The sequence below is a fragment of the Streptomyces sp. NPDC002640 genome, assembly GCF_053592575.1.
Map to the genome: position 1 here is coordinate 56,713 of NZ_JBSFVZ010000026.1, position 54,112 is coordinate 110,824.

Below are 54,112 nucleotides of genomic sequence, written 5' to 3' on the forward strand. Positions count from 1 at the left end.
CGACTTCCGCACTCGGTGAGGTGCGGGCACGCCAGTCCGTGATGGCCGCCTCGACAGCGTCCTGGATGTCCAGGGCAAGTTCGGCGGCACGTACTTTGAGTTGTTGCTGGAGCGCCGAGGGCAGCTTGGACGCTACCTTTTCCCGGTCTCCGTCTGGGTAAGGAGAGGCCATGGCGTCACCTTACTGACTTTCATGACCGTCGTGGTACCCGACTCGGGTGTTTTGACTGGCTTTCACCAGCGCGAGGAACGACGGCTCCCGATTATCACGGCGTGATATTCCGGGGCGGGTCGTGTGCGGGACAGCTCGCACAACACAAAAGCGGCTCTTGCCTTCACAGCAGAGCTCGTGAAGGGCGCCGCGGGCAGCCTGCGGCGAGCATCGCGGTGAACTCAGCGACGGCCTTCTGCTCGCCGGGGTGGAGGGGGCCGCTGCCGTGTCCGCATCTGCGAAAACGGGCGGTCGCGAGCGCACCGTCCGGCGGTACAGCCGGGCGCGGATCCGGTAGCGGAGGGAGGCGCGCTCCTCGCGCTCCTTGATGGCGTCGGCGAGCAGTTCCTCGAGCTGGGTCATCTGCTCTTCGGCGAGCCACTGGGGCTGGTAGTCGTCGCCGCGACGGACCGGGCACAGGTGGTCGTGTCCGGCGTACTCAAGCCACGGCACGCAGGCGGGCTGGGTGGGATCCTCGCCGATGCCGGAGCTACGGGCAGCGGGTGAAGTGGTAGTCGATGGGGGCGCCCGCGTGGAGGTCGGAGTGGAGCTGGGCGAGGCCGCGGACCCCGAGCTCGCGCAGCAGGGCGTCGACGGTGAGGACCTGGCGGTCGATGCCGGTGTGGTGGTAGTCGCCGAGCATCGTCACGCGGTGCACCAGGCGAGGCTGAAGCGGTCGACCGGGACGGTGTAGCTGCTGGCCCACGGGTCGCCGGGTTGGGGGTGGCGGGCGGCGGGGCCGGCGCGGTGAGCGGGATGCCCAGGGCGATGAGCTGGGTGGTGACTTCGGCGGTGCGGCGGGTGAACTGGTCGAAGATGGTGGTGGGCATCGGCCCTCACCTGGACGGGGCCGCCGGGACCGTGGTGGTCCCGGCGGCCGGGCGGACGGGGTGTCAGCGGGAGGCCGGGGTGCGGGCGGCCTTGTGGCTATCGCGGTGCGCGCTCTGCGCCTGCTCGGCGAGCGTGCGCAGGCCGCGGGACTCGCCGACGGCTCCGTGTTCGCTGCACATCACCTGGTAGCGGGTGCGGCCGGTGCAGCCGGCGTTGGGGTCTCGGGGCTTTCCGGAGGGGGCGATGGCGTGGTCGCAGACGCTGCCGTCGCGGTGCTGGGGGTCGATCCAGATACGGATGCGGGCCACGAAGGGTCCTTCCGGTGCTCGGCGGGTCGGGTGAGTCGGGTCAGTCCCGGGTGGTCATGAGGGCGAGGGCCGCGGCGACGGCGTCGGTGAGGGTGGTGCACACCGGGACGCCGTGGCGGCGGGCGACGTAAATCAGGTACCGGTTGCGCTCGGGGTTGGGGCAGTCGGGCGGGCATCCGAGAACAGTCCGGCCGCTGCCGACGTCCAGGCCGAATTCCACGTTGGTGGTGAAGCCGGGGAGCACGGCGAGGTCGCGGGGGATCCAGAAGAGGATCGCTGTGGCGGTCGCTCGGGCGTGGGTCTCCCAGTCGACCTGGGTCTCGTAGCGGTCGGCGCGCTCGCCGTCGCGGGACTCGGGGCTGAGCACAGTCAGCGGCTGTCGGCCGGTCCACTGCATGGTGAGGGCGCGGACGGCGTCGGGCCGCCAGGACGGGACGGGCGCGCTCTTGTCGGGGGTGGGCCCGGCGAGGAACACGGACGGTCCGGCCGGGATGGCCTCGCGGGCCATGACCAGGTTGACGCTGCTCATGCGACGGCTCCGTTCTGCGCGGCGGCGCGGGCGGTGTGCTGCGGGGTCCAGGGCAGGGGCAGGCCGTCGTGCTCCTGGCGGGGGACGACGTGGACGTGCAGGTGCAAGACGGTCTGCGTGGCGGCCGCGCCCTTGGAGATGATCAGGTTCGCGGCGGGCAGGTCGGCCATGAGCTCGGCGGCGCGGCGCATGACCGTGGCGGTGACGTCCGGGTCGGTGCCGGCGTCCTGGACGTGGACGCGGGGCAGGACCATGACGTGGCCGTCGGTCACGCCGCCGGACCGGGGGCGGATCGCGAGGGCGTCGGGCCATTCCCGGACGATCGCAGCCGGGGCGGTCCCGGCCGCGATCGCGCAGAACGCGCACGGGGGCTGTTCGGTCGAGGGCACGGGGCTTCTCCTGTCGGTCTGGTGGACGCGGGTGCCGCGCCCGTCCGGCGCGACGGGCGCGGCACTACGGGAGGGTGGCTAGGGGGTGGTGGTGTCGGCGATGACGAGGAACTCGTCGGAGGACATGTCCATCACGACGTGGGCGATCTGGCCCTGGGCCTCCTGGCGGGCGGTGTACTCGTCGGCAGGCATGGAGCCGCGGGGGTGGCCGGCGGGGAAGGTCTTCAGGACGGTGCGGGGCTGGTCGGACATCTGGGCGTCTCCCGGTCAGCGAGAAGAAGCTGGACTTCGTCGGATCGGCGCGGCGGTTCCGTTACTCGCCGCCGGTGGCCTGTCGGCGCTCGAAGGCGTCGATCAGGTCGCCCAGGTCGTTCGGTTCGGGGGCGGTGCCGACCCAGTCGCCGTGCTCGGTGAACACCTCCACCGGGGTGTCGTCGTCGAACCAGCACAGGTACGGCCCGTACCGGTCGATGACGGCCGTGGCGACGGCTGCGGCGGGGTCGGCCAGCAGGGGTGCGGTCTCCAGGACGGTGAGGGCGGTGACGGCCAGCCACATCGGCTCGTCCGGCCTGCGGGGGAGCCGGAGGTGACCGGTGACGCGGAGCTTGTCGCCGGGGACCAGGTCGTGGATGACCGCGCGCGCCATCACCGGGTCGGCGACGCTGCAGGGCAGGATCATCTCGTCCGTTCGCTCGTCCGTCGGGGAGACGGTGAGCCGGAACCGAGCCGTCGATCCGTGCAGGTCGCCGGGCACGGTCTCCTCGTCCAGGTAGCCGTCCAGCGCTATCGCGTCGTCGCCGGCCATCACGCGGCCGCCTTCGTGGTGAGGGCGGCCTTGAGGACGGCCCAGTTCTGCGCCTGCCGGGCCGGAGTCATCGGCTCCTTCCACGGCTCGTAGGGGGCCGGGCGGGTGGGGATGAGCTCGAGCTCCAGGCGGGCCATCACCGCCTCGCGGACGGTCGGCGGCGCGTGGCGGGCGGCCCGCTGCTTCTCCTGTCGGCGGCGGTCCTGTTCGGCGACGACGCCGACCCAGTCGTCACCGAGCCGCTCGCGGAGGCCCCGGCGGAGGCGGTTGCGGTCGCGGTGGGTGGTGGCCGCCCACACCCCGGTCGGCGTCAGGTGTGGGTTGGCCAGGGCCCACTTCAGGCAGCCGGCCGCGATCGGGCAGGCGCCGCAGGCCCGCTTGGCCAGGTTCAGGGCGGCCGGGCGGGCGGTGCCGGTGACGTCCTCGATCGCGAACAGCCTCGGGCTGGTCTGGCAGGCCAGTGGGTTGGAGGCGGTGGGGAAGGGGATCCGGGGGTCGGCGACCCGGTCCGTGACGGTCGGGCTGCCGGTGCGCGTGCCGCTCATGACGTGACCTCCGTGAGCTGCGGGGCGAGGTGGGGAAGCTGGAGCAGGACCTGCTCGAACAGCGGCAGCGGGACGCGCCAGGGTCCGAGCTGTCCGCCGCACGGGATGGGCAGGGCCAGGGCGTGGACGTCGGCGAGGTCCAGGTGGACGCGGTCGGGCTGCGCCCAGGGGCTGCACGGCTCGCCGGGGTCGGTGTGGGAGCCGTTGATCCGGACGATGCCGAGGACCGCCCGGGTGGGGAGCTCGCGGTCGCGGATGGTGCGGGCGACGAGCGGGAGGCGCAGGGCGGGGCGGTCGACGGTGGCTCCCGCGTGCAGCAGGTACCAGCCCGGGGCCCAGGCCCGGGGCCGGTTCTCCACCCGCTTGTCGCCGTGCAGGATGCAGGCCGCCCAGGGCTGCTTGACGGTGATGCCTCGGATCCGGTCCGGGGCGTAGAGCGTCGGCGTCATGCGGCCTGCCTCCACACCGCCGTGCCGGGCCGTCCCGAGCGGCGGCCGTTGACGGACGGCACCGTGGTTTGGGCGGTCGTCGCGATGACGGCGCGGCCGGTGTGCTTGCCGTCGTAGAGGGCGGCGTCGGCGGCCCGCTGCAGCACGGCGAGGTCGCGGGATCCGGCGACGTCCGGGGTGGCGGCGCCGACGGAGGCGGCGACGTCGATGCTGCGGCCGTCCTCGAGGACGACGGGGGTGTGCAGCATCCGGACCAGCTGGGCGAGGCGGACCTCACGCCTGGCCGGGTCCAGGCGCACGACGGCGGCGAACTCGTCGCCGCCGAGCCGGCCGACTGCGGCGTGCGGGCCGGACCAGGCGGCGAGCCGGTCCGCGGTCACCCGCAGCACCATGTCCCCCGCCGCGTGCCCGAGGCTGTCGTTGACGGCCTTGAAGCGGTCCTGGTCGACCAGGACCACCGCGACCTCGTCGCCGTGGCGGCGCAGGAGGCGCTGGGCGTGGGCGGTGTAGGCGTCGCGGCGCAGCAGTCCGGTGAGCGGGTCGCGGCGGGCGGCGGCGATACGCCGGTGGAGGGCGACCGCGTGGACGGTCCAGCCGGTCAGCGGGAGCGCCGCGGCGGTGATGAGGAGAGTGCGGGAAGGCTGCCGTAAGGCGGCGAGGGAGTGCATGATGGTCTCCGTCCTGCCCGTGAGGGCGGATAAGAGAAGGCACACCCTCCTTGGCTGCCAGGCGATAGGGGGTGTGCCTTCTGCGTGTGCGGGGTGGTGGGCCGGGCTGTCCGGTCCTCCGCACCGCCCCACCCGGCCGGCGGGGCGCCGGGGGTGGGGCGGCACGGGGAGCCGTCAGGTGCGGTCGGGCTGCTGGCGGTCGTGGAGGGTGAGGAACTCGGTGCCGAGGGCGGCGTCGGCGAGGATCACGCGGAGGATCGAGGCGATGCCGTCGCGCTCGATCGGACCCAGGCGGTCCCACAGTTCGTGGGCGTCGCCGTGAGCGCTGACGGCTCGGACGTATTCGGCTTCCGTGGTGGCCGTGTGCGTGGTGCCGCACCGGCCGCAGCGGAAGACGGCTTCGTCCCAGGGCATTGGCTGCTGAGGTGTCGCCGTGTCTTCCGTGGTGCGTCGGGGGGCCGGCTGCGCCCAGGTCTGCCGGAGTTGCTGGGTGAGCCACCGGATGTCGGCGGGGGCGGCCGCAAGGAATTCACCGAGCGGGAGGGACTGGCCTCCGCTGTCGCCGAGGACCGCGACGGGGTGGCCGGTGCTGTTCTCGATGAGGCCGGCGTCGCCGTCCCTCTGCCGCCAGCCGTCGGGGACGGCCTGCAGGCGGGTTTCGATGGCGGCCAGGCGGTCGGGCACGGACTCCCGGTGTTCTCGCGGGGTGTCTGTCGTCATGCGGTTCTCCGTATCGGGTGCGGGGCCGGGCTGTCCGGTCCTCCGCACCGCCCCACCCGGGCGCGCGGGGCGTCGGGTGGGACGGCACGAGGAGCCGTCAGGGTCGGCGTGGGTCAGACAGCCAGGGCGGCGGGCTTGTCCAGACCGACGCCACGGAGCGCATCCAGGAGGTAGGGCTCGAAGCGGGTCTGGTGCTGGGCGGCGACGGCAAGGCCGACCGCGCGACCGTAGGCGTACAGCTCGGCCGCCCGGCTGAAGCCGGCGCCCTCGAGGCCCTGGTCGACGGTGTTGCGGGCCAGGTGCTCGATCCAGCTCTGGGCGGCCGACTCGCGACGCGAGTGCGAGACCGAAGCGGCCACCGCCTCCGCCCACCGTCCGCTGGCGCAGGTGCGGCCGCCCACCTGCTCCCAGTTCCAGCGCCGCTCGCCCATGCGTCAGCCTCCGCGACGACACGGATCTGGTGGGACAGCAGGCGGTAGGGGTAGTGCCGCTGCGACCAGTTGCCGGTCTCGCCGACCGGCTCCACGATCCACAGCCGGACCGGCCAGGTGACGGGCCAGATGCCGGTGTCCTCCAGGGCCTCACCGACGCGCTTGACCATCCGGAAGTACGAGAAACGGGTCTCGTCGTACCACTTGTTGCGGCAGGGGTTGGGGTGGTCGACGACCTGGCCGACGCCGGTGGCGAGGTTCACCGGCGTCCCGGCCTGTCGGGACATCTCGATGACGCCGTCGGCGGGGGTGGTCATGTACCAGGTGACGGGCTTGCGGGCCATGCTGTCCTCCACTGGGTGGTGGCGGCTGGAGCCGCTCACGGCTGGATGTTGATCCGGATGCGCGGGTCGCCCGCGCCGGTGTGAACGGTGCGGCGGTGCGCGGCGAGGCCGGCGCTCCCGCCCTGCACGGGCAGATGGCAGTCGGGGCAGCCGTGCCACCAGTCCTCCCCGGCCGGGAGTTCGGCCGGGGTGAGCGGGTGCGGGTGCGGGCCGTCGGCAGCGCGGCTCACGCGCTGACCGCCTGCGCACCCCGCACGTCTCGGCCGACGCGACCGCCGTCGTCCAGGTCGTCGTCCTGGTCGTGGTCGTCAGAGCTGCCGTGGACGGTGCAGACGGTGTCCGGGTGCGGCCGGCTGCTGGTGTGCGCGACGAGCAGGTCGGTGACACTGTGGACGGCCTGCCACGCGGGGCCGGTGCAGTCGTCGTCGTACGGGCAGCACACCAGCAGGTCGAAGCCGAGGTCGCCCTCGCCGTCGACGTCGGTGCGCAGGGCGAGGACCAGGCGGTCGGGCCCGATCCGGATCTCGCCGACGCGGTCACCGCTGGCGAGGGGCGAGTTGTCCCGCCACTGCCACAGCGGCAGCACTTCCGCGCCGAAGAATCGGCGGACCAGCAGCAGACCATCGCCCAGGCCGTCGCTGCCGTCCCAGCCGAGCTCGCGGCGGCGGGTGTCGCTGGCGCGCTGGAGCAACGGCTCCAGGCGGTGGATGTTGTCGGCGAAGACGACGTGGTCGAAGCCCTCGTCGCGCAGGTGGGGGAAGGCGGCGACCATGGCGGCGTGCTGGGCGAGGACGGCCTGTTCGGGCACGCGCCGACTGGCGGGCCGGCCCGTCTGGCGCTCGATGCACACGGAGGTCGGGGTGGGGACGAGCAGCGCGACGGCGGGCACGCCGTGGCGGCGGGCGGCCGTGATCAGTTCGGTGCGCACGGTGGCGTCGGTGTTCGTGGCGTCGACCACGGTGGTCTTCCCGCGGGCGAGGCGGGCCTCCAGGACGGCCTGGAGCGCGAACGCGGCGTCGGCGGTCGCCTCCTGGCATCCGGCGTCGTCGCTGACCAGCGCCCGGAACCGGTCGAGTTCGAGGACCTGGGTGTCGGGCCAGGTGCTCGCCCACGTCGACTTGCCCGCCCCGGCCGCGCCGATGAGGACTACGAGGGCCGGGTCGGGGATGGTGGTGTCGAGCGGCTGCATGATGCCGTCGAAGGTGGTCTTCACAGTTCTCCTTGTCGGTGGATGAGCGGACGGTCGTGCCGGGCCGGGCGCGACCGCCCGTTGGGTGGTGGAGCTCCGGGACGGCCGGGCCTCACGCCGGCGGCCGTCCCGGGCGTCTCAGCTGCCGCCCGCGTGGGCGGCGGTGGCGCGGATGGCGTCGGCGAGCAGCACGGTCAGCTCGTGGCCGTGGTCGATGGCTTCCTCCAGGCGCTCGATGACCTAGCCGGGCAGGCCGCGGTTGCGGGCGCCGGTGAGGACGCCCTCGAGGTAGAGGACGTCGGCGAGGATCCGGCCGCGGACGTCCAGGACGCCGGGCTGCACGGCGAGGACGTCGTCGTTCTTGGCGGTGGCGAGGGCGGCGTGGTCGGCGGCCTCGCGGTAGGCGGTCTCGGACTGCTCGGTGAGCAGCGCGCCGACCTCGGTGGTGGTGCCGAAGGCGCGGCGCCAGCCGAAGCGAGCGGCTGCGGCGTCCATCAGGGAGCGGCGGGTGAGCGGCACGGTGACCTCCAGGGGAGGGCCGGTCGCCAGGTCCGGGTGACCGGGCGGACACCGCATGTCCCCGCCCACCGGGGTGGTCGGCGGCGGGGGACGCACGGAGAGCGCCGGTCAGGTCCTCCGGGACCGGGGCTTGGGCTGCCGCGCGAGTCGGCTGTCCTGGGCGGCTGCCGGGTGCACGGCGGACAGGAGGGTGTGGAGGGCGGCGCCGGGGTGGCTGTACTCGTTGGCGGGTCGGCCGCAGGACCAGCAGTCGGCCTCGTCGCCGCGCCAGGTGACCTGGCAGAGCGAGCACAGGAAGGTGGGCTTCGGCTGGGCGAGGGGGCGGCGCTGGCCGATGCGGCGCATCACCGCGGCCGTCGTCGGGCTGGGGGCGGGCAAGTGGGCGTGAGGCATTGGTTCCTCAATCCGGGATGGGTTGGGCCGGGGTGGCCGGCGGTTTCCAGGCCGGGCCGGCCACTCCGGGGTCAGCTGGGGGTCTCGCGCGGGTACCAGGTGCGGACGGTCTCCCGGCTGACGCCGGTGCGCGCGGCGACGACGTAGCCCGGCAGGTGACCGAGCATCAGGCCGGCGGCGAAGCGGGCCTCGTCGCGGGTGAGCGGGCACCGCTCGCCGCGGACGGCGCGTTCGACGGCGTTCATGTCGGTGCAGGCCAGGCCGTCGGCGGTGGCGAGCCACACGGTCGGCGCCGCGATCGGCGGCAGCGGCACCGGGTCGTAGACCTGTGTGGTGGGCATCAGCGGAGGTCTCCTTGTCAGCCGAGGACGGCCGCGACGGCTGCGGCCGCGAGGAGGGCGAGCGCGGTGAGGATGCAGTCGACCGCCCGCCGCAGCCGCACGTACTTCGCGACGGCGAGGCCGGACAGGGCGCGGATGCGGGTGGCGCGGGTGTCCTCCCGCAGGGAGGCGAGGACCGCGCCCTCGGTCAGGCGCGCCCAGAGGGGGAAGCCCTCCTGGACGACGCGGCCGCGGCCGCCGAGGTTGGGGCGCACGACCAGGAGGAGGAGCACGGCCGCCGCGGCGAGGGCGAGGACCGCGCCGCCGCCGATCGCCTGCGCGGTGCCGGGGAGTGGCTTTCCGGCGAGGGTGGCGAGGCCGGCCAGGGTCGCGCCGGTGAAGGCGAGCAGCAGCGAGGCCTTGGTGTCGCAGCGGGCGATCTGGGCGTCGACGCTCGCGCACGCGGCGTCGAGGTTCTTGTCCAGGTCGACGAGCGGGACGGCGGAGGGGGCGATGGTGGGGTCGGTGCTGGTGGTCATGAGGAGTCGTCCTTCCCGGGCCGGGCTGTCCGGTCCTCGGCGCCGTCCCCGCCCCGGGTGTGCGGGCGGGGACGGCACGGGGGGCCGTCAGACGGTGCCTGGTCAGGTCGCCTGCCGGGTGGCGTCCGCGAGGATGTCGGCGTGGTCGAACGCGAGGACGGGCAGTGCGTCGAGGGGCCACCATCGGGCGGCGGTGGCGTCGTCCCCCGCTTTCGGCGGTACGGGCGCGGGCAGGGTGGCCGTGTAGGCGACGGTGACGTACCGGCCGCGCGGGTCACGGCCAGGGCCGTCGTACACGCCCGTCTGCCGCAGATCGGCGGTCGGGACGGTGATGCCGGTCTCCTCCTCGAGCTCGCGGGCGGCGGCGGCGAGGCTGGTCTCGCCGGCGTCGACGTGGCCGCCGGGCAGGGCCCAGCAGCCCTCGAACGGGTCCCAGCCCCGCTCGATCAGCAGGACGTGTCCGGCGGCGAGCAGGACGACGTCGGCGGTGTAGCGGATGGTCTCTTCGGTGGGCATGGGTGGGGTCCTCTCGGATCAGGCGGCGAGCAGCTGCTCGGCCGGGGGAGTGATGTAGGAGGCGGGGTCGGCGGGGGTGCCGTCGAAGCACTCCAGGCATGACCCCAAGGTCTTCAAGGGGATGCAGTGGAAGTAGCGGCGGCGGCAGGTGCCGCATGTCTGGCGCTTGGCCATCGCGCGGTCGAGCGCGGCCTCTTGGGCGAGGCTCGGCGTGCGCTTGGGCAGGGCGAGGTCGATCCGGTACAGCCACGCGAAGCGCTTTCCGCCGCGGCATTCGATCCGGGCGACCGGCTCCTGGCCGCCGGGGCGCAGGCCCATGTCGCGCAGCTGGCGGCGGGTCGCGAGTCCTGCCGGTGCCTGCCGCCACCGGAACGACGGAAAGCGGCCGTCGTCGTACAGGTCGATGTCGACCTGGTCGTGCTCGTCGTCGCAGGTCTGGTGCGCGGGTCGGGTGGTGCCGGGCGGGTGGGGCACGGCCTGTTCCTCCTCGGTGGCAGCAGAGCTGCGCCCCGTCGCACGAGGCGGCGGGGCGGGCGTGTGGGTGGGCCGGTCGGCCTGTCCGGTCCTCGCCCGCGCCCGCCGGTGGCGGGCGAGGACCAGGTGGAGCGACCGGAGGTCAATCCCGGAGCGGGCAGTTGGTGTGCGGGTGCTGGTCAGCGGAGGGTGCCAAGGGCTGGACGGGAACGTGGATCTCCGGCTTGACGGTGACCTTCGCCGGGCGCCAGGCGACGACGCGGTGGCGCAGGGTCAGGCCACGCAGGGCGAACGCGGACAGGAGCGTCCAGGCGAGGGCGGCGAGGCTGGCCGCGACGGGGCGGCTGGTGTCCGGGGTCGCCGTCCAGACCATGAACACGGTGGCTGCGCCCCATGCCGTCCACATCGCTCGCGCTCCGTTGTTGCGGGTGAGGAAGCCCAGGAGCAGGCCGGTGATGCCGGTGAGCAGCCACAGCGTGTAGACGGTGGAGGCTGCGACCGGGAGGCCGGCGGAGTGCTGGGAGATGTAGGTGCGCACCGGCTGGTCAACGACGGCGGCGACGCCGTTGGAGGTGTCGACGCCGACCTGCACCTTGGGCACGGCGGTGAGGATCTGATGCAGGGCCTGGAGGAGGACTTCGCCGGCGCCCTTGGCCATCAGCACGACGAAGGAGACCCCGGTGACCATGAGGACGGCGCGCAGCCAGGGCGCCATGTGGCGCAGGCCGTCGTCGGGGGCGCTGAGGATGTCGTCCCACATGTCGTACAGGACGCCGTCGATGTCCCAGGCGCGGTCCCACCAGTCGCGCAGTGCGGCGAGGCGCGGCGGCTTGGCCGGCTCCTTCGGGAACGGGATGGGGAGGTAGGCGAGCTCCTGGTGGCCGGTGTTGTCGTTGGACTGCACGGGGCAACTCCTTGTTGGCGATGTGGTGTTCACGGAGCGTGCGAGTGGGCCAAGCTGTGAGCGGCGGGCCCTGGAGAGGGGAGGCGGCTGCGATGGGGTGGTTCACCCGCGATGAGCCGGAAGACGTCGTCTTCGACGAGGTCGTGGACACGGACGGGACGATTTGGCCCGCGTTCACCGACGATGACGGCGTGCTGTGGATCGACGTGGACTACGACGTCGAGGTGACGATCAACGGCGCGATCGTCGGCGGGCAGATCCGGGGTGCCGAGGTCGATGACCACGGCCGTATCTGGATCGACTACGACTGACCGCGAGGCCGCACGGCCTGTCCCGCACCCGAAGCCCCGGCCTGCGGGCGGGGTGTTCGGATGCGAGGCAGGGCGCCCGGGTCAGCGGACGTTGTTGCGGGTGCGGGAGAACGTCCCGCGCTGGTTGCTGGTGTTGTTGATCTGCATGTTCTGCACGACCGGGCCCTCGTAGACGGTCTTCGACACGGACTTGCGGGCCTTGCTGATCGCGCCGCCGATCGCGGTGGCGACCATGGCGACGCCGGCGAACGGCAGGGTGACCATGAGGACTCCGTAGAGCGTGACGGAGGCCAGGCCCTGGAGGACCAGCCAGGCGCCGCAGCCGATGCCGGTGATGCCGGCGCCGACGCCGATGGAGGCGACTGCGATCCCGGCTGCCCACGCGGGGACGATCCGCTTGTCGTCCTGCTGGACGGGCGGGGTGTCGCCGTAGGCGGGCAGCGGGGTGTCGTCGCGGAACGACGTCGGGATGTGCCGCACGGGCGGCATCTCGGGCTGGAAGGACCGGGCGATGATCCGTTCGGCTTCGGCCTTGGCTTCGTCGTCTGTGAGCGGGCGGGTGATGGGCTCGGAGTCCACGGTGATCTCCGTTTCGGGGGCAGACGCGGGCACCCTCCCTGCCGTGGTGGCAGGGAGGGCGCGCGAGGGCGAGGGGAGCGGTCGGGGCTACTGCTGGTCGGCGGCGTCCTTGAGCGCGGCCAGCGTCGGGTACTGCAACGGCCGGCGGGTCTCGGAGCGGGCCACCAGGCCGTCCTGGCGGCCGGTGCGTACGAGGGCGGCGACCAGGGCGCGGGCCTCGGGGCTGGCCGCGAGGATGTCGGTGGCGTCGTCGACGACCAGGACCAGGGGACGGGGTGTCCTCCTTCTCGTTCGGCAGGGACGGGATCGGGTGGTCAGAAGCTACTGATCCATCCGGTGAGGGAGGACAGGGCGCTGGTGATGGTGGGGGCGATGCCGGTGCTGGCGAGGAAGAAGCCGAACAGGCAGACGGCGATGCCCGGCATGATCCGCTGGTAGCCGGTGCGGACCAGGATGACGACGATGATGCCGAGCAGGAGGACCAGGGAGATCGACAGAGCCACGGGTACCGGTTCCTTCGGTGAGTGAGTGGGTGGGTGAAGGTCAGTTGTCGGTGAGCTGCCACAGGCCCCGCTTGCGGGAGATCGCCAGGCCCTTCGCCTTGAGCTGGGAGCAGGCGTTGCTGACGCTGGAGGGCTGGAAGCCGGGCAGCGCGGCGCGCAGCTCCTTGAGCTGCTTGGGGCCGTCGGCGAGTAGTTCGAGGATCTGGTCCTGGAGGCCGGGCTCCTCCCCGATGTCGGGGCCGCTGTCGCCGAACGGGATGCCGAACGGCGCCTCGAGTGGGGCGGGTGCCTCGCCGCTGTCGCCGTCGGTGTCCGCAGCGGCGGCCGGGGCCGGGGTGCTGGCCGTCGGCTTGCTGCCGGGTGCGTCGGAGAACGCCTGGGCGAGGGTGTCGCAGTCGGCGTACGGGTTGGTGTGCCGCACGCCGTAGATCGCGGCCCCGGCCTGCGCGGCCTTGGCCTCGCCCTCGGTCAGCCCGGTGGGCGGGTCCTCGCCGTACAGGGCGATCAGGTCGGGGTAGACCCCGTCCTTCTTCTCCGCGAAGAAGGTGCGCATGAACTTCGCGCGGCCGTCGAGGAACATGTACGCCATGCCCGCGGTGGACTCGCCGTCCTCGTCGTCCTTGCCGGAGAACAGCGCCTCGATCTGCCCGTTCTCGTAGATACGGGCGGGGATGTTCTCCATCTGGAAGCCGGCCGGGGCGATGCCGTCCAGGCCCATCTCCTTGGTGGAAGAGGAGGCCGTGCGCATGAGGAACAGCGCGCCGACCTTGCCCTGCTGACGGATCGCGTCGTCGTCGCCGAGGTCCTTGAGATGCAGGGACTGCACGGCGAGCCGGATGCCGATGCCGACCTTGCGGCCGGTCTTCTGGACGTCGGCGATGAGGTAGGCGGTGGCCTTGCGCATCGCTTCGTCCGGGTGGGACAGCAGCCGGTTGATCTCGTCCAGCGTGATGTTGATGAGCGGCCACGGCCGGTTCAGGGCGAAGTCGCCGCGGCCCATCTCGTTGGAGAGGCGCTCGCGGTACTTCATGACCGCGTGCGCGGCCGTGAGCATCAGGAGCGTCTCCACCGGGCCCTTGGCGAACCAGTCGACGCGGCCTTCCGCCTCCGGGAGGGACATGCCTCCCTGGACGTCGCCGACCCAGGAGACGACGCCGGAGCGCTTCTCCGCGGCGAGGATCAGGTTCTGCAGCACACTCTTGCCCGCACCGGTGACGCCGGCAGTGATGCCGCGCAGCGCGCCCTGTCCGGGATCCCACAGCCGCATCCGGGCGGGCTTGCCGTCGTGGCAGACGCCGATGGTGACGCGGCCCTTGGAGTCCATCGTCAGGTCTTCGACGGTGGCCTTGCGGACCTTCATCAGCGGGTTCGTCTTGTACACGGAGATGACGCCCTGCCGGATGCCGTCGGTCTCGATGACGAGCCGGGAGGGGTCGTCGATGCCGAAGGCGGAGCAGATCGCCGTGTGCGGCAGGTGGATCTCCTTGCCCGGCAGGGAGGCGACCAGCAGCACGATGCGGTGCGGCTCGGACCGCCAGTCGATCAGGTCAACGCCGGGGGCGGCCTTGCCCGGGGCGGCGACCGCGGTCTCCCACAGGCCGCGGATGCCTTCGGCGGCGGCCTCGGTGTCCTCGCTGGTGGGGCGGGCGACCAGCCGCATCCGGCCGGGACCGGACCCGTGGATCGGGCGGATCTTCACCGTGCCGACCGGGAAGTCGAACGCGGCGGCCAGCTGCACTTCGGTGAAGGTGGGCACCGCCTTCCCGGCCTGGGCGACGACGACGGCCTCGAAGTCGGGCCGGTCCGCGCGGAAGGGGGTGATGGACACCAGCCGGGTGCCGTCGCCGGTGGCCTGCTGCCACTGCGCGGCGAGGAACTCGGTGTAGGTAAGCGGCTCACCGGGGTCGGCGCCGTGCTGCGCCTGGTGCTCGGCGAGCTCCAGGACCAGGCCGGCGCTGCGGGTGAGCGGCGCCATCCATCCCATCAGGGACGCCCACGCGGCCGGGGCCACGACCTCCCACCAGTTGCAGCCGGGGGTAATCAGGTTCGCCACGTAGGTGCCGGCGGCAGTCAGGAACGGGATCGCCCGCTGCGCCCGGGTCAGCATGCCCAGGCCCTGGTCGGGGTCCTTGGTCTTCGCGTACAGCCAGGCGAGGGTGCCCATGCCGACTCCGCCGGAGGCGAGGTAGGACCAGGCGCTGTCGTCCAGCTGCGGGCCGACGGCCATCCCCGCGGCCGCGAGGGCGTAGGAGGTGCGTTCGGCCAGGACGCGCCGGTAGATGACGTGGCCCGGGACGCGCTTGGTGGTGTCGGCGGCCGGCGCCGCCTGGTCGATGGTGCTCAACACAGCCTCCGTATCTGGGCAGGAGGCAGCAGGGGCCAGGCCCGGCGTGCGGGCCCGGCCCCTGCTGCTGCGGGGTGGGTGGGTCAGCGGCGGCCGGTACGCCGGTAGAAGCCGGGCTTGGCCTGCCGCACGCCGGAGCCGTTGGAGGCTTCGTAGCCGGGGCGGTACTCCCGGTCGTGCGCGTTGTTGAAGCCGCGGGCGTCGGTGTCGACGGAGTCGGCGGCGTTGACCATCTCCCCGGACGCCTCCGCGACCGCGGTGAGGGCGGCGGAGGTGTCCTCGATCATCGAGGTGAACCGGGGCTCGACTTCGGCCTGGCCGCACATCTCCGACAGGCGCATGGCCGCGTTGGCGTTGGCCCGCATGTGGGAGCGGAGCAGGTGCATGCCCTCCTTGAGGAAGAGGGCGGAGGCGGCGAGTTTGGCGGTCCGGCCGGCCAGGGCGAGGAAGCCGTTGCCGCTGCCGGCGCCGCCGGCGCTGCTGGCGACGCCGTTGTTCATGCCCGGGATAGCGGGGAGGTTGTCGCTCACGTGCTGTTCTCCTCTCAGTTCTCGTTGTGGACGCGGGCGGCGGGCACGGCCAGGCCCGCGTCCTCGGTGGCTTGCTGGAGGGGCCGGTAGGCGTCGAACATCGCGTTCTCCGCGCTCTCGGACAGCTCCGCCGCCATCAAGGACTTGGTGGCCATCTCGTCGGCCTTGCGGGCCAGCAGTTCCATGGACTCCGCCAGCTTGGCCATCGCGGCGCCGGTCAGGCGGCCGATGACGTTGTGCGTGGAGCGCAGGTCGGCGGCGAGATCGTCCAGCTCGTGCCGGATCTGCCGCGCCTTCTCGGAGAGCTTGCGGCAGGTCTCGTGTGCCTTGAACGACTGCTTGGTGAGCTCCTCCAGGACGTCGAGCGTGTCGTCGAGGGTGACCTCGGTCTCGTGCTGGGCGTCCATGTCCGCGACGCTGCCGCTGCCCCACTTCGTCAGCCAGGCGTCACTCACGCTGTTCTCCTTCGTGCTCGTGCTCGAGGTGCCGGCGGGAAGGCCCCCGCCGGACGTGGCCGTACCGGACCCGGGGGAGTCGGCCCGCTCGACCGTGATCGGAGCAGCCGGAGCGGACACCGCCGTCGCCATGCCCATCGCCTCAAACGGCGACAGGCGCGGCGTGCCGGGGCCGGTGCCGGGCACCGTGCCGCCGCCCGGCGAGGCCGGGGCAGTGGCACCACCGGCGGCCGCCGCAGCCGGGGCCGGGACGGGCGTCGGGCCGGTCGGAGCGGCGGGGCCCGGCGGTGTGACCGGGCCGGGCATCGATGCCGGACGCGGCTCCGGGAGTGTGGTGGTGCGCATCCGGGCGCGCTTACGGGCCCTCGCCTTGGCCGTGGACCAGGTCGTGCGGCGCGTCGGTGCCGCAGCGGCCGGGCCGACCGGCGCCTTAGCAGCCGGACCGGCGGGCTTGGTGGTGCTGGTCTTCGGACCGGTCTTCTTCGGCTTCTTGACCTTGACCTTCGTGACGATGGGCGGCCGCATCTTCTTGCGGCGGCGCTTGAGCCGCTGCTCTGCGGTCTCGTGCACCGCCTCGCCGAAGGTGGTCCGGCCCCGGGCGGCGGACTTCATCGCCCCCAGGACCTTGCGGCTGTACTCCTTCTGGAAGCGCCGGCACTTGCGGCAGCGGCAGCCGTACTTGTCGGTCGCCGCGAACGTGCCGTGCGCGATGCCGGGCGTGAGCGTGACCTTCTTGCCCTTGCGGGACTTGCCGCCCGGCCCCTTGGGCACCGAGGCCGGACCGGTGCCGCCCTTACCGGAGCGGGTCTTGCCTTTCCCGCCGCCGCGCTTGCTGCCGGGCGCCGTGGTGCCCGCGCCGCTGCTGCCCTTCCCCTTCGGCTTCGTCTTCGGGCCGGTGCCGGAGGTGGTCGTGCCGGGCTTCTTGCGCAGAGTCCCGGAGGGGCCGGTCGTGCCGCGCGGCGACTTCTTCGTCCCGCTTCTGGGGCCGGGGCCCGTGCCCTTGCCAGTTCCGGGGCCCTTCGAGCTGGTGGTGCCGGGCGTGGTCTTCCCGCCCGACCCCGTGCCCTTGCCGGGGCTCTTGGCACCGGGACCGGTCGTCTTGCCGGTGCCCGTGCCGCCCCCAGGAGAGCCGGATCCGCCGCTGCCGAAGTTGCGGTTCTTCCGGCCGCCACGGCCGCCGCTGCTGCTCGGGCTCTTGCCGCCGCCGGAGCCTCCAGAACCACCCGAGCCGCCGGACGATCCGGGACCGCGGTTCTTCTTGAGGTTCACGCCGCCGCCCTGCGAGTTGCGCTTGAGCGGGGTGACGCCCGAGCCGCCCTTGCCGCCGCCGGAGCCGGAGTTGGAGCGGCCAGGCCCAAAGCCACCGCCGCCGCGCCCTCCCCGGGCACCGCCCCCGGAGCCGCCGGCACCGCTGGGCGAGCGGGTCGTCGACCCGCCGCGCCCCCGGCCTCCCGAGCCGCTGTGCGAGCCGCTGCCGCCCCGCCCGGACCTGCCCGGACCTGCGCCACCGGAGCGGCCTCCCAGTCCGCCAGGACCGCGCTGGAGGGTCTTGCGGCCGTACTCGTGACTGGACTGCACCTGCTTCTTCGAACCGCCCCCGGAGGAGCCGTCCTTGGGGGTGCTCGCGGTCTTCGCGACCGCTTCGCGCTGCTCCCGGTTGGCCCGGCCTGCCGCGACGGCGGAGTGAATGCCGCGCATGGCCGCCAGGGACACCGCGAGGATCGCCGCCAGGGACAGCGACCCCATACGCGGCGCGGCAGGCTGCGTGCTCTCCGAGCGGAAGGTCGCCGGGATCGGTGACCCCGCCGCCGCGGTCGCTGCGGCCGGCTCCGCTTCGGCGGCGAACGGCGTCCCGAGACCGGGCTGGGGCAACGCCGCGATGACGTCCATCGGGTCGGTTCGCGTCGCGGGTGCAAACGCGTCGGAGACGACCGGGGAAGCGTCCGCGGGGGCGGCGAACGGCACATCGACGGCGGTCTGGACGGGGGTCTCCGCCGGAGGGTCGGCAGGGGCGGTGTAGCCCACGCGGGGGAAGTGGATCAGGTTGTTCGGGCCGTCGTCGTCGGCCATGACGTCTCCCTCACAGGGTTGACAGACGGTCACCGCCTGGGGCATCCTCGCGCGCGCACGACACGCGCGCGCCTTGGGGCTCCCCAGGCGGCAAAGAGAAGTCGGTGATGAAGAAGAACTTCGTCACCCTCCGTTGTTCTTGTAGAAGTCGTGCAGCGCCTTGGTGAGCGCGGACCACAGGTCGGGCTTGCCGTCGCGTTCGGCCTGGCGGGCCAGGGTCCGGCACGCGTCGTACCAGACCCCGGCCCGCTCCTGGTCGGTCCTGGCTTCGGCGACCCGCGCGTTCCAGAACTTCGCGCGGTTTTGCGTCTGCCGAGGCGTCGTCACTGCCCGTCTCCCTTCGCGAAGTAGTCGTTGATCGTGCCGGTCGGCCGTTCACCACCGGCCGCCATCGGCCACTGGTTCCAGGGGGTGTCCGGGGTCACGAACTCCGCCGGCCTCGCCTGCGGGACCGCGCCCGGGACCTGGTTCTGGGGAGCACCCAGCGAGGTCACCGTCTTGTCCAGGGACTTGGCGACCGCCGCGCCGACAGCGGACTGGCGGCTGTTCTTGCGCTCCAGCTTCCGGGCCTCCGCGGCCGCCCGGCGCTGGGGAAGCTCCAGAACCTCGTTGACGTAGGTCGCGTACAGGGCCTCCGCCTTGCTCGCGGCCTCGCCGGACGCCTTCTGCATGGCCTTGAGCTGCCGCGCCACCTTCCAGGCGCGGAGCTTCTTGGACATCCAGCGGTCGCCCTCGATCGGCGTCTGCTCCAGGCGCCGGCGCACGATGTCCGCGATCTGCCCGTACTGCTGGGCGTCACGAACGTGCTGGTCGCGGACGGTGGCGGTGAAGGCCCGCAGGCCCTCATCCGTGAACAGTGCGTTGATGTCCATGAGTGGGGTTCTCCTTCTCTGGGCGGGGGCGATCTGGGAGGCTTTGTCACGGCGTTTCGGCGCCTTCACCGCGCTCCCGAGGCGCTGCCTTCGTCTCGGGAGCCGGCGGAACCGTCGAAACTGCGGCTCGTGCAGGTCACCGCTCCAGGCGGTAGCCGTCGGCGATCCGCTGGGTGCGCTGCGCGTCAGGGCGGAGGGCCCGTCGGCGGCTGGTCTCACGAGACCTGCTTGAACCGCGCCCGCGCGATCTCAAGCCGGCGGCCCGCGGTGGCCCGTGAGACACCGAGGACGTCCTTGGCCTCGTCGACTGAGACGGTCTCCGCGCCCTGGCGCCGGTACATGAGACTGAGGAGCGAGGTGATCTGCCCCTCGATCTCAGCGTCCCGGGCGAGAGCGGGGCGGCCGGTCTCACCGGAGCGCAGCGGAAGGGGGGTCGCGCCGTTGTCCGGGGAAGCCGTCTCACCGTCTGACCTGCGCGTCTCACCCGTGTGAGACGCCGTCTCAGTCATGCTCACCGCGCCGCTCGTCTCAGCGGGACCGGTCTCAAGCTCCCGGCGGGTCTCACCCTCACCCGTCTCAGCAACGAGTGCCGGGACGGTGCGGGGGTGGGGAGCCGTCTCACCGGAGCCGGTGAGACCGCCCGGCGGGAGGTGCCCGGTCTCACCGGCGCGCACGGTGCGGGTCGTCTCATCCGGCCCGGCACCGCCCGCGCCGCCGGTCTCACCGGGGCCCGTCTCACCGGGCTCCTTGGTGATCTGGTGGATCCGCCACATCACCCACGGGGCGATGGCGGCGACGGCGACGATGAGCCACCACAGCGGGTGCCCCTTCTTGTCGACGCCGACCAGTCCGGCGTCCGCGAGGTGGTAGATCGCGTTCGCGGCGACCATGAGGATCAGCGCGCCCGCGACGTCGCGATGCCGGCGGAACGCCTGCACCACGTAGACGTCGATCGCCAGCGGCAGCGCCCAGGCGACCTCCGCCGGCCAGCCGCTCAGCGTGGCGAGGGCGAACTCACCGGACGCGGTGAGGACGATCGTCGCGCCCAGGGCCACGCGCGGCCCCCAGGTGTTGACGAAGTTCTTCCGCTTCTCCTGCTTGGCGATGAGCGCCTGCGCCTTGGCGACCTCCTCGCGGGTGGCCTCCAGCTCCCTCCACGCCGACTGCTGCTCGGCGCGGGCCCGGGCGCGGACCTCCTGGGCCTCCCGCTGGGCGGCGCCGACCAGGCGGCCCGCCTCCTTCTCGGCCGCCGTGATCCGCTCGGAGGCGGCGGCCTCCGCGCTCGCGATGGCGCCGGCCGCCTTGGCCTCCGCGAGCGAGCGGACCTTCAGGACCTCCTCCTCGGCACGCGCCTGGGCGGCCTCGAGGACCTGCTGCGCCTCGCCGCGCCTGTCGTGCGCGTCCTGCTCGGCGTCGCGCAGGACCTCGGTGGCCTGGCTGCGGGCGTGGTCCACGATCCGCGCCGCGTCCTCCTCGGCCGTGGCGAGGTCCTCGCGGGCCTGGGTGCGCAGCTGCTCGGATTCCTGCTCGGCCTGCTGGCGCATCTTGGTCGCGGCGTCGCGGCGGGCGCGGGCGTCGTCCTCGGCGGCGGCCACCAGGTCGGCGGCCCGCTGCTTGGCCTCCTCCACCAGGTGCGCGGCGTGCGCGGCGGTGGCGTCGGCCTCGGCCTGAACGCGGTCCTTGTCCTGCTCGGCCTCGGCGCGGACCTGCGCCGCGCGGGCGCGGGCAGCCTCCACGATCCGGGCGGCCTCCGTCTCGGCCTCGGCCTGGAGCTTCTCCGCGGCCTGGCGGCGGCGGGCGAGGGTCTGCTCGGCCGCCGCCAGGTCGCCGTCGGCGATCGTGCGGGCGCGCTGCACGGTCTCCTCGGCCGCCGCGATCTGCTCCGCGGTGAGCTTGCGCATCCGGTCCGCCTGGTCCTTGGCGGCGGCGAGGATGCCGTCCGCTTCCGCCTGAGCCTTCTGGGCGGCGGTTTCGGCGTCGGTGCTCTGCCGGCGGGCCTGCGCGATCAGGGCCTCCGCCTCCGTGCGGGCGGCGGCCAGCAGCTGGTCGGCCTCCGCGCGGGCGGCGGCCAGGATCGCATCGGTGTCGACCTCCGGCACCGGCGCCTGCACCGGCTCAGGGACGGAGGCGGGGGACGCGGTGGTGTCGGCGGCCTCGACCGGGCCGCCAGCCGCCGCGGCCGCCGTGGCCACCGTCGCGGCCGTCGTGGTCTTGGCCCTGGTCGTCGTCTTCTTGGCGGGAGCCTTACGGGCGGGCTGACGTCGGGTGGTCACAGACGGAGTCCTTTCTGGTGCGCCGTGCCGGGCCACCGCTTCTCCCAAGCGGCGGCCCGGCAGGGCTGGAGAGGTAGGGGTCAGTCGACCTGGGGCAGCTCCGCGCGCCGGTTGGCGGTCGCGTGCTGCTGGGTGAGCCAGGCGATCGCGGCCGCCGTCATGTCGTCGGCCGCGCCGTCGGTGTTCAGCGGGGCGGTGTCGATGTCGCGCATCGCGTCGACGGCCGGCAGCAGCCGCATGTAGTCGGGCCGCACCTCGTAGATCGGCCGGTCGGTGGCGGCCTCGGTCAGCGTGAACGTGCCGTTCATCCACGTCCTCTCGATCCGGCAGACGAAGGTGTGGCCGGGCTGGCCCGTCCAGAACTTCTGCGGGTCGCGGTACAGGACGAAGTCGCCCTGCTTGAACGCGGCGCGCGCCTGGGTGCGCTGGGTGCTGATGGGCATGTGCCGACTCCTCGGGTCACGGTGGTCCGGGCTGTCCGGCTCCCCTTCACCGCCCGTCCCGGCCGCCGTGGTGCAGCGGTCGGAGCGGGCGGATCAGGCAGCCTGCAGATTCGGATCGTCAGCTGACCCAGCGGCCGTTCTCGATGACCTGGCGGCCGCCCTCGAGGGTCAGGCTGGTGATGAAGTTGGACAGCTCCGTCCCGTCCAGCGCCCGCCGGTTGTACCGGGTGGCCCACATGCCCTCGCCCCGGGGGTGCGCCTCGAAGGCCACCTCGGTCGCGTAGGCCGGCTCCAGGGCCTGGGCCGCGGCCCTGGCCCGGTCCTCGGTGGGGAAGTAGATCGCGCCGCAGGAGTCGTTGAGGCCGACCAGGAAGAAGTCGTGGAGCTCGAAGCCGCGCACGTCCAGGACGCTGAGGATCGGCTCCGTCGAGCCGTGGGTGTAGACGTTGTTCGGGTGGGTCTTGATCCACCGGTTGGTCGCGAACCGGCTCATGTCGACGGGCACGGGGCCTCCTTGGGGGGTCAGCGCTGCTTGGTCTGGCGGTTGAGGTAGGCGTCCTGCAGCCGGGCCAGCGACTCGTACAGCCGCTGTCCGGTCGTGCACGGCACGTCGGGCCGGCAGTCGCCGCAGTCCTTCGCGTGGTCGCGGTGGGCGCGGGTCGCGGCCATGTACCGCTGGTAGAGGTCGTCGGGCACGGGCGCCGTCCTTGCGGTGCGGGGGTGGAGTGCGGTGACGGGGTGGCCGGCCTCCCACACGCAGGCGGCGGCGCGGGCCGCCGCGGCGAGGAGGCTCCTGGCACGGGGGTGGGCCGGGCCGGTGAGTGCCGTGGCCCGCGCGGCCGCCTGGTGCAGCGCGCGGGCCACGGCTATCGGAGGTTTGGCCACGTCAGGCGGCTCGCTGCCCGCTGCCGTTGCAGCCGAAGCAGGTCTCCATCTCCACGCTCTGGTGCGGGTGGCCGTCCGCGCCGACGCGGTTGACGGTCACCATGCGCTGGCCGCTGCCGCAGCAGGACGTGCAGGTCTGGGGCTGGGCCGGGGCGCTCACCGCGCCGACCCGGTCCCGCCGCAGGACGTGCAGGGGCGCCAGGTCTGCCGGGTGACACCGTCGGAGCTGGTGTCCTCCACGCGACCGCCCGCGCCGCCGCAGCTCCCGCACGCGCCGGCCACCGGCACCACCGGGACGACCGTGGAGGCGGCGGTGCAGGGGCCGGCGTGCCAGCGCCCGCACGAACCGCAGGCGTACTCGGGGTTCGCCGCCGTGGCGGCCGCGGTGAGGCGGGCCTGCATTTCCGCGACCGTGCGCGGGGCGCGCCGGTGGGCGGGGATCGCGGCGTCCTGCTGCCGGACGACGGCCAGCAGGTGCTGGCCGAGGCGGCGTTCGGGGGTGACGGCCTCTGCCGGGGTGGGGCGGGGTCGTGTCATGCTGGTGATCACAGGTCCTCCGTTGCAGGTCCTGGACAGCCCCCGGAGGGTCTCAAGTCACCGGGGGCTGTCGTGCGTCTGGGGCGCGGGCGGGCTGCCCGGCTCCCCGTCACCGCCCGTCCCGGCCGCCGTGGTGCAGCGGTCGGTGCGGGCGGATCAGGCAGCCGTCAGGCCCCGCGGACCACCGACTCGACGGCGGGTCCGTAGGTGCGGGCGAAGACGATCCCGGCGTCGAGCAGGGCGTTGATGTCGGCGTGGGTGCGATGCAGGCGCTCCGACCACGCGGTGGCCTGGGCCAAGTCCGTCCCGGTGAGCGCCTGCACCAGCACGTCCAGAACCCGGTCGGCGGCGCGGCAGGTGTCGGAGTCGCCCTGGCTGGTGTCGCGGATCTCGCGCAGCGCGCTCCACAGGGTGAGCGGGCCGCGGCTGGCGCCAAGCTCGTCGCGGACCACGCGCAGCAGCTGGCGGACCATCGCCTTCACGGACAGGGTGTCGTCGTCGGCGTCGATCTCGGAGCTGGTGAGGATCCAGGTGCGGGCCCAGCCGCGCTTGTCGAGGAGGGCGCGGGCGGCCTCGAGGTGGCGGGCGACGGACTCGCCGGAGGACTGCTCGCCGGAGTCTCCGGTCCAGGGGGACCGGTAGGCCGGCAGCGCCTCCTCCAGCTCGGCGGCGCGGGCCAGCATCTCGTCGCTGATCACGACCGTGGTCGCGGTGATGGTGGTGGGGGTGCTCTTCTGCTGGGACATGGGCAGGCCTTCCTCGTCGGGGTTGGCAGAGCGGGGTTCCTCCGCGCTCTCCACCGCCCACCGACCGGCCCGGGGGCCGTGCGGTGGGCGTCTTGGCAGCGCGGGGCTGCGGTGTGCTTGAGGTGCGGGAAGCTCAGGCCGCGACCGGGAGAGACGCGGCGGCCGCCGGCGCGGTGCGCAGTTGCGCGGCGTACGGGATGAGTGCGTCGACCAGGCGCTCACGGACCCGGGCGGTGATGGCCGGGTCGTCGGCGACGATGTCGCGGGCGGCGTCCACGCGAGCCTGGATCTCGGCTCCGTGGGTGAGCGACAGCTCGTAGCTCTGCCACGGAGCGGCCACGATGGCGGCGGCGTAGGCGTGCATCTCGCGCTGGGTGCCGGCGGGCTCGTGCATGTCCAGCGGCGTGCCGAACAGGATGTCCAGGTCCACGGTCGCGTCGTCGATGTCGGGGATGCCGACATCGAGGTCGCCCAGGAGCGCGAGCGTCTCGGTGTCGAAGTACTCGGAGGCGAGTCCGGCGGTGGGGCGGCGGGTGGTGGTGTTCATGGGGGATGGTGCTCCTCTCGAATCTGCTGCGGTGGCCACTCGTAAAAATCACTGCGGCCCTGGCCGCCCTCGATCGGGCGGCCAGGGCCGCAGTCGTGCTTCTGACTGATCAGCGGTGCTCGGGGCGCAGCGTCGTGAGCGGCACCGGCGGCGCGCCCAGCGGCGCGTCACCGTCGGGCAGCTGCGCGCGGCGGGTGTCGGCGTCGCGGACCGACTCAGCGGTCGCCGCCCACTGCTCCTTGCGCACCAGCCACAGGAGCCGACCTCCGTCTTCCGACGCAGTCACCCGTGCGGCGATCTGGCTGACGGCCAGGGCGGGCGCGACCTTGGGCTTGCGCCGCACGGCGGTCTTGCGGCGGTGGCCGGTCTCCGCGTGACCGTCCTCCAGGCGCTCCTGCCACGCCCGGACCGTGACGTCGACCGTGACCAGACGGTTGCTGCCCAGGCGGCAGCGGACGGCCGGGGCCTCGAACGCGCGACCGGTGTCGTGCGGCACCACCTTGGGCTTCTTGGTCTGGAGGCCGGTGATCGGCACCCACGTCTCGCAATCGGGGCAGACCAGCGACGCGCAGGCGGGGCGGAGGTCGTATTGGTTGGGCTTGAGGGTGGAGAGGGCGAGCGCCGGGCGGGCGTTAACGGTGCGGGAGCGGGTCCGGCTCTTGCGGGGCCGGGCGGTGCGCTCAACGGTCGAAGCAGACATCTGAACTCCTCACAGGCGGAGCGGCAGGGGGAGCGTCGCGATGCTCTCTCCGCCCTCCGGGCCACACGGCACAAGGCCGGCGTCCCGCAGGACAGACAGCGCACAGCGCTGCGACGTACACGCAGTCGTCGTTGCCGTCAGGCTCCGGGGGAGTTCGATGGTGCTCTCGCGTCCCACGGGTGAACCCGAGGACTACCCCGCCGCCCCGAGGGGCGGACGACTACTGCGGTGGTTCGATTACGCGGTGCTCCCGGAGGATCACCGTCTCACATACATCAGGTTGCCTCAGGTACCCTCAGGTGTCAAGCGGTATAGTGAGGCATCTAGACAGAAGAGAAGGAGGCGAGGCGACATGCCAGGGCAACCGCGGGCCGACAATCGGCCGCCATACGCGCGCATCGCAGGTCACTACCGCGACCTCATTGGCTCCGGGGAGCTGGCGCCGGGCGACCTGCTGCCCAGCATCCGTGCCCTGGCAGATCAGTGGCAGGTCAGCACCGCAACGGCCGACCGCGCCATGAAACTGCTGCGAGACGAGAAGTTGGTCAACGGCATCCCGGGCGTTGGCACCGAGGTCATGGCGCGTCCCCTGTCGCTCGCATCCGGATCGGAGCGCCACGATCGGAGCGCCGTAACGAAGTCGTCGTGGGGCGTGGGGGAAAAGTCCTCCGGCCACACTGCGGGCATGGTGCCGGCTCCCGAGGACGTCGCGGATGCGCTCGGCATCGATCCTGGTGAGGACGTAATTCGTCGAAGCCGTGTCTACCGAGATGCTCACGGGATCGTCTCCCACTCAACGTCCTGGATTCCGGCGGAGTTCGCCCAGGTGCTGCCCGAGCTCGCGCGCAGCGAGCGCCTCAAGGGCGGGCTGTCGCTGGACCTCATTGCCGAAGCCACTGGGCGCCACGTCGTACAGCGTGTGGATGAGGAGACGGCGCGCATCGCAACCGCCCGCGATCTCGAGCTCCTGGAACTGGAGCCCGACACCGTCGCAGCGATCCTTGTGTTGACCGCGCGCTTCCTGGACTCCGACGGCGAGCTACTCGAGTACGGCGTGGACTTGGGGGCCCCGGGCCGCACCCGTCGCACGACGTCGGTGGTGCAGCGGTGACCACGCACGAGACCGTCGTGCTGGACGACACGCTCGCCTTTTGCCTCGAAGACCACTTCAGCCAGCTCCTTCGAGCAGAGCGCACTGACACCCTCACGCTGGAAGGACGATTCGAGATCACACGCATCGCTGCCGCTTTGTCCGGCCGACCGGGCCCCGCGCCTCGCACGATCCTCATGACCGGTTTGCAGGGTGCTGGCAAAACGACCCTCGCCCGCGCCCTGGAAGAGGCCGGGTTCCGGCGGCTCTGCCCAGACGAGGAGATGTTCCGCCGCTACGGCCATTACGGCAGGGACTTCCCCCGTGGGCAGTTCCGAGTCCGGGAGGCGCCCGTGCTCAAGGACATCGCCCTTGAGGTCCAGGGACTCCTGGTGGCTGGACACGAGGTTGTGGTCGACCACGGCTTCTGGACTCCGGAAGAGCGGACCCAGTGGGCAGCGACCGTGATGGAAGCCGGCGGCGAACCCGTTCTCGTCTACCTGCCTGTGCCGCATGAGGTGCGCTGGGACCGGATCCGTAAGCGCAACGAGCGGTCGCTGGTCGACGCGAACAGCATCGCGTTCAGCGAGGAGGACCTGCTCAGGCACGCAGGGCGTTTCTGCCCGCCGAGCGACGATGAACCGCACATCGTGTACGACGGCCACCCCGAGAACCTGCTGGCAGCGCTCCGTCGTACACGTCCCTCCGTGGATGGCGGCCCGCATTGACCTCCACCTCCCGCTCGCCTCTCCCGGCACTGAATGACCATGACCGTGCTCGGGTACGGCGATTGCGGAAAGTGACAGGAGCCGGTGACATTCGGAATGTCACCGGCACTTGTCACCTCCGCGCGATCAAGGGGCCGTGCCATGCTCGGCCACAGAAGGGCCGGCTTCCGCTCCGCGAGCATCACCCTGTCGGGGCGCAGGCTGCGTCGCTGGACCGTACGGGGAAGGGGATCGCGATGGCTGACGAGCGTCCTGACTGGGCTCGCCGGATGGTGGAGGAGCGTGCTGCTCGGGATTGGTCGCAGACCGACGCGGTGCGTGCACTGATGGTCCGGCTGCCGGAGGACCATGTTGTGAGCGAGCAGGACTTGCTCCGGCAGTGGAAGCGGTGGGAAGCCGGTGACGCGCAGCCGGTGAAGTACCGGTCCGCCATCGCTCAGACCTTCGGTACGACCACCGGCGCCTTTTTCCCTGAGAGGTCGCGCCGGGACGGCCGTGCGGAAATCTTGCAGGTCAGCGGTATGGACACCGTGGACATCATCGCGCGGCTGCGGGCCTCGGACGTGGACGCCGCCACGCTGGACGCGCTGCGGATCACGGCGGACCGGCTGTGCTGCGAGTACGCGTACATGCCCGCCGACCAGCTGCTCGTCGAGGGCAAGGCGTGGCTCGCCCGCGTCGTCGGTCTCCAGCACCAGCGCGTCAGCCTGGCACAGCACCGCGAGATCATCGCGCTGGCAGGGAAGTTGGCGCTCCTAGTGGGCTGCGTCGAGTACGACTCCGGGCGGCCTCGCGACGCGGAGGCGACCCGGCAGGCCGCGCTAATGCTCGGTCAGGAGGCTGGCGCGCTGAGCGTACAGGGTTGGGCGCACGAGATGCGCGCCTGGTTCTCCTTGACCCGGGGCGACTACCGCGGCGTCATTGCGGCCGCGGAGGCCGGCATCGCTGTGGCGCCGAACGAGAGCGTCGCGGCGCAGTTGTACGCGCAGCAGGCCAAGGCGTGGGCGCGGCTGGGGGACCGATCGCAGACCGAAGTGGCGCTGGACAAGGGGCGTCAGCTCCTGGAGCGCCTCCCGTATCCGGAGAACATTGAAGATCATTTTGTTGTCGATCCGGGCAAATATGACTTCTACCGGATGGACGCGCTGCGCCGGGTCGGGGAGAACCGCCTTGCGGAGCAGCTGGCGAACCAGGTGATCCGAGCCGGGACGGACTTCGACGGCACAGAGCGCTCGCCCATGCGGAACGCGGAGGCCCGGGTCACCCTCGGTGTCGTCGCGGCCCGCGAAGGCGACCTCGACACCGCGCTCGCGTACGGAGAGAAGGCGCTCGCCGGCGACCGGAAGTCACTCCCGTCGCTCGCAATGGTCGCGGCCGACCTCGGGCAAGCCCTCCAGTCTCACTACGCCCACGCCAGCGAGGCCCAGGCGTTCGTCGCTCACCTTCGCGAACTGAGGGGTGGCCAATGACTCTGTTGGTACAGCCGCCGTCTCGAAGGTACCTAGGGGTTTCCACCTGCGCGTTCTCATGTCAGGAGCAGGGCGGTCATCAGCGGAGGGAGGGAAGCCGGATGGATTCGGTCGGTGTCTCGTACGACAACACGCTCGTTCCCGATACCGAAGATCGTCGGGGTCATGTATGTTTTTGTGCATGGTTCCCTACCGCGGAGGCTCCGATGTCCGATCCGCTGAGGCGAATTGATGCCCTGATGGAGGAGGACACCCTCCCCACTCCTCAGGTCCGACAGCAGCTTCGGCTTGCCGCCGGCCTGACCCAGACCGAAGTCGCTGAGGCCATCGGCGTCAAGCGTCTCGCGGTCGCACAGTGGGAGGCTGGGCGCGCCCAGCCTCACCGAAGGAATCGCCGCGCATACGCGCATCTCCTCCGGAAGCTGGCCGCGAAGCATCCGGACGCCGCCGTTGAGGAGGCATCCGATGACAGGTGACCTCGCGCTTCGGGCTGTTCCCAGGATCGCCGACGCCGCCTTCGGGATCGAGGGGGTCGGGATGACCTAGGTCATCGGCCGCGCGCGCCAGACAGTGGACTGGACATCCACTCGGCCTCGCGCGGCCCTTCACTCCGACCGGGTTTGGAACCCCGGATCGGCTGCTCGGCCCCGGCTGGACACCGGGTTCCGAGCTTCGGCTCATTGAGCCAGTTCTCACAGCAGCACCCCGCCTTGGACAGCGGGTCGGCCCCTTGGACAAGGGCCTGCAACACAGCGACACCCGGCCGCGGAAACGGCCGGCGCTTCACCCCCAACCAAGGGCCCTGGACAGGGGCCCGCAGCAAGACCCGGACGAGAGGAGAAATCTCCCCCCACCACAGGCCGTGGTGGTGACGCTCACCCGCTCCTCCCGGAGGGGGCTCGGTGTCTCCCGGTCCTCTCCGCAAGGAGCGGACCGGTGTGGTCTCCCAGTCAGTTCGTCGGCCGTCCCGCTTTCGCGGGGTGGTCCGGCTCGCTTATGAGAGTTGGTGTCTTCGCCATAGTGCCCGATCTGGTGTCCCCTGAAAAGTCGAGCGCCGCCCGTTTCGCTCCAGTTCGCACCTCTAGTGCGCTTTATGTGACGCAGACCTCTGCCCTAAGGTGCGCGAGTCCCGCTCCAACTGTCACACCGGGACCTGATTTCACACCTGTAGCAGGTGTGGACACCTCTCTCTCTGAGCCCTTCGTCAGCCAAGTCCGTCCGCTGTCCATCCCGCCGTGCGGGACGTCTCCCTCGATGCCCGTCGCCAGGGGTGGGAAGGTCGCGCTGGGCGATCTCTGTCCACAGGCGATCCGGGTCATGGTCGGCGGATGGATCATGACGAATTCCCGGGGCGCGCGGTGAGCGCCGTGGCGGCGGTGGCCGCATCCATGTCGGAGTCCGTCGACACGTCGGTGGCCGGCTTTCCGCGGCGTTGGCTGCGGTCGGTTCCGGCGGCGGCCGGGCCGGTCCCGGAGCGGGTCGCGGGTCATCCGCTGTCGCTCGGGCGGGATGCCCGCGCCCGTCTGGGCGGCGCGGTGCGCACGCTGCTGGACCTGGACGGCCTGGACGGTGCGCCGGACGCGGTGCGCCTGGCGGTGCTCGTGCTGGCGTCGCGGACGCCGTCGGAGACCGGGGTGGTAGCGATCCGTACCTCCGAGCTGGGCCGGTGGATCGGCGCATCCGCGTCGTACACGGCCTCCGACGTGCTGCCGGCGCTGCGCCGCTCGGGCGTGGTGTCCGTCGACACGGCGGTGGGCGAGTACCGCGAGGACGTCGGCCTGAAGTGCCGGGTGCTGCCGTTGTGGGCGGCGCAGGGCGTCGTCGGGCACCCGCTGGCGCTGGCGAAGAAGGAGTTCGCGACGTTGCAGCGGCTGATGGAGGCCGTGATGGCGCCGGGCTGGAAGCACCGCGACGGCCGGGTCACTCCGGCAGGGTTGATCGGTACGCGTACCGGTAGGGGTGCGGCCACGGACCGGCTGGCGCTGCTGTTGCTGGTGCTGGAGGCGCGGGAGACCGGTCGGGTCCGGCAGTGTGGTGGGGCGGTGGACACCAGGCGCGGCCGGGCAGCGGCGACGGTGGCCCGGCTGCTGGGCTGTACGGCGGCGGCGGGGGAGCGGGTGCTGGAGCGTCTGGAGGACCGGGAGCTGGTGCTGCGGGTGCGTCTGCGGACGGGCTCGGGCCTGCGGAGCCGGTCGCGGCTGATGGTTCCGGCGGTCGCCGCCGCGCACGGCAGTCCGGTCGCCGACGACGTCCAGGAGGAGTGTGCGGAGGCCCCGAAGCCCGAGTTTTCAGACCCCGAGGTTGCGGCAGGGCCTATTCGGGTGCCGGAGATGGATGCGGAACCGCAGGTCGAAGGCATGCCGGTAAGGGCTGCTACGGGAGTTGCAGAGCCCGACGTTGCGGCAGCCCTTCACACTGATCACCCTCCTGTAGTGACTGCTGGTGGTCCGCTCTCGCTCTCTTGTGGCTTTTCCGGCGAAGGCCGTAGGGGGACCCCTGGTCTGCCGGAACGCGCGCGCGAGCGCGAGAACCCGCTGCGCGGGGAACAGCCGAAGGAGTCCCCGATCGTCGAAGGCGTAGAGGGCGGCCGCGGGCCGGTAGCCACTGGCCCGGTGCGGGTCGTGGACGGTCACGGTGAGAGCAAGCAGCAGCAGGGGAGGGCGCCTCTGCCGCCTCAGGAGCTGCGGGCCGTCCTGGCCCCGGTGTACCTGGTGTGGGCGCGGCTGGAGCGTCCGGACGCCCGCCGTCTGGTGGAAGCTGCCGTCCGCAGCGAGCTCAAGCGGGTGGAGGGCTACGCGGGCCCGGACGCGCCGCCGGCCCTCGCCCGCCGGTTCGCCCGCCGCCTGAGCGAGCAACTGCGCACCGGCCGCCCGATCCAGGACCCGGTGGGCTGGCTGATCGCCCGGGGTCTGCCCCAGCGCCAACAGTGCGGCGACGCCCGGTGCGACGAGGGTGTGCTCCTCGACTCCGGCCGGGACTGCCCGCGGTGTGAGGACCGGCAGGTCGACCGCCGGGCCCGGCGCAACGCGGTGGCGGCCGCCGTCGACGCGGCAATGCCGCACGCCTCCGAGGCAGAGCGCCGTGCGGAGGTCGACCGGCAGCTGCACGAGCAGGTCACAGCCCGCGCGTGGGCACGCGAGCGGGAGCTGGGGCGGGTCCGCGCGCGGAAGGCCGCCGCGAAGGCCCGCGCCGAAGCCGCAGCCCTGCCGGTCATCGCCCCTGCCGAGCCCGTGACACCCGTTGTCGTGCCCGTGCCGCGCCCTGGCGCCGCGCCGATCCCGGCCGTCAACGGCGTGGACCAGGAGCACGGGCTCGTCCTCGAGGACCTGACCCCCGACCAGGTCAGGGCCTGGCGGGTGCGGGCAATGAAGGACCACAGCGTCGTCTTCGCCCACATCGACCAGTACGGAGAGACGTCCGCGAGGAGGCTGTTCAGCCACAAGCTGGTCGATCAAGCCCAACGCCTGGCGGGCACGCACCACCTGGTCCTCGAGCACACCACCTGGGGGCAGGCATGAGCGGCGGCGAGACGTCCGGCGTCGACCTGGCCCGCATCGCACTGCGGGCCGCGATGGCGCAGGCCCGCAAGAACGGCGGCCATCCGGCAAAGACCCGGCAGGAGCGCCCGACCACGGTGGTACGCCGGGACGGCCGCGAACCGCTGCACCTCGGAGCGGCGCTCCGCGCGCTGGTCACCGAGCGGGCCTGGGAGCTCCCGGCCGCCGGCGCCACGCTGCGCGAGCGGTGGGCGACCATCACCCCCGACCTCGCCGGACACGTCGCCGCCGTGTCCTACGACCACAGCAAGGGGCTGCTCACCGTGTGCCCGGAGTCGCCGGCCTGGGCGACGAAGCTCCGACTGGAACAGACCCGGATCATCGCAACCGCCAACACCGCCGCCGGCCGCACCGTCGTCCGCGCCCTGCGCATCCTCCCGCCCGGCGCCGTGCCCGCACCCGAGCCCGCCGATGCCGGCCCGGCACCCGCGGCCGCGCCGACCGGACCGAAGCGCACCCGGCAGACCGCCTCCGACGGCTACCGGCGTGCCCTCGCAGCACACCAGGCCGTCGCGCCCCCGCGCCGGATCGATCCGGCTATCGCGGAGGCGGCAGAGCGGCAGATGGCTGCGATGCGGGCACTCAGCCGCAATGCCTTCCCCGACGACCCAGACGACCCGGGGCCAGCCCCGATCGAGCAGGCACGCACCGAACGCCGCCGCCAGGCCAACGCCTCCCACACCGCGGCCCTGCGCCGGGCCCGCACGGAACGCGCGGCACCCAAAGCCAGCGACGCAACACCCGCTCCAGAACGGCAGACGCTGAGCAGGAGCGCGTGAGACCAGCCGACAAAAACAGGCAAAACCGGCATATGGCCATCGCTGTACACGAGGTAGCGCACCTGAAATGCCGAAGGTGCCTGTTGCACTGCGGCTTTCCACCGACAGGGTCAGGCTCGAGCAGCGCGACGGCTGACCGACCGGGAGGGAGCAACCCCCACAGGCGCGGGGACGACACCAGCAGGCGCGGGTTGCCCCGGCGCATGGTGGAGCAACCCCCGCGGGCGCGAGGACGACGGTCGGACGAGATCGAGGCGCGCGCTGCCGCAAGAGCAACCCCCACAGGCGCGGGGACGACACCTCTGCGTCGGCCCTCAGTTCGGCCGGTGTCGAGCAACCCCCGCGGGCGCGGGGACGACCGCGCCGGAGACGGGTGGGAGGAGGATGCCTGGGAGCAACCCCGGCGAGCGCGGGGACGACCTCGTCGACATGCTCACGCAGATGCAGCCCGCCGAGCAACCCCCGCGGGCGCGGGGACGACATCTGCGCAAGCTGCCGGAGCTGCACGGCGTCGGAGCAACCCCCGCGGGCGCGGGGACGACCTGTTCGCCCCGGACGAGCCGGACGACGGGCAGGAGCAACCCCCGCGGGCGCGGGGACGACCGGGCCTACGCCATCGCCGGGCGGGTGGACGCGGAGCAACCCCCGCGGGCGCGGGGACGACACTTCATGACCTGCGGAAATGCTAGCGAGGAGGGTGATTTTCCTTTACTTGCATTCCGCTCCGCTGCCTTGCCCGAGGTGCGTTGTCAGTAGCACCTCCTAGTGTGCCAGGGATCAGCCTTGACGAAGGCGATGGGGCTGTCGTCGGAGACCGTGGAACGGGTGTCTCGGCTTTGGGGGAAGTCGGCAGCGCGGACGGTGGCAGGACGCATCTGTTGCTGGGGCATCTCCTGGACACGGCGGCCGTGGCGGGGCTGATGTGGGACCACTACCTGTCGCGGGCATTGCGGCAGCGGCTGAAGTCGTCCCCGCGCCGGCGGGGGTAGCTCGGGACTCGGTCCGCTCGCCTACTCGCAGGCGGAGTCGTCTCCACGCCCGCGAGGATTGCTCGTGGCGGTCGGAAGGACGCCCCACGCCTATGGGTTCGGCAAGGGCTACGGCTTGGCACCTTCCTGGAGTCGGTGAAGTTCGGCGAAGAGGCCGTTGGGCCGGCGGAGGAGTTGCTCGTAGGTGCCGGTTTCGACGATGCGCCCGGCGTCCATGACCACGATCCTGTCGGCGCAGCGTGCGTTGGCGAGGCGGTGCGTGATGACGAGTGCTGTCCGTCCGTCGGCGAGTGTTTTGAACTGGTCGAACACTTGTCGTTCGGCGCGGGCGTCGAGTGCTGCGGTCGGCTCGTCGAGGACGTGGACGGGTGCGTCGGCGTGGAAGGAGCGGGCGAGGGCGATGCGCTGCCACTGTCCGCCGGAGAGGTCGTGTCCGCCCCACCAGGATCGGGCGAGGGAGGTGTCGAGGCCGTGGGGGAGTGCGGCGAGGACCTGGTCGGCGCTGCTTGCTTGTGCGGCTGTCACCACGGCGTCGTCTCCTTCGGGGCGGGGCCGGCCGAGGGTGATGTTTTCGCGGGCGGTGAGGGGCCAGCGGGTGTAGTCCTGCGGGGTCATGGCGACCCGGGACCATACGGCGGCTGGGTCCATGTCGGCGAGGTTGATGCCGTCCCAGGTGACCGTGCCGGTGTCGGGTAGGTACAGGCCGGTCAGCAGGTGGACCAGCGTGGTCTTCCCGGAGCCGTTTTCGCCGACCAGGGCGACGACTTCGCCGCGTTTGAGTTCCAGGTGCACGTCGGTGACGGCGGGCCGGTCGGTGCCGGGGTAGGTGAAGGTGACGCCGTGGGCGCGGATCACGTCCGGGCCCGGTTCGGGGATGCGCTGGATGCCGCGGTGGGTGCGGTGGCGGGCTGCTTCGTGGAGAAAGGCTGCCCAGTCGTCGAGGAAGAGGCCGGTGCGGAAGATGCGGGCGGCGGTGCGGGTGAGCGTGGTGAGCGCTGCGGCGGCGGTGCGCAGGGCGACCACGGCGGTCCCGGCGGCCGCGGGTTCGATACGGCCGGTGAGGAGGAGTCCGGTGAGGGCGGCGACGGCGCCGCACAGGGCAAGCGTGGACGCGGCCGCGCCGGCCAGTTGGACCCGCAGTCCGCGAAGGGCGGCGGTGAGAGCTTCGCGTTCCAGTCGGTCGGAGACCTGGCGGTAGCGGACGGCGAGGAAGCCGCCCATGCCGGCCGAGCGGATTTCGGCGGCGGTGCTGCGGTCGGTGCTGTAGCTGCGCAGGGATGTGCGCAGCCGGTCGTCGGCGCGGGCGGCGGTCTGGGCTGCGTGCTCGATCCGGGCGGCGCGCAGCGAGGTGTAGGCGCGGGGTGCCGCGGTGAGGAGGATGAGCGTCATGAGCAGCGGGTCGAGTGTGGCGATGACGGTGGTGACGGCGGTGAGTTGGGCGAGTACGGAGATCGCGGCTTGGGCGTCGGTGACGAGGTCGCGGGCTGTTTCCGCGCCTTTCCCGGCGGCGGTGAGGCGGTCTTCGAAGCCAGGGTGCTCGTAGGCGATGAGCTCGACTTCGGCGGCTGCTTGGAGGACGTGGAGGTCTGCCTCGCGGGAGACTTGGGGGCCGAGTCGGGCGGCGGCGGCGCGGGCGGCCGCGTCGCACAGCGCGGCGCCGGCCGTGGAGGCCGCGACAACCGTTGCGGGGTAGGAGACGGTGCGCAGGATTGGCCCGGTGGGTTGCCCGTGGTCCCAGGTGGCTGCGGCGTCGAGCAGGGCGGTGATCAGGCCGGTTGTGCTGGTCAGTGCGACTGCGGCGAGGACGGCGGCCGCGGTCTGGGCGCTGAGCATGAGGAGGACGGCGTGCCGGTCTGCGTGCCAGGCGAGGCGGGTGGTGCGGGCCAGGACTGCGGGGAGCCTGCGGGCGGTCGCGGTGAGGCCGATGGTGGGTTCGCTGTCGGTGACGAGTCGCATGACGGGCGCCGGTCCTACGGCGGGTGTGGAGGATGTGGTCACCCGTCCGGTGTACGGCCCGGCACGCGCGATGAGCACGCCGGTTTCCCGGGCCGTTTCGTCGAGGCCCAGGTGCACCGGCCCGCACGTCAACAGGATGCCGCGCGATTCACCCTTTGTGGCGAACGGGTGGGAAGAGGGCCGCGGCGACCCACGGCCGGCGCGGGTCGTCGGTGTCCCGGCCGGTCAGCCCCAGCGCGCCCCCGGCGGGCGTCCACACCCAGGCGTGGGCTTCGGCGGGTTGTCGCCGGGCGCCCAGGGCCCAGTGGGCGCGGCGGCCGCGCAGGGCCAGGGCCAGCACGGTGGCCAGGGACATTTCCATGCAGGCGATCCGGCCCGGCCACCACGGCGGGCGCGCCGCCGCAGCCGTGAGTGCGGGGACGACGATCCGGGAGCCGTGGCTGAGACGATCGCGCGGGGACGATCGCCGCCATCTCGTCCACCAGGGCGGATACGCAGAGCAACCCCCGCAGACACGGGACGACACGAGGCCGCCGTGTCCCGTGTACCCGTGCAGGGAGCAACCCCCACGGGCGCGGGACGACCCGGGCGGCGGCTCGGGCCGCCCGGCCAGGCGGAGCCAACCCCCGCGGGCGCGGGGACGACGAGGCGGCACGCTCACGCGACTTCGGCACCGTAGAGCAACCCCCGCGGGCGCGGGGACAACCTCGGCCTGACCGGGATCGACGACCTCGCCGACGAGTAACCCCCGCGGGCGCGGGGACGACCAGTGCCCCGCTCTGCCGTCGAGCTATAAGCCAGAGCAACCCCGCGGGCGCCGGGACGACTCGCTGCCCCAACTGCCCAGCGTGCCCACTCCCGCGCAACCCCCGCAGGCGCGGGGGACGACGTCAGCCCTCCCGGGCCGCGTAGTCCAGGATGGAGCAACCCCCGCGGACGCGGGGGACGACGGCGGACAGCAGTTCGTTCTCGCGGCGAGCAAGGAGCAACCGCCGGGCGCGGGGACGACCTGGCGCGCCCTTGACGACCGGCAACTCTCCGAGCTTCACGACCAGGCCGTGGCCGCGTTCGACGCCCCGGTCAACTCTACGACCTCCGGCCCAGACGGCATGGTCGCTGTGCGTTTCCTCTATGACGGGAGTTCGTCGGCGTCGGTGCGGGAGAAGATGACGTCGCTTAGTTCGGTGATCGGCTTTCGGCATCGTTTGGGCGGCCGAGGACTGCGCAGGGCTGATGGGTAGCTGGCGGGCTCGTAGTCGTTGGTCAGCAGGTAGGGGTGGAAGCCCAGTGTGTGGAGGGAGGCAATGACGGCGTTGGTGTTCTCTCCTTGTTTGGTCAGGAGTCTGGGAGCGATTTCGATGGCGATCTCGACATCCTGGCGGAGTTCGGTGGCGGCGGGGAGGAGGCTGCGGACGGCGGCGGCTTCGGCGCCTTCGACGTCGATTTTGATGATGCGGGCGGTGGCGAGTTCGGCAGCGGTGACGATGCTCGGCAGTGGGGCGGTGCGTGCCCGGAACTGGGAGTGGATGCGGCGGGGGCGGACCTGGGTGGTGTGGCCGAGGTTTTCGGGGTCTGCGAGGTAGAGGGTGACCTCGCCCTCGGTGTCGGATACCGCCGCCTGGACGGTGCGGATGTTGGTGTGCCTGTTGGCCGCCACGGCGGTGGTGAGGTCGTGGTGGAAGTCCGGGGCCGGCTCGATCGCGACGACACGGCCCGTCGGCCCGACGGCGTGAGAGGCGAGGAGGCTGAATGCCCCGCGGTGGGCGCCGACGTCGATGAAGGTGTCGCCGGGCCGGAGCCGGGAGCGGAGGAAGGCGCTGAGGTGTGGCTCCCACTCTCCGAAGAGGTACTGGTAGCGCTGTATGAGGTCGCTGGTGGAGACGGTGACGCGGTCGCCGGATCGCAGGCGGGTCACCGTGGTGAGTGGGTGGTTTTGCAGGTGGGGGTCGAGGATGCGGGCGGCGAGGAAGGCTTTACCGACGGTGACGGGTGCGTGACGGACGTAGGTGCGCAGGATCCGGGCGATGAGCGGGCTGGTCATGGTGTCTCCTTCGAGGACGGTTCGGAAAGGTTTTGCTGCTGTAGCGGGACGGCTGGCACTCTGGGTGGGCTGAAATGTCCGGAAGGAAGTGAGTTGGTGGTGGGAGCAGGACAGCTGGGTGCGGCTCAGGTGCCGGATGAGGTGCGACCGGTGGTGTTTCTGCTGGTGGGTTTGACGGGTTCGGGGAAGACGACGTTCGCCCGGCGGCGGCTTGAGTCCGCGGGTGCGGTGCGGTTGTCGGTGGACGAGCTGGTGCATGAGCGGCACGGCCGGTACGGCGTGGACTATCCGGAGCACGAGTACTTCGCGCGTGAGGCGCCGGTGGTCGAGGAGGTCCGGCAGCGCCTGGTGGAGCTGGTGGGCGAAGGCCGGGACGTGGTGCTGGACCACGGTCTGTGGCTGCGCAAGGACCGCGATGACTGGAAGCTGCTGGTCGAGCAGGCCGGCGGCCGTTGGCGGCTGCTGTACTTCCCGGTGCCCCGGGAGGAGCTGCTGCGACGGCTGGCGGAGCGCAACCGGCGGGACGACGCAAATGCGCTGCTGGTGACACCGGAGGCGCTGGACGACTTCTACGCGCGGTTCGACGTCCCCGAGGGCGAGGGTGAAGAGGTCGTGGAGCCCGGTTCGTTCTGACGCCGGGGCGGGCGCCAGGTGTCCACGATGTCGGTGGCCTCATCGGCCCACCACTGCGGCTGTGTGCCGAGGGTGACCGGCCTGAGGCGCAGGTCGGGGGCGAGGACGTCGATCCGGCCGTCGTGCTGGTCGAGGTGGTCGAGCATGCGTCGGGCCTCGCTGGGGATGGCCGGGGAGTCGGTGTGCCAGTCACCGTTGAGGCTGTGCGTCTCCCTGCGTTCGAGGTCGGCGCGGATGCCGGCACGCCATTTGAAGTGGTGGACGACGACCGGCGGCCGGTTGGCGGGCCGATGGCCCGGGGCCCGGTGGTTGCCGGAGGAGAGCGGGACAGCGGAGTGGGCCAGCACGATCTTGCGCGGGTCGGCTCGCAGGAGACGGTGGGTGAGGAATCCGCCGAGCGGGTAGCCGGCGTCCAGGCCGGCGGTCGGGTTCCAGCCGGTCAGGCTGCCGTCGCTGCTGACCCGGTCGAGCAGCAGCCCGCCGACGGTCCTGGCGCCGCGGGCCTCGCAGTCGGCCAGGATCTGGTTCAGCGGCGCGGGGTAGGCATGGAACTCGTCGGAGTCGGCGATCAGGTGCCAGCCGTCGCCGGCCAGGACTCGCAGTTCGGCGGTCAACGCCGGGTTCGTGTGCTCGTGCCACGGGCCGGTGCTCACCAGGGCCGGCGTGATGCCGTTGCTCCGGCAGGTGTCCAGCACCAGTTCCCGGGTCGGGGCGGGGACGTGGTCGGGGAAGTGGAAGCCGAGGCGGAACCGCTTGATGCCCAGATCACGGTAGTGCCGCACCCAGGCGTTGAGCAGTTCGGGCTCGACGGGGCCGATCAGTGCGATCAGCGTCGGCGTGGCGGCCATCAGCGACTCCTTCGAGCCGGTCGGTGTGGGAGGCGGGCGAGGAAGGCGGCCTGGGCGTCGGCCGTCGGCACACCGACGTGCTGGGCCGCGTCGGCTCCGGGACGAGGAAGTGGCACGCTCGCCAAGGCGTCGAGGATTGAGGCGAGGGCGTCCGGGTTGCCGGCCGGGAACGTCCGGGCCCAGTCCGGCCCCTCCAGCAGGGTGGTGAGCCGGGAGTCATGGGCGGAGGCGATCAGGGGGACGCCGAACCGGACGGCGTCGGCGACGAGTCCGGACTCCTTGCCCACCCCGGGGTGGCGGCAGAGCAGGCTGGCGTCGGCGGCTGCGTACACGCCCCGGATCTCGGCCTGGGTGGCGGCCCTGGCGGTGAGGTGCAGGCGAATGTGGGGCAGGCCGTGCCAGCGCCGCAGGGTCTCGTGTGCGAGCGGCATGCCGATCACGAACAGGTGCAGGGGACGCCGCAGCAGGCGGAGGGCGGCGTCGACGGTGCTGATGTCCTTGCACGGCCACCAGCCGCCGACCAGGGCGACCGCCCGGTCGTCGCTGCTCAGCCCGGCGGCTCGGCGTGCGGCGACGCGTTCGTGTTCCTCGAGGCGGTCGCGTGGGTCCACGACGGCGAACGGGCGGGTCAAGCAGGTCAGGTCGGGGAAGTGCCGGCCCAGCTGGGTGCGGACGTGGTCGGTGGGTGCCAGCAGGGTGACCCGGGAGCGGCCGCGGTGGGTGAGGCGGCCGACCAGCCGCAGGGGCAGGTCCTCGGTGGTGTTGATCTCGTGGACGAAGCGGGCGTGGATGCCGCCGAGCAGCCCGGCCGTGCCGTGGAGGGCGTCTCCTGCGCTGAGGACCGACACTGGTGCGGAGCCGACCGTGTACCGGGCGGTTCGCACGGCCGCTGCCTCGGTCAGGCAGCGTGCCAGCGCGGCGATCTGATGCGGCAGCCTGCGTACGGGTGTGGGCCAGCGACGGGATCCCAGACAGATCAGCGTGAGCCGGGACAGGACTGCCGCGGCGCCCTCGGCGGCATGGAGAAGTGTGGCTGCCCGTCCTCGGGGTCGTTCGAGGACGACGGCTCGGGCTGCCGTCAGGGCGCCACGGGTCTCGGTGGTGATCCCGTGCGGGGCGATGACGACGGTGGGCCGGTGGGCGCGGGCCAGTGCGATCAGGGCGCCGTGGTGGTGGCCGCTGTGCAGATGGGCATGGGGCTCGACGAGAACCAGCGGCCGGTTCATCCGGTGACGTCCTGTTCCGTATGGGCGCGGGTGAACCGGCTTCTCAGCCAGTCGGGGTCGTTGAGCAGGTCCAATCTGCCGGGCCGCCGGGCGGACTCGGCGGCGAACGCGACGCCTTCGACGGCGCCGGAGGCGGCGAACGCGGCGAACTCGCCCTGCGAGCAGTTCTGCCAGGCGGCGATCCGGGCGGCGGTCTGCTCGTCGCTCATGCCGTACTCGCTGCCGCGGGCGAGCATGGCGCACTCGCGGAATCCGGCCTTCCAGGCGTGGTAGGGGCTCTGGTTGCAGCGGGTGGTGCCGGCGACCTCGGCGGTGAACTCGATCCGGCCGGGCAGGGCCGCGAGGACGTCGACGGCGTGGCCCAGGTCGCGCAGCGCGGAGCGGCGGATCAGTTTGAGGCCGCCGTAGCCGTAGACGAGGCCGTTGAGCGGGTTGACCGCCTGCCACACGCGCATGGACACCTCCGGCGCGAGCGGTGCCACGTCGGTGATGGCGAACTCGTGGGCGATGGAGAAGTCGCCGTCGGCGAGGAAGAACGTCTCGCCGTCCACGGTCTCGGCTGCCAGCCGGTAGGCGCGGCGCATGCCGCGGACGCCGTGCAGACGCTTGGCCGGAATGCCCAGGACCTGCTGCAGGCGGGCGTGAAGATCGTCGGCGAGGGGCTCGTCGAAGGAGAGCATCACCGCGTCGAAGAGCGAGTGGGTGGTCATGCCAGGGCCTCCAGGTAGCGGGCTGCGACCAGGGCGGGGTGAAAACCGGCGGTGGAGGCGAGGGCCCGCTTCGCGTGCTCGAGGTAGAACTCGGTGTCGGTGGCGAGCCGGTCGACCAGGCCCAGGGCCTCCGTGCTGGTGCCGAACAGCAGGTCGTCGTCGATGTGCTCGGCGAACCACCCGGTACGGGGGGCGATGACGGGCAGGCCCATCGCCTGGCAGTCGATCACCGACATCGACCAGGGGCAGCCGTTCCTGAATGGCGCGATAGCGAAGCGGCCCTCGGCCAGCAGCCGGCGGTAGCGGCCGCGGTCGCCGCCGTCGGAGACGACCTCGACGCCGGGCAGCGCGGTCAGCTGGGCGCGCAGCCGTTCGGGGCTGTCGTCCAAGGCGATGCGCTTGGGGCTGCGGGTGCCGAACAGGTCGAGGACCCGGACGCGGACCTCGGCTGCGCTCTCGCCCGTGAGCCGCTTTGCGAGCCGCACAAAACGGGCGGTGCCGTAGTGCGCGTACAGGCGGTGGTTGTAGACCCCGGTGAACGGCTCCCCCGGACGGCGAGCCGTCAGCCGGTCCACGTCGCGGACCAGGCGCTCGTCCCTGGGGGCGGGCACCACGCGCAGCTTCTCGCCGACGTCCACGCCGGCCTGGGCAGCGGCGGCCGCCACCCAGGACGCGGCGGTCGCCGAGTGCACCAGCACCCGGTCCGCCACGGCCAGTCCGGCGACGAACGCGAGCTGGACGGGCTTGCCGAGGCCCGCGTCGTCCAGAGATGGATCCCCCACCAGGCCGCCACCGCCGGTGAAGGAGAAGGGCAGGTAGTGGCAGTAGACGGCGATCAGGGCGTCCCGCTTCGCCTCCAGCAGGGCCGCACGGATCGCGGGAGCCGCCTCCACCTGGTTGGCCACCACCACGTCCGGACGACGGTGGCGCATCAGCTCCGCCAGGCGATCCATGCCCGGGTCGAACCGGGCCCGGTACTTGGTGCCCGCGACCGGCATCCACACGAACGAGGCCCGCGGATCGGTAACAGCCACCGGAGCCGCGACGGTCACCGCCGCGCCCTGGTCGACGAGCTCGGGCACCAGCAGGTCGGCGAAGATCCAGCCCGAGTCGGAGGCGATCTTGTCCGGGTTGGAGACGTTGAGCGCGTACACGATGTGCCTGGGTGGCATAGGAGCTCTCCTCGTGTCGGCGGCCCGTCAGCCGACGGGCTGGGCGGGGCCGCTGCACATATGGAAAGCCGGGCACAGGCCGTGAAGCAGTGGTGAACTGGACTCATTCACGGCTCATTCATCCTCATCACCATGTGCACGGGGGAACCGCAGTGGACGAGCAGCCGGCACCAGTGACCGTCAGGTTCGAGCAGGCGGCCGAGGACTTCGCGGCCGAGGTGGCCTACTGGCGTGAGGTCCGCAGCCTCTCCAAGCGCGCCCTGGCCCAGCTCATGGGATTCGACCCCTCCTACGTCAGCCACATCGAGTCCGGACGCCACAAGCCCACCGAGGACTTCGCCCGCCTCGCGGACGAGAATCTGAACGCCGGCAAGGCCATCTGGCACCGGTACACGGCCTACGAGACTGCCCGCCGCACCATCAGCAGCATCGCCACGACCGCTGTGCCGATACCACGACACATCGACCAGCCGTATGCAACCGGAGCCGCGCTGGTCGTCGAACACGACCAGGCCCGCCTGGACTACGACGGCACGAAATACCGGCTCACCATGCGCCGTCTCCTGCGCAACACCGGTACCGAACCGATCACTCGCTACCTGATCCGCATCAGCGTGGACCGCTACCCCGGCGACCCCGAACGCTCCAATGCCCACTACCGGGCCAACCCGCTGACCTGGCACGAACTCGCCCTCACCGCCACCTGCCGCGGCGAGAAGATGCACTGGCACACCAAGCACGACCGCGACGCCTTCAAGGAGGTGTGGCTGCTGTTCGAGAACAACCAGGGCCGGTTTCCGCTCTACCCCGGCGAGAGCGTCTGGATCGAGTACGCGTACAGCGTCTCCGACACCAAGTGGGGCCGCTGGTTCCAGCGAGCAGTCCGCCTGCCCACCGAACACCTCCAGGTCCAGCTCGCCTTCCCCACACGGCTCGACCCCGTGGTCTGGGGCACCGAAACCTCGATGACCGCGGAAGCCTTCCCGCTTCGTACCCCACCCGTCCGCAGCGACGACGGCTCAGCCCGGGTGTTCACGTGGTCCACGGCCGCACCAGCCCTCCACACCCGCTACCGTCTGGAGTGGCGGTTCCGGGCCATGCCCGAACCACACAGCGACGATGGGGAGTTCGGGTGATCCATATGCGGCCCAGCCAGCAGATGCAGAGCCTCGGAGTGGTCCAGCACGGCGCCGATATCCTCACCCGCCCCGCCCGCCCCTTCGACCTGCCAGCCGAGCGCGCCAAAGCCGAATCCGTGGTGGACCGGTTGTTCACCGCGATGGAGTCCATCGGCCGTGTCCACGACTTCGCCAAGGGAATGGGCCTCGCAGCCCCTCAGATCGGCATCGGCCGGGCCGCCGCAGTCGTCCAGCCGACCGAGTCTGGGTCTTCCCCTGTCGTGCTGCTCAACCCTCGCATCACCGACCGGGCCACCGACGCCGACGAGCAGTACGAGGGCTGCCTCAGCTTCTTCGACGTCCGCGGCCTTGTCCCACGCCCGCTGACCATCACCGTCGAAACCACCACACTCGACGGCGCGACGGTCACCACCCTGTTCGACCGCGGCCTCGCCCGACTCGTCCACCACGAAATCGACCACCTTGAAGGCCTGCTCTACCTCTCGCGCATGCGTGCCGGCGTCCAGCCCATGCCCGTGAAGGAATACCGGCAGACGGGGCAGACTTGGTCCTACGGAGAATGAGCCGGCCTCCAGTGGCTACGCCAACGGCCCATGGTGGCGGGAGCGCAAGCCGCGTCTTCGCCTCGGTGGTGAGCGCCAAGGGGAATATCAAGCCCCGCAGGCGCAGGGACGACGTGATCCACTGCGTCATCTTGCGGAGCGCGCCGGAGCAACCCCCGCGAGCGCGGGGACGACTGTCCGATCGTGCGCTGCCGGTACCCGCCCGGGGAGCGACCCCCGCGGGCGTGGGGACGACACCATCACGGGACATTCCCCTCGCTCTGCGGCAGAGCAACCCCGGCGGGCGCGGGGACGACTGGCCAGCGGCCTTCGCCGCGGACTGCAGAGCCGAGCAACCCCCGCGGGCGCGGGGACGACGCCAGCCCGCAGCGCGGGCACAGCGGGATCGTCGAGCAACCCCCGCGGGCGCGGGGACGACTCCCCCTCGGTTGTCGTAGCGCGACGAGCGCCGGAGCAACCCCCGCGGGCGCGGGGACGACGCGGGGTCGGGCTCGTCGTCGTAGCAGCCGGCGGAGCAACCCCCGCGGGCGCGGGGACGACCGTACGGTCGGTTGGGCTCTCACTCCATCTCCCGAGCAACCCCCGCGGGCGCGGGGACGACGCTCGGTTGCTGTTGTGCAGCTCCTCGGCCAGGGAGCAACCCCCGCGGGCGCTGGGACGACGGCCCCATGGTGAGGATCTCCCGCAGCATGGTCGAGCAACCCCCGCGGGCGCGGGGACGACTCCTGGACGAGGTCGTCCAGCATGTCACCGAGGGAGCAACCCCCGCAGGCGCGGGGACGACCAGAAGCCCGCGGCCCTGGTGGGCGTGGCCGGCGAGCAACCCCCGCGGGCGCGGGGACGACCGCACGGCTGCCGGGAGCGCGACGCTGAGGAAGGAGCAACCCCCGCGGGCGCGGGGACGACCTCGCCCGCGAGTGGGGCGTCGACGACCGCCCGGAGCAACCCCCGCGGGCGCGGGGACGACCGCGGGCTACGGCTGGTGTCGCCGCCTGTGGAGGAGCAACCCCCGCGGGCGCGGGGACGACGGCAAGACGACCGCGATCCTCGCGGCCGGCGAGGAGCAACCCCCGCGGGCGCGGGGACGACGCCGCGGTGATGCGGTCCGTCTCCCGCCGGATCGAGCAACCCCCGCGGGCGCGGGGACGACGTGGTGAGGAGGTGGAAGACCGCCTCCACCAGGGAGCAACCCCCGCGGGCGCGGGGACGACGTCCCTGAGTCGGTCAGGAAGCTCGCGTAGGGCGAGCAACCCCCGCGGGCGCGGGGACGACCCGCGGGCGCGGCCGTAGTAGGTCGAGGCCGAGGAGCAACCCCCGCGGGCGCGGGGACGACGCGGGAGCTTGCGGCCAATACATCCCAAAGTGGGAGCAACCCCCGCGGGCGCGGGGACGACAACCGCCGCACCTCTATCAGCGCGTTGCCGAGGGAGCAACCCCCGCGGGCGCGGGGACGACCTCGCCTTCTCTCAGGTGAAGCATAAGACGGAGGAGCAACCCCCGCGGGCGCGGGGACGACCCGCCGCCAGGCAGACCCCGGCCATGGACGGCAGAGCAACCCCCGCGGGCGCGGGGACGACTTGCCGTCGGCGTCGCTGATCTCGGCGAACTTCGAGCAACCCCCGCGGGCGCGGGGACGACTTCTTGGGCGTGCCGGGGACGGGCGGGGTGGGCGAGCAACCCCCGCGGGCGCGGGGACGACGGCCGACCGGAGCGTCTGGGCGGCCTCTCCGGCGAGCAACCCCCGCGGGCGCGGGGACGACGCCCCCGCGTTCGCCCACTTGTTGCCGTTGGTGGAGCAACCCCCGCGGGCGCGGGGACGACGACGACCAGCCGGTGAGCGCGAGCACCAGCTGGGAGCAACCCCCGCGGGCGCGGGGACGACCCCGGGTGGACCCCGCTGGCGCTGTAGGACAGGGAGCAACCCCCGCGGGCGCGGGGACGACAAGCCGCGTCGGCCGCCGGGGCGGCGGGTCTGGGAGCAACCCCCGCGGGCGCGGGGACGACGCGCCGGATGCGGCCGAAGGCGCGGACCTGACGGAGCAACCCCCGCGGGCGCGGGGACGACCACCAGGCCCCGGCGAGCACCCGCCGGGGCCGAGAGCAACCCCCGCGGGCGCGGGGACGACAGACGCTGCTCGTGCTGCTCTTCGTTCGAGGTCGAGCAACCCCCGCGGGCGCGGGGACGACGAGGTGCCGCCAGCGTTGTTGACGTCGTTCGTCGAGCAACCCCCGCGGGCGCGGGGACGACTCTACCGGTAGCGCCGACAGTGATGGGCCGTTGGAGCAACCCCCGCGGGCGCGGGGACGACACCTCCGCGACCTGCGTGGCGGACAGAGCGCGGGAGCAACCCCCGCGGGCGCGGGGACGACGCCGTCCGAGACCGCCTCGCGCCCTTGGTGGTGGAGCAACCCCCGCGGGCGCGGGGACGACACTTTATGACCTGCGGAAATGCTAGCGAGGAGGGTGGTTTTCCTTTACTTGCATTCCGCGCCGCTGCCTTGTCCGAGGTGCATTGTCAGTGGCACCGCCTAGTGTGCCAGGGATCGGAGTGAAGGGGGGCCGATGGTGGACCGTGGGGGGTCGATCGTCGCCTTGATGAAGGCGACGGGGCTGTCGTCGGAGACCGTGGAGCAGGTGTCTCGGCTTTGGGGGAAGTCGGCAGCGCGGAACGGGGGCAGGACTCATCTGTTGCTGGGGCATCTCCTGGACACGGCGGCCGTGGCGGGGCTGATGTGGGACCACTACCTGTCGCGGGCATTGCGGCAGCGGCTGGATGAGATCAGTGGGGGCAGGGGCCGCTCGTGGTTCATGTGGGTGTGCGGCATCCACGACTGCGGGAAGGCATCTCCGGCGTTTCAGGCGATGGATGCGGCCGAGGCGGCTCCGGTGCTGGCGGCGGGGTTGACGTGGGGGCGGCTGCCGGCCGACCGGCGGAAGTCGTGGCGCCATGAGGTCGCTGGCGCCGCTCTGCTGAAGCCGCGGCTGGTGGCTGAGTGGGGGAGCGAGGAGGCCGCTGATTGGGTGTGGCCGCTGGTGGCCGGGCATCACGGGGTGTTTCCTTCCGTCCGTGGCCTTAAGCCGCCGCACCGGGAGGTTCAGGGCAGGGGTCCTGCGTGGGCTGAGGCGCAGCGTGCGGTGGTTGACGTGTTCACGCGTGCGGTCGGTTTCGAGGACTTGGCGGACGTCGGCCCGGTGGGAGCTTTGAGGAAGGCGGAGCAGCTTGCGCTCTCGGGGCTGATCGTGATGGCGGACTGGGTCGCGAGCGCCGGCCGGATGGGCCGAGGGTTGGCGGATGCCGGGCTGGTCTCGTTCGCCGACGCGCAGCACTGTATGGAGGAGTGGTGGGATGGGCTGCGGCTGCGTGGTGGCTGGGGAGATCTTCCGCTGCCGCAGAAGCCGCTGGCCCCGCTCACCGACCGGCTGGGTGTGACCCCGCGGGCGTCGCAGCGAGAGCTGGTGGAGCGGGCGTGTTTGATGCCGGCCCCGGGGTTGTTGATTGCGGAAGCGCCTATGGGGGAGGGCAAGACCAAGGCTGCGCTTGCGGCGGCTGAGGTCTTGGCGGCGAGGTTCGGCCTCGACGGTGTGTTCGTGGCGATGCCGACTCAGGCGACGAGCGATCCGATGTACGAGCAGGTGTTGCAGTGGGTGCGCACGTTCGATCCCGAGCTCGAGTCGCAGGTGGCACTGTTGCACGGGCGACGTCGGTTCAACGCCTGGTGGCGGGCGATCTGGGAGGGCAAGCAGCGTCCGGACGGCAGCAGTGCCGGCAGAGGCGCCGGCGGCGGTGAGGACGGCGGTTGCGGGTGCGAGGGCGACGAAGCTGACTTCGGGGCTGCGGATGGACACGATGACTTCGGGGCGATCGGTGAGGACGCCGACTACGGCATGGTTGCCGCCGAGGCTCCGGCCGGAGTCGGCTTCGTCCCCGGGACGGACGGCCCGGCGCACTGGTTCCTCGGCAACAAGCGGGGTCTGCTGACCGCGTTCGCTGTCGGCACGGTCGACCACCTGCTGCACGCCGCGACCCGCACCCGTCACGTCATGCTGCGGTTCGCCGGGCTCACCGGAAAGGTGGTCGTCGTCGACGAGGTGCATGCTGCGGATGTCTACATGCGGCAGTTCCTCGTTGAGGCGCTGCGCTGGCTGGGGCAGGCAGGGGTTCCGGTGGTTCTGCTGTCGGCGACGCTGCCGCCCGCCCAGCGCCAGGTCTTCGTGGACGCCTACCTGTCCGGCGTGCTGGGGACGGCGGACGTGCATCAGCCGGTGCCGCAGCCGGTCGGGTACCCGTGTGTCACCGTGGCTTACGGCGCGGGCGGCGGGGCGGTCGTCGAGATGTCCCGTGAGCGGGTGCCTTCCTGGCGGGAGTCGGCGCCTGTGGAGTTGTCCTGGCTTCCCGATACCGGTGTCGACGGGGCGCGGGTGGTGGAGGCTGTCCGGGAAGCCATCGTCGACGGCGGCGTGGCCTTGGTGGTGGTCAATCAGGTCGCCCGGGCTCAGGCGATCTACGACGGTCTGCGGAACGAGGACTTCGACGGTGATCTGTATCTGCTGCACGCACGGTTGTGCGCAGCGCACCGTGCGGAGAGGACGGCGGAGTGTCTGGGGCTGATGGGTCCGGAGGCCGGTGAGAGCCGGCCACATCGCATGGTGGTAATTGCTACGCAGCTTGCGGAGCAGTCCTTCGACGTAGACGCCGACGTGCTCATCACTGACCTGGCCCCCACCGACCTGCTCCTGCAGCGCATCGGACGGCTCCACCGTCACAGCGGGACCCGCCGCCCCGATGCTCACCGTGTGCCGCGGGTACTGGTCACCGGTGCGACGGGAGGGCGCGACGGCACACCACGGTTTCTCGGAGCTTCGGAGGCGATCTACGGCAAGTGGTCTCTGCTGAGGTCGGCGGCCCTGGTCACGGAGACTGCGGGCCCTCTTCCGGCCGTCGCCGGTGTGAAGGACGAGTGTCCGCGACCGTGGGAGGGTTCGGTGTGGAGCATCCCCGCCGATGTACCTGGCCTGGTGGCACGGGCGTACGGGAGTGACGAGGTATGCCCGGTGGGCTGGCACGAGGCCGAGGCGTGGCAGCAGTGGCAGGCCAAGGAGCTGAAGCGGGAGGAGAAGGCCGAGGAGTTCCTCCTCTGCCGTCAGAGGGAGTGGGCTTTCCCCACGCTGGAGGGTCTCCACTACGCGGGCAGCCGGGTTGCCACCGAGGACCAGCTCGATGCCGTGGTCCGGGACGGTGATCCCACCGTCGAGGTGGTGATCGTTCGCCGCTTCTCCGGCGGCTATCGGGCATACGACGGCACCTGGCTCGGTGTGCACGGAGAGGTGGACGACGACGAGGTGACCGACCGGCTGCTGGGCGGGACCATCCGCCTGCCGGCGCGGCTTACCTCTGCAGCTCAGGATGTGCTGCGTCCGCTTCCGGGGTGGGCGGGCCGTCCCTGGCTGAAGTACCAGTTGGCTCTGGTGCTGGAGGAGGACGGTACGGCGCTGCTGGGGACGGATCGGGTGTCGTACGACGTCGACCTGGGGCTTGTCGAGCACCGGTGACGGGGTGCGTGCGGAGCGTCTCCCGGGGTTCCGTGCGGCCCCCCGCTGGTGCGGGGACCACGTGAAGCATCGAACCGGAACACCCCCGCTCTGCAGGGAGCGGGAGGCGCTCCGCACACCCGCACAGAGCGTACTGGCCTTGGGTCACGGCGCAGAGGGTGGCGGTATATCGCCACCCGGAGAAATGGTCAACTCGCTTGTAAGCAACGAACGTTGTGTGCAAGCGTGATGAACGGCAAGGCGACGCGGGCCTGGGGAGAACCGCATCGTGCTGCCGGCCTCACGTCCGGGGGACGTGGGATATGCAGAGGGAGGGGGAAGCCGCCATGCAAGTCAATGGAGACTTGGTCCACGGTGCAGTGCTGACCGCAGTCGATGTGGATGGTTCGACTCGGCATGACGGTCTGCTGGGCACGCTGTCCGAAGCGCACAAAATCAGGCGCCTGGAAATGCCGGTGCACACGATGCTGCCGGTGGTGCTGCGCCAGTTGCTGCTGCCGGTCATGTTCGACGCCCTCGGCGTACCGCGGAGCCAGCAGGAGTGGGGGGAGCGGTTCCGGCGCGGAAAGTTCTCCGGGGAGGAGCTCGCACGCCTCTCGGATTACCTGGGTCCCGAGCGCTACGGGCACCGGTTCCGGCTGTTCGACCCGGAGCGTCCGTTCGCACAGGTCGCAGGGCTGAAGGCGCTGAACGGTGAGACGAAGTCGGCCGCCCAGTTGGTGCCGTCGGTGGCGTCGGGCAACAACGTGCCCCTGTTCAGCTCACTGAGCGAGGCCGACGAGCTGCTGCTAACGCCGGGCGAGGCTCTGCTGTGGCTGCTGCATGTCCAGTGTTGCGACACCGCGTCGATCAAGACGGGTGCCGAGGGCGATCCGCAGGCGAAGAACGGAAAGACGACCGGAAACCCGACGGGGCCGCTCGGCCAGTTCGGCGTCATCGTCCCCACCGGCAGGACGCTGTACGAGACGCTGCTGCTGAACACGCCGGTCCTGCCGGACGGTATCGCCGCCGGCGACCGGCCACAGTGGGCGTGGGACGAGCGTCCGGACGGGCTCGGCTGCGAGTCACCCGCTCGGCCCGCATGGTCGGAGCGCCCGGCAAGCGGGCTGCTGGACCTGCTGACGTTCCAGGCCCGGCGGGTGCGTCTTTTCACCTGCGAGACGGAGCAGGGACTTCGGGTGAACCGAGTGATCGTGTCCGCCGGGGACCGGCTGGCTCGCACTCCCGAGTACGAGCCGCACACGGCGTGGCAGCACACCGCCAAGCCGAAGAAGGGCCAGCCGCATCGGCGGCCCCGCCGGCACACCTCGGGCCGGGCGGCCTGGCAAGGGCTGAACACGCTTCTGGCGATGCATCTGCCCGACCAGAGCGACGGCCCTTACACGTCGGTGCTGCTGCGGCAGATCGGTGACCTGCAAGTCGGCCAAGTGCTGTCAGAGCAGTACCTGCTCGGTGTCGAGACTTCGGGTCTGGAGTACGGCACCCAGTCCGCCGTGGTGGAGAACGCCGTCGGAGACGATCTGCCTCTGCCGGTGAACGCCCTGCTAGCCCAGGACGAATGGCTGCGTCAGGCACTGCTGGAGTGCGTCGAGCAGGCAGACCAGGTCGCCCGGGCCCTCGACGGCCTCAACAACGACCTGCGGCGCGCCTCTGGAGGCGACCCGCTGCCCCGCGACAAGGGCAACCGGCCCTCGGCGCAGTTCCTGCACTCCCTCGACCGGACGATGCGCCGCCTGCTCGTCGGGCTGCGGACCGTCGGGGCGGACGACGACGAACTCCTTGAGCGGGCCCGGCTCGCCTGGGAGCAGTCCGTCGCGATCGCCGCGAACAAGGAGGCCGGCCTGCTCATGGCCGCCGCCCCGCCGCGCGCCATGGTGGGCCGCACGGTCAGGAACGGGGACAAGGAGTTCGTCTACCGCAGCGGCAAGGCCATCGGCCTGTTCCGGAAGAGGCTCGCCGAGGTCCTGGAGCGCGTCTCGGAGAAACGACGCGCCACGTCGGAGGAGGTGGCACCGGTATGACATCCCTCGACAGCACCCGGGCATCACGTCTCGGGACGGGCGGCCGGGTGCGGCAGTTCTTCTGGGAAGAGGCCGCACAGAACTGGCAGGCGGCGCGGGCAGAAGGGTGGCGCCCGGAGTTCTCCGAGTACGTGGCACGCAGCCTGCGGGCCCTGCGTGAAGGCGTCGGCCGGGAAGCCGGCACCGTTGCGTCGATGCGGACCGTTCACCGCGTCCCCCTTCCGGACGGCGGCTCGGACCGCCTCCCGGCCTCGTACATCGCGGAGCACCACACGCTGACCCTCTTCGGTCTGCACCAGCACGGCGCGTCCGAGCCTGTCCACCGGCCGGGAGTCGGGCTGGGCACCGCCTGCCTGCGTCTTCGCCGCGGTGGGGTCTTGGGTGAGGCAGCGGTGGAGCGGCGGTTGATTGCTGCGGCCACGGCCCAGGACATGTACGAACTCGTGCAGCACCTGCAGCGTCTCGTGCCGCTCCTGCGGCAGGCCGGCATCGGCCTGGACTACAGACGACTGTTCCACGAGTTCGTCGGGTGGGACAGCGACGGCAAAGCCCGGGACCGGACGCTGAGGGCCTGGGGCCTGCAGTACACCGACCCCGGTGTCTCCGTCCCTGGCGACGACGGCGAAGCAGAGAGCGGGGAGAGCAACGCCGGCGAGTCCGCGCCGTACTGGGTGACGTTCTCCCCCGGCAGCGGGAACGCCGCAGCCGAACTGGCCGCACTACGCTCCGGGACCGGGCGTGAGGCAGGGACGGTCGCCGCGATGTGGTCGTTCCACCGCACCCGCATGGCGTCCGAGTGGCGCGACAAGGGATTCCTCACCTCGGACCTCATGGCCGAGCACGTCGCGCTGACCCTCTTCGCCCGCCATCAGCAGGCACACTCCCGCCGGATGCACGTCCCGGGCAGCAGCCCAGGCTGCGCCGCCGGCCGGCTCGCCAAGATGGCGGCCGCCGACGGTGGGGGTGCAAGCTCAACCGCGGCACTGGAGAGGCGCTTCGGTGTCCTGCTCACCTCCGCCGACGCCACAGAGCTCGCCATGCACCTGCGGTCGCTCATCCCTCTGCTGAACCGGGCGGGTGTCGGACTCGACTACGACATGGTCCGCTCCGCCCTGCGGGTCTGGGACGACCCTCACCGTCCGGACGTGGCCTCGCGCCTCCGGCAAAGCTGGGATCGGGACTTCCACTCCGCAGCCACGTCCTGACGCCGCTTCCGGGACAGCTGGCTGCCGGCTGTCCCAGCGCGCGAGGTCCCGCAGATCTGTCCCGAAGCCTTGCGTACCTCTATCTCTTCGGCCCTCACTCCATGTGCCGCCTCGGCGGTGCTCCACGCCTTCAAGGAGTCATGCCATGACCCAGCCCCGTCTGTTCATCGAGGTTCACATCCTGCAGAGCCTCCCGCCGTCCAACGTCAACCGGGACGACTCCGGCACCCCGAAGCAGGCCATCTACGGCGGGGCCCGCCGGGCCCGCGTCTCCTCGCAGGCGTGGAAGCGGGCGACCCGCACCGAGTACGCCCGGCAGGTGCCCGAGGCCGACCGGGCCACCCGCACGAAGCGGATCGCCACCCTGCTCACCCAGCGTCTCGTCCGGCCCGCCGACCAGGGCGGCGCGGGCCTCGCCGGGGAGCAGGCTGACCGCCTGGCGGCCGCCCTGCTGGAGCCGCTCGGCATCACCAAGTCCGCCAAGAAGGACGACCAGTCCGCCTACCTGCTGTTCTTCGGCAAGAAGCAGCTCGACGCGCTGGTGGAGCTGCTCGGCGGCCGTGCCGCCGAGCTGGCCGCTCTCGCCGACGAGGAGCTGAAGAGCGAGGTCAAGAAGCTGCCCGTCGTGCAGACGCTGTCCACCGGGCACCCGGCGGAGGTCGCCCTGTTCGGCCGCATGGTCGCCGATCTGCCCACGCTGAACGTGGACGCGTCCGTGCAGGTCGCGCACGCCCTGTCCACCCACGCCGTGCGCACCGAGTTCGACTACTACACCGCGGTGGATGACGAGAACACCGAGGACCACGGTGCCGGGATGATCGGCACCGTCGAGTTCAATTCCTCCACCCTGTACCGGTACGCGGTTCTCGGCGTGCATCAGCTCCGCGACAACCTCTCCGACGCCGGCGAGACCCGTGAGACGGCGGTCCGCTTCGTCGACGCGTTCGCCCGTTCCATGCCGACCGGGCACCAGAACTCCTTCGCGCACCGCACTCTGCCCCACCTGGTGCTGCTGACGGTTCGCGCCGACCAGCCGGTGAACCTGGTCTCCGCCTACGAGGAGCCCGTCACCGGTGTCACCGGCCTGGCCGCCGAGTCTGTCGTGCGGCTCGCCGACGAGCTCCGGGCGGTCGGAGAGACCTGGGGCAACAAGCCGCTGCGGACCCTGGCCACCTACACCGCCGAGGGCGACAAGGTCGCCGAGGCGTTCGGCTCCTCCCTGCCCTTCCCCGCCCTCCTCGACGCGGTCGACGCCCTGGTCGGCCAGTGGCTCGACGGCGGCGAGCTGACCCCCTCCGAGGCTTCGGAGGCCGGCGCGTGACGACCGCCACCGACGATGCCGTCCTGGTGCTGCGGCTGGCCGCCCCCCTGCAGTCCTGGGGCGGCCCCTCCCGCTACAACAGGCGCGAAACCCGCCCCCAGCCCACCAAGTCCGGTGTCCTCGGCCTGCTGGCCGCCGCCGAGGGCCGCGACCGGGAGGCGTCCCTCACCGACCTGCTCGGCCTGCAACTCGGAGTCCGGGTCGACCAGCCCGGCACCCTGCTGCGGGACTACCA

61 protein-coding genes and 2 CRISPR repeat arrays (2 of these 63 running past the window's edge) are annotated in these 54,112 nt (G+C 72.1%); of the genes, 16 read left to right on the forward strand and 45 right to left on the reverse strand.

Annotation, left to right across the window (positions count from 1 at the left end):
• The 21 genes from ACWD3O_RS28165 to ACWD3O_RS28265 form a co-directional block, all read right to left on the reverse strand.
• A protein-coding gene (locus ACWD3O_RS28165; RefSeq protein WP_451417824.1) for a ParA family protein crosses the window boundary here: on the reverse strand, window positions 1-172 show its start. Its footprint begins 992 nt before the window's first position; only the first 172 of its 1,164 coding nucleotides appear in the window; it begins with the start codon at window positions 170-172; the stop codon falls past the left edge of the window.
• A 529-nt stretch (window positions 173-701) separates the two neighbouring features.
• Entirely contained in the window at window positions 702-869 is a 168-nt protein-coding gene (locus ACWD3O_RS28170; RefSeq protein WP_451417825.1) for a hypothetical protein, read from the reverse strand.
• Between the two features lie 235 nt (window positions 870-1,104).
• Window positions 1,105-1,350 (reverse strand): hypothetical protein, encoded by a 246-nt coding sequence (locus ACWD3O_RS28175; RefSeq protein WP_451417826.1) that lies wholly within the window; start codon window positions 1,348-1,350, stop codon window positions 1,105-1,107.
• A gap of 40 nt (window positions 1,351-1,390) precedes the next feature.
• Entirely contained in the window at window positions 1,391-1,879 is a 489-nt protein-coding gene (locus ACWD3O_RS28180) for a nucleoside 2-deoxyribosyltransferase domain-containing protein (protein WP_451417827.1), read from the reverse strand.
• The gene (locus ACWD3O_RS28185) at window positions 1,876-2,268 is read right to left on the reverse strand and encodes an HIT family protein (RefSeq protein ID WP_451417828.1); all 393 of its coding nucleotides are present in this window, start codon (window positions 2,266-2,268) and stop codon (window positions 1,876-1,878) included. Before ACWD3O_RS28185 ends, ACWD3O_RS28180 begins: the two co-directional genes overlap by 4 nt.
• A 78-nt stretch (window positions 2,269-2,346) precedes the next feature.
• Window positions 2,347-2,520, reverse strand: a complete 174-nt coding sequence (locus ACWD3O_RS28190) for a hypothetical protein (protein ID WP_451417829.1) — start codon at window positions 2,518-2,520, stop codon at window positions 2,347-2,349.
• Between the two features lie 61 nt (window positions 2,521-2,581).
• A complete protein-coding gene (locus ACWD3O_RS28195; RefSeq protein WP_451417830.1) occupies window positions 2,582-3,073 on the reverse strand; it encodes a hypothetical protein in 492 nt (163 codons plus the stop codon).
• On the reverse strand, window positions 3,073-3,618 hold the full coding sequence (locus tag ACWD3O_RS28200) for a WhiB family transcriptional regulator (protein ID WP_451417831.1): 546 nt from the start codon (window positions 3,616-3,618) through the stop codon (window positions 3,073-3,075). The genes ACWD3O_RS28195 and ACWD3O_RS28200 overlap by 1 nt, the downstream gene beginning before the upstream one ends.
• Window positions 3,615-4,067: a hypothetical protein gene (locus ACWD3O_RS28205; protein ID WP_451417832.1), complete on the reverse strand. Its 453-nt coding sequence runs from the start codon at window positions 4,065-4,067 to the stop codon at window positions 3,615-3,617. The genes ACWD3O_RS28200 and ACWD3O_RS28205 overlap by 4 nt, the downstream gene beginning before the upstream one ends.
• Entirely contained in the window at window positions 4,064-4,735 is a 672-nt protein-coding gene (locus tag ACWD3O_RS28210) for a GGDEF domain-containing protein (protein WP_451417833.1), read from the reverse strand. The genes ACWD3O_RS28205 and ACWD3O_RS28210 overlap by 4 nt, the downstream gene beginning before the upstream one ends.
• Window positions 4,736-4,909: 174 nt before the next feature.
• Window positions 4,910-5,455, reverse strand: coding sequence for a hypothetical protein (locus ACWD3O_RS28215; RefSeq protein WP_451417834.1), 546 nt, complete (start codon window positions 5,453-5,455; stop codon window positions 4,910-4,912).
• A 113-nt stretch (window positions 5,456-5,568) separates the two neighbouring features.
• Window positions 5,569-5,886, reverse strand: coding sequence for a hypothetical protein (locus ACWD3O_RS28220; protein ID WP_451417835.1), 318 nt, complete (start codon window positions 5,884-5,886; stop codon window positions 5,569-5,571).
• Window positions 5,887-6,265: 379 nt separating this feature from the next.
• A complete protein-coding gene (locus tag ACWD3O_RS28225) occupies window positions 6,266-6,460 on the reverse strand; it encodes a hypothetical protein (RefSeq protein WP_451417836.1) in 195 nt (64 codons plus the stop codon).
• A complete protein-coding gene (locus ACWD3O_RS28230; protein WP_451417837.1) occupies window positions 6,457-7,443 on the reverse strand; it encodes an AAA family ATPase in 987 nt (328 codons plus the stop codon). The genes ACWD3O_RS28225 and ACWD3O_RS28230 overlap by 4 nt, the downstream gene beginning before the upstream one ends.
• Window positions 7,444-7,659: 216 nt before the next feature.
• Window positions 7,660-7,995, reverse strand: a complete 336-nt coding sequence (locus ACWD3O_RS28235) for a hypothetical protein (protein ID WP_451417838.1) — start codon at window positions 7,993-7,995, stop codon at window positions 7,660-7,662.
• Window positions 7,996-8,046: 51 nt separating this feature from the next.
• Window positions 8,047-8,331, reverse strand: coding sequence for a hypothetical protein (locus ACWD3O_RS28240; RefSeq protein WP_451417839.1), 285 nt, complete (start codon window positions 8,329-8,331; stop codon window positions 8,047-8,049).
• Between the two features lie 71 nt (window positions 8,332-8,402).
• Entirely contained in the window at window positions 8,403-8,672 is a 270-nt protein-coding gene (locus ACWD3O_RS28245) for a hypothetical protein (protein WP_451417840.1), read from the reverse strand.
• 17 nt (window positions 8,673-8,689) lie between these two features.
• Window positions 8,690-9,190, reverse strand: a complete 501-nt coding sequence (locus tag ACWD3O_RS28250; protein ID WP_451417841.1) for a Pycsar system effector family protein — start codon at window positions 9,188-9,190, stop codon at window positions 8,690-8,692.
• A 102-nt stretch (window positions 9,191-9,292) separates the two neighbouring features.
• Complete coding sequence (locus ACWD3O_RS28255) at window positions 9,293-9,706, reverse strand: NUDIX domain-containing protein (RefSeq protein WP_451417842.1); 414 nt, start codon at window positions 9,704-9,706, stop codon at window positions 9,293-9,295.
• Between the two features lie 18 nt (window positions 9,707-9,724).
• Window positions 9,725-10,180, reverse strand: coding sequence for an RRQRL motif-containing zinc-binding protein (locus ACWD3O_RS28260; protein WP_451417843.1), 456 nt, complete (start codon window positions 10,178-10,180; stop codon window positions 9,725-9,727).
• 142 nt (window positions 10,181-10,322) lie between these two features.
• Entirely contained in the window at window positions 10,323-11,084 is a 762-nt protein-coding gene (locus ACWD3O_RS28265; RefSeq protein ID WP_451417844.1) for a hypothetical protein, read from the reverse strand.
• A gap of 92 nt (window positions 11,085-11,176) precedes the next feature.
• Between ACWD3O_RS28265 and ACWD3O_RS28270 the strand changes: the two genes are divergently transcribed.
• Complete coding sequence (locus ACWD3O_RS28270) at window positions 11,177-11,395, forward strand: hypothetical protein (RefSeq protein WP_451417845.1); 219 nt, start codon at window positions 11,177-11,179, stop codon at window positions 11,393-11,395.
• An 81-nt stretch (window positions 11,396-11,476) separates the two neighbouring features.
• On the opposite strand, the gene ACWD3O_RS28275 is transcribed toward ACWD3O_RS28270, so the two are convergent.
• The 16 genes from ACWD3O_RS28275 to ACWD3O_RS28350 all read right to left on the reverse strand — a co-directional run bounded on the left by ACWD3O_RS28275 (window position 11,477) and on the right by ACWD3O_RS28350 (window position 24,879).
• Entirely contained in the window at window positions 11,477-11,974 is a 498-nt protein-coding gene (locus ACWD3O_RS28275) for a hypothetical protein (RefSeq protein ID WP_451417846.1), read from the reverse strand.
• Between the two features lie 314 nt (window positions 11,975-12,288).
• The gene (locus ACWD3O_RS28280; RefSeq protein ID WP_451417847.1) at window positions 12,289-12,477 is read right to left on the reverse strand and encodes a hypothetical protein; all 189 of its coding nucleotides are present in this window, start codon (window positions 12,475-12,477) and stop codon (window positions 12,289-12,291) included.
• A gap of 40 nt (window positions 12,478-12,517) precedes the next feature.
• Window positions 12,518-14,821, reverse strand: a complete 2,304-nt coding sequence (locus tag ACWD3O_RS28285; protein WP_451417848.1) for a hypothetical protein — start codon at window positions 14,819-14,821, stop codon at window positions 12,518-12,520.
• Window positions 14,822-14,904: 83 nt separating this feature from the next.
• A complete protein-coding gene (locus ACWD3O_RS28290) occupies window positions 14,905-15,351 on the reverse strand; it encodes a conjugal transfer protein TraB (protein WP_451417849.1) in 447 nt (148 codons plus the stop codon).
• Window positions 15,352-15,365: 14 nt separating this feature from the next.
• On the reverse strand, window positions 15,366-17,876 hold the full coding sequence (locus ACWD3O_RS28295; RefSeq protein WP_451417850.1) for a hypothetical protein: 2,511 nt from the start codon (window positions 17,874-17,876) through the stop codon (window positions 15,366-15,368).
• Window positions 17,877-17,999: 123 nt separating this feature from the next.
• On the reverse strand, window positions 18,000-18,203 hold the full coding sequence (locus ACWD3O_RS28300) for a hypothetical protein (protein ID WP_451417851.1): 204 nt from the start codon (window positions 18,201-18,203) through the stop codon (window positions 18,000-18,002).
• Window positions 18,200-18,748 carry a hypothetical protein gene (locus ACWD3O_RS28305; RefSeq protein WP_451417852.1) on the reverse strand — a complete coding sequence of 183 codons (549 nt, stop codon included), beginning with the start codon at window positions 18,746-18,748 and terminating at the stop codon, window positions 18,200-18,202. The genes ACWD3O_RS28300 and ACWD3O_RS28305 overlap by 4 nt, the downstream gene beginning before the upstream one ends.
• A gap of 215 nt (window positions 18,749-18,963) precedes the next feature.
• Entirely contained in the window at window positions 18,964-21,021 is a 2,058-nt protein-coding gene (locus ACWD3O_RS28310; RefSeq protein WP_451417853.1) for a hypothetical protein, read from the reverse strand.
• Between the two features lie 80 nt (window positions 21,022-21,101).
• Window positions 21,102-21,464, reverse strand: a complete 363-nt coding sequence (locus tag ACWD3O_RS28315) for a hypothetical protein (RefSeq protein WP_451417854.1) — start codon at window positions 21,462-21,464, stop codon at window positions 21,102-21,104.
• A gap of 118 nt (window positions 21,465-21,582) precedes the next feature.
• Complete coding sequence (locus ACWD3O_RS28320; protein WP_451417855.1) at window positions 21,583-21,969, reverse strand: hypothetical protein; 387 nt, start codon at window positions 21,967-21,969, stop codon at window positions 21,583-21,585.
• A 17-nt stretch (window positions 21,970-21,986) separates the two neighbouring features.
• Window positions 21,987-22,349 carry a hypothetical protein gene (locus ACWD3O_RS28325; RefSeq protein WP_451417856.1) on the reverse strand — a complete coding sequence of 121 codons (363 nt, stop codon included), beginning with the start codon at window positions 22,347-22,349 and terminating at the stop codon, window positions 21,987-21,989.
• 1 nt (window position 22,350) lies between these two features.
• Window positions 22,351-22,509, reverse strand: coding sequence for a hypothetical protein (locus ACWD3O_RS28330; protein WP_451417857.1), 159 nt, complete (start codon window positions 22,507-22,509; stop codon window positions 22,351-22,353).
• Window positions 22,506-22,886, reverse strand: a complete 381-nt coding sequence (locus ACWD3O_RS28335; RefSeq protein WP_451417858.1) for a hypothetical protein — start codon at window positions 22,884-22,886, stop codon at window positions 22,506-22,508. Before ACWD3O_RS28335 ends, ACWD3O_RS28330 begins: the two co-directional genes overlap by 4 nt.
• 167 nt (window positions 22,887-23,053) lie before the next feature.
• Complete coding sequence (locus ACWD3O_RS28340; protein ID WP_451417859.1) at window positions 23,054-23,632, reverse strand: DUF6197 family protein; 579 nt, start codon at window positions 23,630-23,632, stop codon at window positions 23,054-23,056.
• A 133-nt stretch (window positions 23,633-23,765) separates the two neighbouring features.
• Window positions 23,766-24,179 carry a hypothetical protein gene (locus tag ACWD3O_RS28345; protein WP_451417860.1) on the reverse strand — a complete coding sequence of 138 codons (414 nt, stop codon included), beginning with the start codon at window positions 24,177-24,179 and terminating at the stop codon, window positions 23,766-23,768.
• Between the two features lie 109 nt (window positions 24,180-24,288).
• Entirely contained in the window at window positions 24,289-24,879 is a 591-nt protein-coding gene (locus ACWD3O_RS28350) for a hypothetical protein (RefSeq protein WP_451417861.1), read from the reverse strand.
• 352 nt (window positions 24,880-25,231) lie between these two features.
• On the opposite strand from ACWD3O_RS28350, the gene ACWD3O_RS28355 reads away from it, so the two are divergent.
• The 7 genes from ACWD3O_RS28355 (at window position 25,232) to ACWD3O_RS28385 (ending at window position 33,491) form a co-directional block, all read left to right on the forward strand.
• Window positions 25,232-25,990: a GntR family transcriptional regulator gene (locus tag ACWD3O_RS28355; RefSeq protein ID WP_451417862.1), complete on the forward strand. Its 759-nt coding sequence runs from the start codon at window positions 25,232-25,234 to the stop codon at window positions 25,988-25,990.
• The gene (locus ACWD3O_RS28360) at window positions 25,987-26,697 is read left to right on the forward strand and encodes an AAA family ATPase (RefSeq protein WP_451417863.1); all 711 of its coding nucleotides are present in this window, start codon (window positions 25,987-25,989) and stop codon (window positions 26,695-26,697) included. Before ACWD3O_RS28355 ends, ACWD3O_RS28360 begins: the two co-directional genes overlap by 4 nt.
• A gap of 236 nt (window positions 26,698-26,933) precedes the next feature.
• On the forward strand, window positions 26,934-28,166 hold the full coding sequence (locus ACWD3O_RS28365) for an XRE family transcriptional regulator (protein ID WP_451417864.1): 1,233 nt from the start codon (window positions 26,934-26,936) through the stop codon (window positions 28,164-28,166).
• 206 nt (window positions 28,167-28,372) lie between these two features.
• Complete coding sequence (locus ACWD3O_RS28370; RefSeq protein ID WP_451417865.1) at window positions 28,373-28,642, forward strand: helix-turn-helix transcriptional regulator; 270 nt, start codon at window positions 28,373-28,375, stop codon at window positions 28,640-28,642.
• Between the two features lie 852 nt (window positions 28,643-29,494).
• Window positions 29,495-31,684: a hypothetical protein gene (locus tag ACWD3O_RS28375; RefSeq protein ID WP_451417866.1), complete on the forward strand. Its 2,190-nt coding sequence runs from the start codon at window positions 29,495-29,497 to the stop codon at window positions 31,682-31,684.
• Window positions 31,681-32,502, forward strand: coding sequence for a DciA family protein (locus ACWD3O_RS28380; protein ID WP_451417867.1), 822 nt, complete (start codon window positions 31,681-31,683; stop codon window positions 32,500-32,502). The genes ACWD3O_RS28375 and ACWD3O_RS28380 overlap by 4 nt, the downstream gene beginning before the upstream one ends.
• 148 nt (window positions 32,503-32,650) lie before the next feature.
• Window positions 32,651-33,166: direct repeats of the CRISPR family, unit length 28 nt; unit sequence GAGCAACCCCCGCGGGCGCGGGGACGAC.
• A 244-nt stretch (window positions 33,167-33,410) separates the two neighbouring features.
• On the forward strand, window positions 33,411-33,491 hold the full coding sequence (locus ACWD3O_RS28385) for a hypothetical protein (RefSeq protein ID WP_451417896.1): 81 nt from the start codon (window positions 33,411-33,413) through the stop codon (window positions 33,489-33,491).
• Window positions 33,492-33,599: 108 nt separating this feature from the next.
• Here ACWD3O_RS28385 and ACWD3O_RS28390 read toward each other — a convergent pair whose 3' ends face one another.
• The 4 genes from ACWD3O_RS28390 to ACWD3O_RS28405 form a co-directional block, all read right to left on the reverse strand.
• On the reverse strand, window positions 33,600-35,447 hold the full coding sequence (locus ACWD3O_RS28390) for an ABC transporter ATP-binding protein (protein ID WP_451417868.1): 1,848 nt from the start codon (window positions 35,445-35,447) through the stop codon (window positions 33,600-33,602).
• 148 nt (window positions 35,448-35,595) lie between these two features.
• Window positions 35,596-36,108 (reverse strand): lasso peptide biosynthesis B2 protein, encoded by a 513-nt coding sequence (locus ACWD3O_RS28395; protein ID WP_451417869.1) that lies wholly within the window; start codon window positions 36,106-36,108, stop codon window positions 35,596-35,598.
• Between the two features lie 229 nt (window positions 36,109-36,337).
• Window positions 36,338-36,496, reverse strand: coding sequence for a hypothetical protein (locus ACWD3O_RS28400; protein ID WP_451417870.1), 159 nt, complete (start codon window positions 36,494-36,496; stop codon window positions 36,338-36,340).
• Between the two features lie 80 nt (window positions 36,497-36,576).
• Window positions 36,577-37,488 (reverse strand): FkbM family methyltransferase, encoded by a 912-nt coding sequence (locus ACWD3O_RS28405; RefSeq protein WP_451417871.1) that lies wholly within the window; start codon window positions 37,486-37,488, stop codon window positions 36,577-36,579.
• A gap of 129 nt (window positions 37,489-37,617) precedes the next feature.
• Here ACWD3O_RS28405 and ACWD3O_RS28410 point away from each other — a divergent pair, with 129 nt between their 5' ends.
• Window positions 37,618-38,121, forward strand: a complete 504-nt coding sequence (locus ACWD3O_RS28410; protein ID WP_451417897.1) for an AAA family ATPase — start codon at window positions 37,618-37,620, stop codon at window positions 38,119-38,121.
• Here ACWD3O_RS28410 and ACWD3O_RS28415 read toward each other — a convergent pair.
• Genes ACWD3O_RS28415 through ACWD3O_RS28430 form a run of 4 tightly spaced genes read right to left on the reverse strand, consistent with a single transcriptional unit; the run spans window position 38,058 to window position 42,077 of the window.
• Window positions 38,058-38,969, reverse strand: coding sequence for a glycosyltransferase family 2 protein (locus tag ACWD3O_RS28415; protein ID WP_451417872.1), 912 nt, complete (start codon window positions 38,967-38,969; stop codon window positions 38,058-38,060). The genes ACWD3O_RS28410 and ACWD3O_RS28415 overlap by 64 nt on opposite strands.
• Complete coding sequence (locus ACWD3O_RS28420) at window positions 38,969-40,195, reverse strand: hypothetical protein (RefSeq protein WP_451417873.1); 1,227 nt, start codon at window positions 40,193-40,195, stop codon at window positions 38,969-38,971. The genes ACWD3O_RS28415 and ACWD3O_RS28420 overlap by 1 nt, the downstream gene beginning before the upstream one ends.
• Window positions 40,192-40,905 carry a hypothetical protein gene (locus ACWD3O_RS28425; RefSeq protein ID WP_451417874.1) on the reverse strand — a complete coding sequence of 238 codons (714 nt, stop codon included), beginning with the start codon at window positions 40,903-40,905 and terminating at the stop codon, window positions 40,192-40,194. Before ACWD3O_RS28425 ends, ACWD3O_RS28420 begins: the two co-directional genes overlap by 4 nt.
• Window positions 40,902-42,077, reverse strand: coding sequence for a glycosyltransferase family 1 protein (locus ACWD3O_RS28430; RefSeq protein ID WP_451417875.1), 1,176 nt, complete (start codon window positions 42,075-42,077; stop codon window positions 40,902-40,904). The genes ACWD3O_RS28425 and ACWD3O_RS28430 overlap by 4 nt, the downstream gene beginning before the upstream one ends.
• Before the next feature lie 152 nt (window positions 42,078-42,229).
• On the opposite strand from ACWD3O_RS28430, the gene ACWD3O_RS28435 reads away from it, so the two are divergent.
• The 7 genes from ACWD3O_RS28435 to cas5e form a co-directional block, all read left to right on the forward strand.
• On the forward strand, window positions 42,230-43,213 hold the full coding sequence (locus tag ACWD3O_RS28435) for a helix-turn-helix domain-containing protein (RefSeq protein WP_451417876.1): 984 nt from the start codon (window positions 42,230-42,232) through the stop codon (window positions 43,211-43,213).
• A gap of 5 nt (window positions 43,214-43,218) precedes the next feature.
• Complete coding sequence (locus tag ACWD3O_RS28440; protein WP_451417898.1) at window positions 43,219-43,779, forward strand: peptide deformylase; 561 nt, start codon at window positions 43,219-43,221, stop codon at window positions 43,777-43,779.
• An 85-nt stretch (window positions 43,780-43,864) separates the two neighbouring features.
• Window positions 43,865-46,210: a CRISPR direct-repeat array (repeat unit 28 nt; unit sequence GAGCAACCCCCGCGGGCGCGGGGACGAC).
• A 132-nt stretch (window positions 46,211-46,342) separates the two neighbouring features.
• Complete coding sequence (cas3, locus tag ACWD3O_RS28445) at window positions 46,343-49,330, forward strand: CRISPR-associated helicase Cas3' (RefSeq protein ID WP_451417877.1); 2,988 nt, start codon at window positions 46,343-46,345, stop codon at window positions 49,328-49,330.
• A gap of 359 nt (window positions 49,331-49,689) precedes the next feature.
• On the forward strand, window positions 49,690-51,351 hold the full coding sequence (casA, locus tag ACWD3O_RS28450; protein WP_451417878.1) for a type I-E CRISPR-associated protein Cse1/CasA: 1,662 nt from the start codon (window positions 49,690-49,692) through the stop codon (window positions 51,349-51,351).
• Complete coding sequence (gene casB, locus ACWD3O_RS28455; protein WP_451417879.1) at window positions 51,348-52,556, forward strand: type I-E CRISPR-associated protein Cse2/CasB; 1,209 nt, start codon at window positions 51,348-51,350, stop codon at window positions 52,554-52,556. Before casA ends, casB begins: the two co-directional genes overlap by 4 nt.
• A gap of 145 nt (window positions 52,557-52,701) precedes the next feature.
• Window positions 52,702-53,877, forward strand: coding sequence for a type I-E CRISPR-associated protein Cas7/Cse4/CasC (gene cas7e, locus ACWD3O_RS28460; RefSeq protein ID WP_451417880.1), 1,176 nt, complete (start codon window positions 52,702-52,704; stop codon window positions 53,875-53,877).
• Window positions 53,874-54,112: the 5' end (the start) of a type I-E CRISPR-associated protein Cas5/CasD gene (gene cas5e / locus ACWD3O_RS28465; RefSeq protein WP_451417881.1), read on the forward strand. The gene runs 565 nt beyond the window's last position; only the first 239 of its 804 coding nucleotides appear in the window; the start codon lies at window positions 53,874-53,876; its stop codon lies beyond the right edge, outside the window. The genes cas7e and cas5e overlap by 4 nt, the downstream gene beginning before the upstream one ends.

Excerpts from the sequence above, each read along its gene's own strand:
- ACWD3O_RS28180 (WP_451417827.1), bottom strand. The coding sequence starts at position 1,879 with ATGAGCAGCGTCAACCTGGTCATGGCCCGCGAGGCCATCCCGGCCGGA.
- ACWD3O_RS28190 (WP_451417829.1), bottom strand. The coding sequence starts at position 2,520 with ATGTCCGACCAGCCCCGCACCGTCCTGAAGACCTTCCCCGCCGGCCAC.
- ACWD3O_RS28195 (WP_451417830.1), bottom strand. The coding sequence starts at position 3,073 with ATGGCCGGCGACGACGCGATAGCGCTGGACGGCTACCTGGACGAGGAG.
- ACWD3O_RS28200 (WP_451417831.1), bottom strand. The coding sequence starts at position 3,618 with ATGAGCGGCACGCGCACCGGCAGCCCGACCGTCACGGACCGGGTCGCC.
- ACWD3O_RS28205 (WP_451417832.1), bottom strand. The coding sequence starts at position 4,067 with ATGACGCCGACGCTCTACGCCCCGGACCGGATCCGAGGCATCACCGTC.
- ACWD3O_RS28210 (WP_451417833.1), bottom strand. The coding sequence starts at position 4,735 with ATGCACTCCCTCGCCGCCTTACGGCAGCCTTCCCGCACTCTCCTCATC.
- ACWD3O_RS28215 (WP_451417834.1), bottom strand. The coding sequence starts at position 5,455 with ATGACGACAGACACCCCGCGAGAACACCGGGAGTCCGTGCCCGACCGC.
- ACWD3O_RS28220 (WP_451417835.1), bottom strand. The coding sequence starts at position 5,886 with ATGGGCGAGCGGCGCTGGAACTGGGAGCAGGTGGGCGGCCGCACCTGC.
- ACWD3O_RS28235 (WP_451417838.1), bottom strand. The coding sequence starts at position 7,995 with ATGCGGTGTCCGCCCGGTCACCCGGACCTGGCGACCGGCCCTCCCCTG.
- ACWD3O_RS28240 (WP_451417839.1), bottom strand. The coding sequence starts at position 8,331 with ATGCCTCACGCCCACTTGCCCGCCCCCAGCCCGACGACGGCCGCGGTG.
- ACWD3O_RS28245 (WP_451417840.1), bottom strand. The coding sequence starts at position 8,672 with ATGCCCACCACACAGGTCTACGACCCGGTGCCGCTGCCGCCGATCGCG.
- ACWD3O_RS28250 (WP_451417841.1), bottom strand. The coding sequence starts at position 9,190 with ATGACCACCAGCACCGACCCCACCATCGCCCCCTCCGCCGTCCCGCTC.
- ACWD3O_RS28255 (WP_451417842.1), bottom strand. The coding sequence starts at position 9,706 with ATGCCCACCGAAGAGACCATCCGCTACACCGCCGACGTCGTCCTGCTC.
- ACWD3O_RS28270 (WP_451417845.1), top strand. The coding sequence starts at position 11,177 with ATGGGGTGGTTCACCCGCGATGAGCCGGAAGACGTCGTCTTCGACGAG.
- ACWD3O_RS28295 (WP_451417850.1), bottom strand. The coding sequence starts at position 17,876 with ATGGCCGACGACGACGGCCCGAACAACCTGATCCACTTCCCCCGCGTG.
- ACWD3O_RS28305 (WP_451417852.1), bottom strand. The coding sequence starts at position 18,748 with ATGGACATCAACGCACTGTTCACGGATGAGGGCCTGCGGGCCTTCACC.
- ACWD3O_RS28315 (WP_451417854.1), bottom strand. The coding sequence starts at position 21,464 with ATGCCCATCAGCACCCAGCGCACCCAGGCGCGCGCCGCGTTCAAGCAG.
- ACWD3O_RS28335 (WP_451417858.1), bottom strand. The coding sequence starts at position 22,886 with ATGACACGACCCCGCCCCACCCCGGCAGAGGCCGTCACCCCCGAACGC.
- ACWD3O_RS28340 (WP_451417859.1), bottom strand. The coding sequence starts at position 23,632 with ATGTCCCAGCAGAAGAGCACCCCCACCACCATCACCGCGACCACGGTC.
- ACWD3O_RS28345 (WP_451417860.1), bottom strand. The coding sequence starts at position 24,179 with ATGAACACCACCACCCGCCGCCCCACCGCCGGACTCGCCTCCGAGTAC.
- ACWD3O_RS28350 (WP_451417861.1), bottom strand. The coding sequence starts at position 24,879 with ATGTCTGCTTCGACCGTTGAGCGCACCGCCCGGCCCCGCAAGAGCCGG.
- ACWD3O_RS28355 (WP_451417862.1), top strand. The coding sequence starts at position 25,232 with ATGCCAGGGCAACCGCGGGCCGACAATCGGCCGCCATACGCGCGCATC.
- ACWD3O_RS28365 (WP_451417864.1), top strand. The coding sequence starts at position 26,934 with ATGGCTGACGAGCGTCCTGACTGGGCTCGCCGGATGGTGGAGGAGCGT.
- ACWD3O_RS28370 (WP_451417865.1), top strand. The coding sequence starts at position 28,373 with ATGTCCGATCCGCTGAGGCGAATTGATGCCCTGATGGAGGAGGACACC.
- ACWD3O_RS28375 (WP_451417866.1), top strand. The coding sequence starts at position 29,495 with ATGGATCATGACGAATTCCCGGGGCGCGCGGTGAGCGCCGTGGCGGCG.
- ACWD3O_RS28380 (WP_451417867.1), top strand. The coding sequence starts at position 31,681 with ATGAGCGGCGGCGAGACGTCCGGCGTCGACCTGGCCCGCATCGCACTG.
- ACWD3O_RS28390 (WP_451417868.1), bottom strand. The coding sequence starts at position 35,447 with ATGCGACTCGTCACCGACAGCGAACCCACCATCGGCCTCACCGCGACC.
- ACWD3O_RS28405 (WP_451417871.1), bottom strand. The coding sequence starts at position 37,488 with ATGACCAGCCCGCTCATCGCCCGGATCCTGCGCACCTACGTCCGTCAC.
- ACWD3O_RS28415 (WP_451417872.1), bottom strand. The coding sequence starts at position 38,969 with ATGGCCGCCACGCCGACGCTGATCGCACTGATCGGCCCCGTCGAGCCC.
- ACWD3O_RS28420 (WP_451417873.1), bottom strand. The coding sequence starts at position 40,195 with ATGAACCGGCCGCTGGTTCTCGTCGAGCCCCATGCCCATCTGCACAGC.
- ACWD3O_RS28425 (WP_451417874.1), bottom strand. The coding sequence starts at position 40,905 with ATGACCACCCACTCGCTCTTCGACGCGGTGATGCTCTCCTTCGACGAG.
- ACWD3O_RS28430 (WP_451417875.1), bottom strand. The coding sequence starts at position 42,077 with ATGCCACCCAGGCACATCGTGTACGCGCTCAACGTCTCCAACCCGGAC.
- ACWD3O_RS28440 (WP_451417898.1), top strand. The coding sequence starts at position 43,219 with ATGCGGCCCAGCCAGCAGATGCAGAGCCTCGGAGTGGTCCAGCACGGC.
- cas3 (WP_451417877.1), top strand. The coding sequence starts at position 46,343 with ATGGTGGACCGTGGGGGGTCGATCGTCGCCTTGATGAAGGCGACGGGG.
- casB (WP_451417879.1), top strand. The coding sequence starts at position 51,348 with ATGACATCCCTCGACAGCACCCGGGCATCACGTCTCGGGACGGGCGGC.
- cas7e (WP_451417880.1), top strand. The coding sequence starts at position 52,702 with ATGACCCAGCCCCGTCTGTTCATCGAGGTTCACATCCTGCAGAGCCTC.